Genomic DNA, 57,539 nt, shown 5'->3' with positions numbered 1-57,539 from the left:
GAGAATTATCATGAGTTTTATGTTGGCACTACCCAAAATCAGCCTCCACGGCGCGGGCGCAATCGGTGATATGGTTAAGCTGGTGGCAGGTAAAGGGTGGGGTAAAGCGCTGATCGTCACCGACGGTCATCTGGTCAAGATGGGTCTGCTCGACAGCCTGTTTACCGCCCTGGATGAACAGCAAATGTCTTATCATCTGTTTGATGAGGTGTTCCCTAACCCAACGGAAGCGCTGGTGCAAAAAGGCTACGCGGCGTATCGCGAGGCCGGGTGTGATTACCTTATCGCCTTCGGCGGCGGCAGCCCGATCGATACCGCTAAAGCGGTGAAAATCCTCACCGCCAACCCGGGGCCATCGACCGCCTACTCCGGCGTCGGCAAAGTGAAAAACGCCGGGGTGCCGCTGGTAGCAATCAACACCACAGCAGGAACAGCCGCGGAGATGACCAGCAATGCGGTCATTATCGACGCCGAACGTCAGGTGAAAGAGGTGATCATCGACCCCAATATCATTCCCGATATTGCCGTCGATGACGCCAGCGTGATGCTTGATATCCCGCCGTCCATTACCGCCGCCACCGGCATGGACGCGCTGACCCACGCCATTGAAGCTTTTGTTTCCGTTGGCGCGCACCCGCTGACCGATGCCAATGCCCTGGAAGCGATTCGCCTGATCAACCAATGGCTGCCGCAAGCCGTGGACGACGGGCACAATCTTGAAGCCCGCGAGCAAATGGCGTTTGGCCAGTATCTGGCGGGCATGGCGTTTAACAGCGCCGGTCTTGGCCTGGTGCATGCGCTGGCTCATCAGCCGGGCGCTACCCACAACCTGCCGCACGGCGTGTGCAACGCCATCCTGCTGCCGATCATCGAAAACTTTAATCGCCCGAACGCGGTTGCCCGTTTCGCTCGCGTCGCGCAGGCGATGGGCGTCGATACCCGCGGCATGAGCGATGAGGCAGCCAGCATGGAGGCCATCAACGCCATCCGCGCGCTGAGTAAACGCGTCGGCATCCCGCAAGGCTTTAGTCAGCTTGGCGTTAGCAAAGCCGATATCGAAGGCTGGCTGGACAAAGCGCTGGCCGACCCGTGCGCGCCGTGCAACCCGCGCACCGCCAGCCGCGACGAAGTCCGCGACCTGTATCTGGAGGCATTATGATCCGCAAAGCTTTCGTGATGCAGGTAAACCCGGACGCGCATGAAGAGTATCAGCGCCGCCATAATCCCATCTGGCCGGAGCTGGAAGCGGTGCTGAAAGCCCACGGCGCGCACCATTACGCGATTTATCTCGATAAAGAGCGCCATCTGCTGTTCGCCACGGTGGAGATTGAATCCGAAGCGCGCTGGAACGCCGTCGCCGGGACCGAGGTGTGTCAGCGCTGGTGGCAGCATATGCGCGATGTTATGCCGGCCAATCCGGACAACAGTCCGGTAAGCGCGGAGCTCAAAGAGGTGTTTTATCTCGATTAAATCCATGACGGCCCCGCTGCATTTAGCGGGGCCACCGCTTCAGATCGAAGAGCGTTACATCGTTCCGGGAACGGGCGTGGCCCTGAAGGCGTTTACCGCCCTGTCCATCAGCACCCGATCGTCGCTTCCGCTATCCAGTATCGTGTTTTGCGCGGATTCTTTTTCTACCTGCACGGCAACCGCATCAAGCTCCTTTAACCTGGCCGTCGTCAGCAAAGCGCTGACCTGCGCCGCAAAGCAGGCATCCTCTTCGGAGGGCTGCGCCTGCGCCGCTGACGTCTCCGTGGTCGCCACGATATGGTTATTGGCAATATAATTCCCTTTCCCGGAAACCAGCCGGATGATGACCGGTTTTATTCCCAGCGGCTTGAGATACTGGATATCAATCGTTTCGGAAATATGATTGGCAATCAACGAATTATGACTACCATTGATATGCAGCAGACCATAGGCATCATCCAGGCCGTTGTCATAGGTCTGCATCGGCGGCCAGGGTTCGCGATCGCGGAAAAAATGATTGGCCGCGATGAGATTCTCCGCACTGTTATTCTCCAGTACCAACATCCCTGGATAAAATGAGTGCAACCGATTACCGGTCACGGTAGAACGAACAACGCCAGATAAATGAACGCTGCTGGCGCCACGCGGAAAGATATTATTGCCAGAAATTAATAACCCACCAAAGTTTTGGGCATAAATCGAATAGCCTTTATAGCCTGCGCCAATCAGGTTATCGGTTATTTTAGAAGCCTGTCCAGCGCCACGAAGCTCGATGCAGTTGCCGCATTCGGCGATAAAGTTATTATGGATCGCCATAGCATCACTATTGTACGTCGTGAGACCATGCTCAAGATAGATAAATCCCATGCCGGTAATCCGGAAAGCATCCTGAGCGCTGGCGATATAAATCCCGGTTTTGCCGTTAATATAGCTATTTTCCGGATCGTTGTTTCCCAGCCCATCATCAATAAAATGCAAGCCATCAATACAGAAGTTTTCAAACGCCACTGAACTTATTCGCGGTGCTCCGCTGCGTTTCACGTAAAATGCAGCGCCAGCGTGTTCTTCATCACCGGGCTGCGGGCAAAGATCGACCAGGATACGGCTGCCACCCGGCCATATATCATGCAAATTCGCCCACTCGTCAGCCGGCGTATTAAAGCGAATACTTGAAGAGACAAACCCGTGTCCGGCGCCCATTATTTTTAAATAACTGATATCAATCAAAACCTGAGTCGTCAGATAATAATCGCCGGGCGGGATATAGATAGCGGCGCCGGGTTTTCCACCATTATTCATGTCGGTTGCGGTTTGCCGATTTTTAATATCGAGAATAATACTGTTGATAACTTCGCCGATATCCTTATACGGATTACCGATATGCCACTGCGTCACGTCATAATAATTATTATGCGTCATGAAGAACCTCCTCTGCTATGAACAGAAAATCAATTAAAAAAAACTGTTTTGATTAACACTGATATTTAATGATAAATAATACGGATAGCCTGATCCGCTGGCGATTAATCGCGTCCTTTTTCCAGTTCACGTTTTGCAAGATCGGCTTTGATTTTTTCAAGGAACGCGTTATTCAGCTTGAAGTAGCGCACCAGATACGCGCTGATGAAATAGCTCACCATCGGCAGTAGTGAGAACATCATGATGATGCCCTGAATGGTCTGCGCATTTTGCTGCGGCTCATTAGCGACATAGCCGGTAAACGCCAGAATCCACGCAACGATAGCGCCGGCCACCGCCAAACCCATTTTCAGCATAAAAAGGTTACCCGCGAAGGAGATACCGGTCAGGCGCTTGCCGAACTTCCAGTCACCGTAGTCATCAACGTCGGACATCATCGCCCACAGAATCGGGCCTGACTGAATTAAATGCAGAACGTTAATAATGATGAATAACGCCATCAGCGGGGTCAGGGATTGCGGATCGATAAACCACAGCGCAAATGACAGAACACCGAGAATAATATTAATAATGCGGAACAGCGCGAGTTTATCAAAGCGATCGGTCAGCGGTTTGGCAAGCACGCTGCCCAGCATATTACAGGCCACGCCCAGCGCCATAAACAATGTGATAAATCCGACAGAGGCCTTCATCACATAGGTAGCATAATAAATGGTGACGCCGCCGCGGATGAAGGCCGGGAAAACATTTAGAAAGGTTATAGAGATCATCAATAGCCACTGATCGTTCTTGATAATATCCCGCAGGTCTTTCTTTAATGACTCGTTTTCCTTAACCGACACCACGCGCTCTTTTATGCTGGAAAAGCAGAAGAGGAACATCAGGGTTGCCGCACCGCCCATAATCATCATCGTCAGCTGGAAACCGGAGGCGCGGTCGCCATTACCCAGCCAGTCCGTTAACGGCAAAATAGATGAGGAGATAATTAACGTTGCCAGCCCGTTAAGGAAAAAACGCCATGACAGGCAGCCCATACGCTCTTTCTGATTGAGAGTAATCACGCCGCCGACCGAGCAATAGGGAATATTGATCGCGGTATAAATCAGCGACATCATTAAATAGGTGACCCAGGCATAGATAATCTTGCCATTCATGCTTAGCTCTGGCGTAGTGAACATCAGCACCGCACCCAGCCCAAACGGAAACGCCATCCATAATAACCATGGGCGGAACTTACCCCAACGGGTCACGGTGCGGTCGCAGATGGCCCCCATCAGCGGATCGCTAAAAGCGTCAAAGATACGGATAACCAGGAATAAGGTCCCCACAACTCCGGCACTTAAGCCATACACGTCGGTATAAAACCAGGTCAGATACAGTGCCAGCACGCTCCATATCATTCCTGATCCGGCGTCACCCATGCCGTAGCCGATCTTCTCCCTCAGCCCCAGCTTTTCATAAGCGCTCGGCCTTTCCATTGCGGTAGCAGACATAAATATACCTATTTTTTTATTAAAAGGGACCCATGGCGCCAGTCGTCGCGCCATTGCTAAACATAAATCTTTTACAGGGTAGTAATATTAATTTTTACGCTGCTCTCACGAATAATTAACCGAGAGACAATTTCGTGCATTTCAATACTGTCCGGCTGCTGTTGATATTTCACCATCTGGAAAGCGAGATGAGCGATTTCACTTACCGGCTGCGCAACGCTGGTAATTCTTTTTGTTTGCGCCAGCAAGGTATTATCAAAACTGGCAATCGCAATATCTTCTGGAACGGCGATGCCTTTTGCTTCTAGCCCATCGATAAGATAGTTTGCCGCAATATCGTTATAAACTAACAGACATGTACAGGTTCGCTTCGGCTCGCTGAGTTTCTCAATAATATCATCAAGAATGCTTATATGACCTGAGACCTTCTCACCCTCACCTTTTGTTATCCAGAACGAATTATCTTTGGCAAGCTTTAAACCATGACTCGCTATTTTTTTGCTGTACGACGATACCTTGCGGTTATCAACGCCTTCCTGGGCAACAAAACCAAATGCAACATGTCCGGTGTGTATGAAATGCTCCGCAATACTTTCAGCCCCGCGATCCTGATTAATCGATACAGAATTAAAGAACCGGGACACCTGCGTAACGACGACAACCGGGATTCGGGTAATAGTTAACCATTCTGAAAGACCGGCTTCTGCTTCTGTCGGCACCCATAGCAAACTGTCAATGCCCATCCCCACCAGGGTATGAATAATATGCTTATCTTGTTGCGGTTGATTCTGGTGCGTTTTGACGATCACCGATTTACCGATGTACCGGGCCTCTTCTTCCACTGTCGCCAACAGTTCACAGAAGTGAGGATTGACCAGATTAGGCACAACCACACCAATCAGTCCGGAACATTTACCGCTAAGCTGAAACGAACTTTTGCTGGGAACATAGCAAAGATAATCCATCGCCTCCCGCACCGCCTTACGCGTTTCCGCGACCACGCTGGGATGATTATTCAGGACTCGTGATACGGTTGCCGTCGAGACCCCAGCTCTTTTTGCTACGTCTTTAATCGATGCCATGGTAATTGAATACGCCTTCTGACTCCTGGAGCTCACTATAAATTGTGAGCTAAATCGAAAATGTAAGCCAGTTCACATGTTGTCGCGTTACATGGAATGACGTTTAGCCTTCGCAATTTTATTATTCCTTACATAGCTTAAAGACCGGACTATACAAAAGCATAAATCAGCGTAAAAGAATAATATATTATGTCAAAAAAATATTGCTGGTGGTCGTGTGGGATTTAGCTGAAAGGTATTGAACGCATGAAGGCGCCTCATCCTTTTTGCCGAGTAAACGACAGAGTGTCAGATGACATCTTCACTCAGGATGAGGCATGAGAAGTGCTGGCTTAATTATATATAGCGGCTACCGTTCATTAAAGTAATGTGCAATTTAATAGAATGTACTCTGGCTATAATGATAATTATCAGAAGAAATACTTAAAGCGCACCCGCGCGCCGTAGCGATCGTCATCATCCCCCTGACTCAGCTTGTCGTCGCTGTCAAGAAAGGAGTAGTAAGCGCCGAGATAAATATTAAAGTTCTGCATGTTCATGACGTTCGGAATTTGATACGACGCGTGCAAAGTATGAATATTGTAAGTGCCCTGGTCCTTAATCCAGCAGTCGTTCTCGCAAATCACGCCGGCATAATCGCTGATTTTATTATGCGCGTAGATATATCCCAGCTCAAAGCGCCGCCATAGCGCGTTCACCCCGGAGGTGAAATCCTTCTCGTTATTGGCATCCATATAAGCGGTATTCAGGTTTACTACCACACCGTCCGCCGGGTCGCTCTTCAGGCCGTTCCAGGTCATGGTCAGGCCATAGCCGGTGCGGTCAGACTGATCGACGAAGTGACCCTGCGTATCTTTATAGCCGTAGGCATTCTGTACCACGTTCGCTTCCACGGCCGCCGCAACGGAAAATTCATCCTTTGCCCAGGACACCACCGGACGCAGGTACGCCACGTTCTTTTTCTGCTCCATGTCGCGACCGTGATAACCGCCGTCGTTATACAACGAAGTTCCGTCTTCCAACAGTGTATTAAGCTCAAAATACCAGTTATCTAACTGTTTACTCAGCAAGAAGTTACCGCCTGCGTCAGAACGACCGCGTCCCTCTTTCATCATATAGATATAGCCATGTCCGTCACTGTACAGGTCGTTAGCGGTATTTCCTGAGTGCTCAACGAAGGTATCCTGATTTAGCGGGAACATATCGTACGCCTCAAAACGCCCCACTTTCACCTTCCAGTCGTTCTCCTGACCAAAGAAGAAAACCGCATCATCAAGGTTCATCGAACCGGTCATGTCCGCTAGCGGCTGGATAGAGAACCCGGCAAAATAGCCGTTTTCCATTTTACGGATACCGTCAAAACCGAGCAGAATGCGGCCGTTTAAATCCCACTTATCATAGGTTGTATCGCTGCCAACGTCGGCATTGGTCATGGCCAGCAAGCCATGTTTGCTTTCCGCATCCATATTGAATTCGACATCGCCGTAGATTTTCAGATCGCCATAGCCGGATAATTTCAGCTCAGGAACTGAAATATTTTTTTTACTCTCAGCGGTCGGGGCCATGCTTTTAACCGCTACGCTGGTTTGCGCCGCCTGTATAGCGGAATTCTGCTTCGCCTGTAAATCCCGCACCTGGCCTTCGGCCACCGCCGCCCGGCTTTCAGCGGCGGCAAGCCGCGCTTCAAGCAGCTCCATCCTTTGTTCCAGCGTCAGATGATTATTTTTCGCTACCGCTGAACCGGTTATCAAAGACAAACCTATGGCTATCGATAATGCTGTTTTATTCATTTTTATTTTCCGGAGGTAAAAGAGGGCCAGGTGAGTCATAAACTCACCCGTATATATTTTTATTTTTTATATCAGGAAGATTTTCTATTTTATTATTGAAGTTCAGCCTGCGAACAGCTGATATTTATTTTTATCCTCATCGGTAATGTCTCTTAATACCCGACAAGGGACGCCTGCGGCGACAACATTTGCCGGTATGGAACGGTTCACCACGCTCCCGGCGCCAATGACCGAGTTTTTTCCGATAGTGACGCCAGGATTGATAATCACCCCGGTGCCCAGCCAGACGCCGTCTTCAATAACCACCGGCAAAGAGAACTGCTGCTGGGTGTGGCGCAGATCCGGATGGATCGGGTGGCCGGCGGTTGAAATCGTCACATTTGGCGCAAACATCACGTTATTACCAATGGTGATCTCAGCATCATCAACCAGCGTCAGATTAAAGTTAGCGTAAAAATTATCGCCAATGGAGATGTGAGTTCCGTAGGCAAAATTAATCGGTGGTTCTATCCAGCATTCTTTACCCACGCGGGCAAACATCCGCTGAATAATGTCGTTTCTTAATTCCTGGTTAAACGGATGGGAGTGGTTGTACTCATAGGCTCGCGCCTTCCCCATCAGCCGCTGCTGCGGTAAGCCATATCCTGAATCAATATAGAGCTCGCCGCTGTTCATTCTTTCTTTCATATCCATCATACAAACCGCTCCTGTCACGGTGACTAATTGCTCCGTTGGCTAAACCGTCATAGCGCTATCGCTAATCTTTTCCGGCTTTGCCTTACCCGATAAGGTAAAGGCGGATATTAGCGTAACGGCCAGGGCAATACCGCCGAGGATCATATAGGTGTCCTGGAAGCCGATGCGGTCATACATGTTGCCAGCAAAAGCGGAGAGGAAGATCGCCGCCACCTGTTTGGAAAACTGGAAGCCAACCAGATAAATCGTCGCCGACAGGCGGACGTCAAATACTCCGGTGATATATTTAAAGGCCCCTACCAGCAGGAACGGCACTTCCAGCGCGTGGAGCATTTTCAGCGCCACCACTTCCGCAGCCGTCGTGGCAAACGATGAACCGATCATCCTTGCCGCCATCACCATTCCGGCAATCAGTAACGTATTTTTCGCCCCGATGCGGTTAATAATCCACGGCGAGCTGAACATAATAATCGCGTTGCATATTTCCCCGGCGGTGGTCGCAAAACCAAAAGCGCGGGTGCCCGATTCAGGGGTGGCAAAAAAGGATTTAAAGAAGGTGGCAAACTGCTGATCGAAGACGTCATAAACGCAGGCGACGCCGATGACGTACAGAATAAACATCCACATTTTGCGCTGGCGGAACATGCTCACGGCAGTTTTTAAATCCACCGCCGGACGATTGGCCCCTAAAGAATCCATCACCTGTGCGCTCTGACTGGCCTGCGGTTTAGCGATAGCCACCAGCACAACCAGTACCAGCGCGGCGGCAGAGCCCATCCAGAACACCCACTCCGGGTTAACGCTGAACAGCATCCCCGCCGTGGTGGCGCACAGGGCCCAGCCGAGGCAGCCAAAAGTCCGCGCCTTGCCGTATTCAAACCCGCTATTGCGGCTCACGCGTTCGATATAGGCCTCCATCGCCCCGGCGCCGGCGGAGAACACAAAGCCAATATAGGCTCCGCCGCTCAGCGCGCCGAGCCAGATATTGGTTTTCAGCAACGGCGCAAAAACGTAGAGGAAAAAGGGCGCGATCAGCACCAGCAGCACGGTGACAATCCACATCAGATGCTTTTTCAGCCCCAGCTTATCGGAGATCACGCCCAGTATCGGCTGAAAACAGATAGCAAACAGCGACAGGCTGGAGAAAACAATCCCGGTCTCGGTTTTATTCAGGCCGATGACATCCGATAACCAGATCGGCAAAAACGGAAAGCAGGTGGCCATAATGAAAAAGTAGAGAAAGAAGAACAGCCCGAAAATCCAGAAATTGGGGTTGTTTTTATGGGTACAGACGGTCGGGTTCATGGTGTATTCCTCAAAAAGGGCCGCCGCGCGGCCCGTCGTCATCACACGCGTTGCAGGCCAATCAAAATGGCGCTTTCCGGGTCAAGGATTGGCAGCGCCAGCCCCGCCAGTTGCAACCACTCGCCGCTTACGGTCTGCGGCGTCGTCATCCATTCCGGCAGCTTACGCATGGTGTGGCCGCCCTCTCCCGTAATCTGAATATTCGGATGGTCGAGCAGCGTGACCTGGTAGCGCGCTCCCGCTTCCAGTCCCGGCACGCGCAGCGGCGCCATCAGGGTGTAGTCCGGCATCGCCAGCTGGCTGACGAGGAAAATCGCCTGGCTCCGGTCTTCGCTTACCACGCCGTGCGCCAGCGTCGTGGCGTCCGGCATATCGATACGCCACTGCACGCCGTGATGAATCACATCGCGCCACTGCTTATGCAACGCCGCGTATTTGCGGTAGCCGGCACGCTCTTGTTCGTCAGCGCTTACCGGGTCCAGCTCAAGCCCCATATGGCCGAACAGCGCCGTCAGGCCGCGAAACGCAATGCTGTGCTGGCGGAAGGTGGCGTGACAGTGGCGGTTGCCGATATGCGCGCCCATGACTTCCGGCGGGAAGAAGTAGCTCATGCCGCGCTGGATAGTGTTGCGCTCCAGGGCATCGTTATTATCTGAAGCCCAGAAGCGATGGCTGCGCTTCAGCACTTCGTAGTCGATTCGCCCGCCGCCGGAGGAGCAGGACTCAAATTCAATATGCGGGAAGCGAGCCACCAGCGTATCGAGCAGGCGATAGAACTGGCGGGTTTGCGCATCGGCGGCAGCTTTACCGTTATGCCCGGGCTGTACCAGTTCGCGGTTCATATCCCACTTCACATAATCCACCGCGTGCTCGCCCAGCAGCCAGCTCATCCGCTCCAGCAGATAATCAAAGGCTTCCGGGATATTCAGATTCAGCACAAATTGATGGCGCCCGGGAAGCGGCGTATAGCCCGGCAGCGCCAGCACCCAGTCAGGATGCGCGCGGTATAAATCGGAGTCAGGGTTAATCATTTCTGGCTCAACCCAGATGCCGAACTCCATGCCCAGCGATTTTACGTGGTCGATAACCGGGGTCAGACCGTGCGGATATTTTTGCTCATCAAGATACCAGTCGCCGAGCGCCGCCCAGTCGTCGTTGCGCCCTTTAAACCAGCCGTCATCAATGATAAAGCGCTCAACGCCCAGTTCCGCCGCCTCATCCGCCATGCGCATGATGTACTGTGGGTCGTGGTCGAAATAGATCCCTTCCCAGGTATTGAGATGCACCGGGCGCGGTTTGTTGCCCGGAAAGCGAATAATCCGTTCGCGCAGATAACGATGGAACTGCTGGCTCATGCCGTTCAGCCCCTGCGCTGAATAGCTACCGTAGAGGTGCGGAGTCCACAGGGTTTCCCCCTCCGCCAACGCCATTTCGCCCGCCAGATAGAGCGCTTCCGCCTGCAGGTAGCGACGGCCATCGGTTTTCACTTCCGCCCGCAGGCGATGGTTACCGCTCCAGCCCAGATGCACGCCCCATACTTCCCCCTGCATCTCGCTAAAGGCCTGGCTGCCGGTAATCAGCGCCGGAAAATGTTCATGGGAAGTGCGTCCGCGACGGTTTTCCAGCACGAAGCTGTCATGTTCAAGGAGCAGACGATGGGGCTGGAATTCGCGGATCCAGCGGCCATGAAAGGCCATGACTTCGCGGGCGCGCTCGGCGACCGGTAGCGTGACGGCCAGGCGATCTACCTGCCACGGCTGCGGACGCAGGTTGGTCAAGCCATGGCGAACGCTCAGCACGCCGCTGTTATCAAGCTGAATTTCACTGCATAACCGCAGGCCTGCCTGAGCATCTTCACTGATGATGGTTAAATTCTGCCCATCCTGCGCCACCTCGGTCGTGGTGAACATCGGCGAAGCGTCCAGCCCCTGACGGTGGCCTTCGATGCCCGGCGCGCCGAACAGGCCGTGACCCAGCTCAGCCATTAAGGTCACCGGTGAATCCACATCAAGACGACCATTGGCCACCGGGCGGGCAATGCTCAGGGCATCCTGCGGCGAAAAATGGCTTAAATGCGGCCCCCAGTAGATAATTTCGGCGAACGGGCGGGTTTTGATCACCACATCAGCCGCTGCGCTTTGCAGGCGTAAAATCGAATCAGACATCAGACTTCTCCACAACAAGGAATAGCTTACTGTTGATCCGAAACGTTTCGGACGCCAACCAAAACGTTTCGGATCCGTGATCGAGTTCAGGAAATTAATCTGACGGGAGGGGAATCAGGCAGTTTCGCCGGGGATAAATTCAGGCTGCCAGAGCACCTGGAGAGAGGCGAGATCGTCGCCGGCGATTAAGCGGCGAACCATGCTGGCTATCTGGCGGCCCACGCCCTGCCGGGTGGACTGGATCACCGCGCCCACCGGAGTTTCGATGATGCTGTCCTGCGGCAAGCCATCATAAACCACCAGTGAGACGCGATCGGAGCCGGTAAGACGCCCGAGCTGGGCAAGTGCCATCGCCGCGCCGTCGCCGTGGGTGTTGCAATCGGTGACTATCGCCGTAGGCGGTTCGGGCAGACGCAGCAGCTCCATCGTCGCCTGAAACCCTCCGCGGCGGGTGGGCGACACGCTGCGCAGCCAGGTTTCCGCCAGCCCCGCTTCACGCAGGGCTTGCAGGTAACCATTGCGGCGCTGCGTAATAAACGCCTGATTGTTATTTTCGCTCAGCAGCGCTATACGCTGGTGCCCCTGGCTAATCAGATGGCGGGTTGCGCGGTACGTTCCCGCCTGGTTATCGAAATCAAACCAGGCATAGGGCTGTGGCAGACGGCTGCGCCCCAGGGCGAGAAAAGGAAAGCCGGAAGAGAGCAGCTGAATCAGGCGCGGATCATCGTCCAGAGTATGGGCAACAATCAGCGCATCAACACGACGACTCTGCACCATACGCATATAACCGTGTTTATCGGCCTGTTCGTCATCGGCTATCAGCAGTAAATCGATCTCATAGCGCGCCAGCTCGTGGCTAATCTCGCCGACCATCTCAAGGAAGACGTTGTTATTCAACGGCGCGGGACGCACGGGAAAAACGAGGCCGACGGCGTCGATTTTGCCCATTTTCAGGCGGCGCGCAAAGGTGTTTGGCCGATAGCCGCGACGCTGCGCTTCGGCCTCGACGCGGGCGCGCGTCTCCTGCGACACGTCGTCATAGCCGTTCAACGCGCGGCTGACGGTTGTAACCGAGATCCCAAGTTCTTTAGCAATGGCTTTCAGCGACATAAGTTTCCCTGTCTTCGCGGGAGAATGCAGCTAGTGTCCCGCAATACAGCCATGGCGTCCACCCTGCCGCCGTGACTAGTTCTGCTCGGCAACCAATAGCGCTTGGGTATCCGGTTCCAGCGCCTGGAAAACGTGCTCCCGATCGGCGGGATAGCAGATGTAATCCCCCTCTCCCAACTCTTCCGGCGCCTCCGTGAGGCCGACCCGCGCCCGCCCCTGGGTGATAATAATATGTTCCACGGAACCCGGTGGATGAGGGTGAGAGATACGGTCAGCCCCCGGCTGGGTTAGCAGGAGATAGATATCGCGCCGCGCGCCCGGCGGGCAGGCGGCGAGTAAAATTGCCTGATAGTTTGCCTGCTCGGCAATCACTTTCGTCCCCTCGCCGCGGCGGATCACCTGGGTGGTGTTGACCTGCGGCTCCAGCAGTCGGGCAAAAGGAATATCGAGGGCCACGCACAGCGCCCACAGCGTTTCCAGACTCGGGTTACCGTTACCGGACTCCAGCTGCGATAACGTTGATTTGGCAATTCCCGCCCGTCGCGCAACTTCAGCAAGGGAAAGACCGGTGCGCGCGCGTTCACGAACCAGGCTTTTGGCAATCAGGCTAATTGGCTGAGTCATCCAGCCCTCCGTGTTTTTTATAACGAACGTTTCGTTCGTCTTGAAATACGATTCTGTTGCGTTCATTATAATGGAAATTCGTTCGATATGGCTAAAGAGTATGAAACATCACTTCGCCAGTCTTAAAGGCGACACCCTCAGAGCAATTGTTTTAGTCTGCCTCGCAGTGGGCATCGTTGGTATGTCCTATGGCTCGCTGGCCATCGCCTACGGTTTCCCGATTTGGGTGCCCTTTGTGCTTTCGGTCAGCGTCCTGGCAGGCGCCTCGGAGTTTATGTTTATCGGCATTGTCGCCAGCGGCGGAAATCCCCTGGCGGCGGCGGCGGCCGGTTTACTGGTTAACGCTCGTCATATTCCCTTCGGCGTGACGGTTCGCGACCTGGTCGGCCAGCGCGCCGCCAGCTTCCTCGGCTGCCATATTATGAACGATGAAAGCGTGGTGTTTGGTCTGTCGCAGAAAACCCTCGAGCAGCGGCGGGCGGCCTACTGGCTGTGCGGTCTGGGCGTGGCGCTGATCTGGCCATTGGGCGCGCTATTGGGCGCGGGGGTCGGCAAACTGCTCCCGGCTCCGGAAACCATTGGCCTCGATGCGGTCTTTCCGGCCATTCTGCTGGCGCTGGTGGTTCCGGCATTTAAAAATCGCACCACCTTGATCCGCGCCTGCAGCGGAGCAGCTCTGTCGCTGGCCGCCGTACCTTTTGCGCCGGTTGGTCTGCCGGTTTTGCTGTCGCTGTTTGGCCTGCTGACGAGGAGAAAATAATGGGCAATATGACGCTATTTATCGCCGGTATCGCGATTTTGTCGCTGGGCACTTACTTAATGCGCTTAGGCGGAGCGAAGCTCGGCAGCCGGCTGGCCTTTTCTGAGCGCTCACAGGCGCTACTCTCCGATGCGGCAACGGTGCTGCTCTTTTCCGTCGCACTGGCAACCACCTTCTACGAAGGTGAACATTTTGCCGGGATGGCGCGGGTGCTGGGCGTGGGCTTTGCGGTATTTCTTGCCTGGCGTAAGATGCCGCTGATCGTGGTGATTATCGCCGCTGCCGTGGTGACGGCGCTGCTGCGGATGGCGGGTTTACGATAAAAGCGCCCACAGGCGCTTTTATCGTTCTTCAGCCAGTTTAATCACTCAATGTATTAAACCATCTTACGAGCTGGTTATAGCTCGCCATGAGATGTTCAAAGGAACCATCCACCATTTGCGGGGCGCCATCCATCAACATGGCTTCCCCAGACGTCAGCGGCGTGTTATCGCGAACGCGGCGGACGCGCGTTTTGGCATCCAGAAGGTACTTTTCCGCCGCTTCGATAAACGTCGGGGCTCTGATCTCACGCATCCGGGGACCTTTTTTGGTTTCGCCCTGTTTTGATTTCAATTGCTCAATTTGTTCACCCAGATCCTGGACGAGTTTCATCGCAGCATCGGTATCAAATTTATCCGCCTCAAGCGCCTGGTTAACCTTTTTGCTGGTCAACATAATGGATAGCGAATAGTAATCAAAAGACTTGCCTTCTTTGACCTCAATCTTTTTCAACTGCTGTTCCTGACGGCGGTTATTAATTTCATGAATCGCTTCTGAGTAAGCATCTGATGCGGGTTTGAACGCGGCTAATGCCTGAATAAACTGAGTATGCAGCGCTTTGCCTTTAGCGAAAGCATCATCTTTATAATCTTGCTGTTCGTAATATTTATTCATCTTATTGATGACTTCTGCCAGCTTAATGGATGAATTAATATAAGGTAAAGCGAGATTATCGATAGGATCCAGCGACGGCTTTAAACTCGAAACGTGCGTCATATTGGCCAGGCACTTATCAAACTCTGCGGAAACAGCCGTGATACCACCAACACTCTTTTCTTTTCCGGTGGGACCGACCTTTAGATCGTCTAACCAGCGAGCATAGTATTTAATGCTACGATAAATATCTTCATCGATATCATTATAACACTCAATATATACGCTCATCTTTTCGCTAATAATGCGGTCTGGGCTGGCGTTTTTAACTTCCTTGTTATCTGCACCTGAAGATGCGGATGGACTAGCCGGAGCTGCTGCAGGAGCAGGAGCGCTTTCGGGTAATTTATTATCGTCGCATCCAACAAGCCCCATTAATAAGACGCAGCTTATTGCTGCCGCCAATAAATTCCTTTTCATAACTATCCTTTATTAAAAACAATTAAACCAATCTAAAGACAGGAGGATAAATCATATCGCATAATCGTTTTATGCCGATACAAAAAAAGCGCCCGCAGGCGCTTTTAAACTAATGATGTTATTTAGCCTGACTAAATCTGTGCTGCTATCCAAAGAATAACGCGCTCGATATCCAGCGGTTTTTGCTGATCCACGGTCAATACCGGCCCCAGCCGCATTGGTTCCGCCTGCTGCGCCAGCCGAGCCAGTTCCGGCAGATACTCTTCGCCCGGATGCCCCGGCTTACGATCGTGTAACCGGCTGGCATAGCGCGCCACCGCAAGCTCAGGCGGGATGTGATTCCAGACCTCCAGAACCTTTTCAACGCCCGCTTGTTGTAGCAGCTGCTGCAGCATGTCGCGCGGTTGAAAGCCAAACCAGGCGTCAATGAGCCAGATGCAGCCTGCCGGTGACTGACCGACAATCGACCATATCACTTCATACGCGGCGCAGCCCAGTTGCCGGTTGAAGGACCGATCGATCCCGGTAAAGCACGCCATAAACGGCTCTTTAATACCGTCGATGGTCAGCTGCGGCAGATTAAACGCTGCCGATAGCTGCCGGGTGACGGTGCTTTTACCCGAGGCGGGAATGCCGTTAATTAAAATTACCGTTTTGCAGCCGGGTGTGAGATATCTGTTCATAGCAACGCAACGACCTCCTCCTTGCTGCTGGCGGCCCGCAGCTTCTCCATGGTCTCGTTATTATCGAGCAGAGCAACAATCGCACGAATCCCCTCTTCTATATGGGCATTGCTGTCCTGCGCGCCGAACATAATGACGATATCCGCCTTCTCGCTATCAGCAAACTGAATTGGCTTATCCAGCACAACAAGGCTAAAGCAGTTGCGCTTTACGCCGCACTCCGGTCTGGCATGCGGGATGGCGATGCCCTCATCAAAAACGTAATAGGCGCCATGATGCAGGGTATTATCGATCACCGCCTGACCGTAATCTGCCGAGATATATCCCTTTGCCACCAGCGGGCTGGCCGCCAGTTGGATCACCTTCTGCCAGTCGGACTCCGTGACGCCGACCTGAATCGCATCGGCCTCAATAAGCAGTTCTTTTATCGTCATTATCACTTCCTATATATTACGGCGAATAACATTACGTAACTCATCAATGCGCACAAAAAGCGCATCTATTTCCTGGCGATGCGTATGGCTTTTGGCATATACCGACAGTGCCCGGTTATAAACCAGCATTAATGCTTTCTGTACTTCGCCATTTCCCGGGTCGCCCCGTAATTCGCCTTCCAGCCTGGCGATTTCCCCCGCCAGCTGGCGGGACTGTGCGTCATAATCCTGCGGCGGGCTACTCTCTTTTTTCCACAGCGTTTTCAAAGATTCAAACATAGCGAGCTCCTCCCTGACGGACAGCAGGGCAACGGAATACGATTAAAAATAAAGTATTATTTAAACAGCGCGATTTTTTCCATTAATACCTGGGTGACCGCATTATTCGCCGGAATTAAGAATTTGCGCACGCTGTCGTTAACTTTGCCTTTTTCAAAAGTGGTTTTACATTGATCGACCCACTGAACGTTCATTTCAGTACCGACGTTCACTTTGTTGATGCCTTCCGTTACGGCCAGGCGCATATCATCATCGCTGACGCCGGTACCGCCGTGGAGCACTAACGGTACGCCTGTGGCGGCGCTAATCTCTTTCAGCCGCTGATGCTGGATCTGCGCTTTGCCGGTATAGAGGCCATGTACCGTGCCTACGGAGACCGCCAGCATATCCACCTGCGTCTCCTTCACAAAGCGTTTGGCGTCTTCCACCGTGGTGAAACAAATATCTTCTGCGGCAACGGCTTTGCCATCTTCCGAGCCGCCTATCGCCCCCAGCTCGCCTTCTACCGTGATATTCCGCGGGCGCGCCATCTCCACCACGATACGCGTATTGCCGATATTCTCCTCCAGCCCCAGATGGGAGCCGTCATACATCACTGATGAAAATCCGGCATCCATTGCCGTTTCAATGGCGCTGATATCAGAGCAGTGATCCAGATGCAGACAGGTCGGCACGTTTTCACTTTCCGCGAGCGAGCGCACGGCATCCACCAGTAAACGATAGCCGAGATATTCCGCCGTCCCGGTAGAGATTTGAATCATCAATGGGCTATCGCTTATCTGCGCCGCTTTAAAAAAGGCGGGCAGCATTTCAATACAGTGCAAATTAAACGAGCCAATGGCTTTAAAATCTCTTTCCTGCGCAATTTTCAGAATCGCGTTGAAGTTATACAGACTCATGAATATTTTCCCCTTTTGGCTTAGCTGATTTACCGTTTACGAACCATGCCAGTGCGGCAACAAAAACAATGAACAGAGCAACAAATAGCCAGTTATTCTGGAAGGCGTGGCCCAATACCAGACCGGAACTAATGACGTCAGAATCGCTGAAAGTGACGCCGGTAAAGCCGTAGCTTTCCAGCATCGGCACTAAAATGGCGGGCAGAAAGGTAATAAACAGGCCGTGAATGACGCCGCCAATCATCGCTCCGCGCCGGCCGCCCAGCGCGTTGCCAAACACGCCTGCCGTACCGCCGGCAAAGAAGTTGGTTAACAGGCCGGGCAGGATCATCGCCAGACCAAACATCGGGAATACCAGCATGCCGATAATGGAACCGACGGTCGTTGCCAGGAAGCCGACAATCACCGCATTGGGCGCATAGGGGAACAGTACCGGGCAATCCAGCGCGGGTTTTGCGTCCGGGACAATGCGCATGGCGATGCCGCGGAATGCCGGCACCAGCTCGTTAAGCAATAAGCGCACGCCGCTATAGAGAACGAATACCCCCGCCACAAACTGAATAGACTGCATAAAGGCGTACATCAGGTAGTTAATACCACCGGAGAACTGAGCGATATATTCCGGGCCTGCGGCAAGCGCGGGAATGAGGTACATCGGCACCATTACCACCGCCATCGCAAGGTAGGTATCCTGGAGGAACTTAAAGTTATCAGGTAGCTCAAGATCTTCGGTTGAGCGGGAACCTTTCCCGACCACTTTAGCCACCGCCGCCTGCACCAGATAGCCGATGGTGCAGAAGTGCCCCAGCGCCACATCATCGGAACCGGTAATACGTCTGACCACCGGCTGCGCAAGAGCGGGCATCAATACCGCCATTACGCCGCCGAAAATACCGCCGGTTAAAATCAGCGACAGTCCGGTCAGCCCGGCTTTATAGCCTATTACCGCGCCGATGGTCGCCATCCACAGCAGAGCCTGGCCGGTCAGGAAGATATATTTGAGCGGCGTCAGGCGGGCGATAATAATGTTAACGGCAAAAATGACCATCAGGGTCAGCGCCACTTCGGAACCTAATTCACGATTGGCTAACCCGGCGATGGCGGCAACATCAGTAATGTAGCCTTTCATGCCGAATCCCTGGGTGAAGATATCGTTAAGGAACGTTAGCGTGGCGACAATAATGTTGATTCCGGCCATCATTATTAAGAAACCGAGCAGCGTTTTAAAGGTTCCCTCCGCCGTTTTGCCCGCTGATTTTTTTTGTAAAATCAGGCCCAGCATCGCAATAAATGCAATTAATATCGAAGCCTGGCCGAGCAAATCTTTGACGATAAACTCTACAAAGCTATTCATAATCTGCCACCTTCAGGTTACGCTCTTTTAAGAATGCGACGATTTTGGCTTCAACCTCATCTTTGTCCGTCAGTTTATGCAGTACCACCACACGTTTAATTTCCTCCTCACTGGCATCTGCGGTTAATATATCGGCAAAGGTTTTTTGCGTCAGAATCATGTCTGATTTAAACGCCCCGGCTTCGGAAATTGTGGTATGTTCAATTTGCGCCGGAATTTCCAGTTTCTTTAAAACCGCCTTCGCCGTCATTTCGATGGCAAAGCTAGAACCGAGGCCGCAGCCACATACGCAAAGAATTTTCAGCATGTAGGGTCTCCTCAAATAATATTGAGTTGTTTGGCAAGTTTATAATGGTGTCCTTCGGTATCGACCAGACGTTTTTTCATACTGACTAAATCAATCGGAATAGGTTTGTTACTGGAATTAATTATAATGGCTTTATTTTTCATGCCGGACTGAATGCAGCGAACCACTTCGCAGGCCATAATCGTCCCCTGATAGATTTCTTCGCAGGTCGGGTCGCCGCTGCGTAAACCGTAGCCCACGATGGTTTTGCGGATGCGTACGCCAATTTGCGGTTCGAGCTGCTTAATCATGGTATCAATGGCCCCCTGAAAACCGGGAGAATACTCTCTGGTGTAGCCTTCAGAGCAGAGGATCACCACGCTATTTTGCTGTTTTAGCTTGTGCTTCACCCGCTCGGCCAGCGCTTCTAACGGCATCTGTGATTCCGGAATCAGGGCAATATCAGCATTAGATTTAATAGCGGATTGCAACGTTAACTCTCCACAATAGCCTCCTAATATTTCAACCATAAATACCCGACCCGGTAATGCTCTTCCGGTATTTCTTAAGCGGGAAACTTCTTTAATAATCTGCTCGCAGGCCGTAGAAAAACCAATCGTATAATCGCTGCCGTATACATCATTATCGATAGTCATCCCGACGCCAAAGCAGTTAATATCAAATTCACTCAGCGTATTGAGAAACTGCAGGCTGCCGTCGCCGCCGGCCATAATCAGCACATCGATACGCAATGATTTAATTTTTTTAGCTATGGTTTCATATTCACTGCGCAACAGCTTGCGGCTGGTCCGACCGGATGTGATGATCGGAATAGACGTTATGGAGAAATCAACCAGATCGCGCCACGCAACTTCGTGATGATTTTTATCCAATAACCCGGGTATGCCCCCGTTAAAAACGGTGATATCGGCGCTCGCCAGTCTGGCAATCTGAAATATAAAGTTATTAATTCCAGAAACATCGCCACCGCTAATAACAATGCCAATTTTCATTGTCTGCCCCCGCCGTTTTTCCTGCCAACATTTTTCCCCGACTTCAAGGCTGTTATTTGCAATAGAGATCACAATATGTCGATAAATTTAGTCACACCTAATATTGACACCGGGTTTATTATCATGTTTTTTGTGATCAATCTCTCCTTTATAAAAGGCGATCGCCTTAACAATTATTTTTTTATTTTCTTTAAGATCATTAAGTTGCCTGAATGAGCCGTTCTGCGGCCAGCTTGACGGTTTCGACCAATAAACCCGGCGGTAATGAAAAGGCGGAAATGTGATAAATAGCGCATTTTTTTGCGTCGGGAGGGTTCACAGCTCTTAATCTCGCGGTTCAGGCTGTCACGCTCGCGATGGAGAGACCAGATGTTATCCCCTGTAAAATCTGTGGCGATCTTCATCACACTTCAATCAAAACACAGTTTCATTTTTATCTAATGCCGTAGAAAGTACTCAGTGTCTAATAAAAACAGTAGTGTCTAGTGTCTAAATAAAATCGACGCTATTTTCTACTCTACGCGGGGCATTGAGAGATGGCGCTGTCGGCAAAAGAAAAATTATTCCAGAAAATAGTCACCCATTACGCGCAGAAAGCCGCAGGATTCACGGCTCAGGACTGTGCGGATTTTATGCAGGTTAATCGCAGCGTCATTAGTCATTATCTCAATAGACTGTGCGATGACGGTCATCTGCGCAAAGAAAACACCCGTCCGGTACGCTTCTATGTACAGCAAAAAGGCGGGGAAACTACTCAGGCGTCTCGCATAGTGTCGAAAAAACATGACGCCTTTCTGCCGCTGATTGGTGCCCACGGGAGCCTGGCGGAAGCCGTCGCGCTGTGCCGCTCTGCGGTGGACTATCCGGACGGCTTACCTATCCTCTTGTCCGGAGAAAGCGGCGTCGGTAAAAGCCATCTGGCGACGCTGATCTATCAATATGCTATTGAGCGCGGGGCTATCGCGGCGGACAAACCCTTCGTCGAGCTTAACTGCGCGGATTACGCTAACAACCCGGAGCTGCTTTCGGCGACACTTTTCGGCTATACCCGCGGCGCCTTCACCGGAGCTGACCGCGAGAAACGCGGCGCCTTTGATGATGCCGATGGCGGATTTCTGTTTCTTGATGAAGTGCATCGCCTCTCGGCAGAGAATCAGGAAAAGCTGTTTCTGTTTATGGACAAGGGGTATTTCTACCGTCTTGGCGATAATCGCACGCGCCACCCTGCATCGCTGCGGTTCATCTTCGCCACCACGGAAAATATCGACACCGTACTGCTCAATACCTTTCGCCGGCGTATCCCGGTGCGCGTCACGCTACCCAACTATATTTCACGCCCGCTTACCGAACGCGTCGCTCAGGTTAGCCATTTTTTGCATCAGGAAGCGCTCAGCCTGCGGCGCAGTATCCATCTCGATAACCAACTGATGCATCAGCTGGTAACCTCCCCGGTACGCGGCAATATCGGCGAGTTAAAAAACCAGATCAAAGTAATGTGCGCCAGCGCCTGGAGCGATAGTCGCGAGGCCGACGCCATCACGCTACGCGGCCCCATATCCGGCGGTGAGATAATTAGCATTAACGCTAACCCACATGATGATGCGCTGAATATTAGCCATCTACTGCCAAAAGCAATGCGCGACGACGTTATTTTTCGCGACTTTTGCCATAGCGGTAACGTGCTGTTGCTGAATCGCAAAATGGAACAGCGGCTGACGACGTTCGGCGGCGCAGTTGCCGCCGAGTCGCTGTACAGCGGCTATATCTGGCAGAACACCGTTCATGCTCTGAAGGAGCTGGAGAACTTGACCGGCGTCTCCTGTAGCCTGGAGATCCGCAAGGCGGTCTGGCTCTGTCTAAGCTATGCGCTCCATGCTCCGGAAGAGGCGGTCGACCCAGGCGAACTGCAAACGATTTCCGATTATGTTTCCGGAAAGGCGCGCCTGCTGGCCGAGGAGTGCCTGGCTTTACTTAGCAAACATGTCACCCGGCAGCCGCTGCCCCTGCTGCTCCCGCTGCTAAGCTGCGCATTTCACACCCTCGCCGGTGAAGACGATCCGATTCAGGGCATTATCGTTTCCCACGGCCGCGCCACCGCGTCGAGCATTGCCGGGATCGCCAACCAGCTGACCGGCGGCTATTACTTTAAAGCCTTCGACATGGCGAACGCGACCTCTACCCGAGAGATCATCGACCTGCTGATTGCTCACGTTTCGCGCCTCAGGCAAGGAGCCGGGCTGATTATCCTGGTGGACATGGGGTCGCTGAAAGAGATCTATGAAGAGATAAAGCTCCATCTGCATGGCGAACTCCTGGTTATCAATAACGTCAGCACGGCCATGGCGCTGGATATTGCGGGTAAAATTCAGGATAAGCTGTCGATGGAGGCGATTATTGAAAGTGCTAAAGGTGCGTACGAGGTGGAAACGCGCTACTACGCGGGCGTGTTACCGGGCAATAAAATTATTATCTCCTGTATCTCCGGCGAAGGGATCTCCCGCAAGCTAAAAGATATTGTCCAGCGCTTCCTGGCCCAGGAGGAGATCGACATTATTACGATGGAGTATGACGATCTGAAATGGAAAATCGCCCATGCTGACCCGGCGCTAAACGGTACGCGGCTAATCATCACCACGACCGATCTGGAAGCAGGCTATATTCCTCTGCTTAGCGTGGAACAGCTGATTAAAGAAAAGACGCTGGTGTTAAAACGCGACTACTTCAACGGGCTGTTGATGGAAGGCGGTCTGGAGCCCATGATTGATGAAGTGGTTAAACTGTTTACCGTCGAAGGCGTCGCCAGCCGCCTTAACTTCCTCAATCCGGTAGTGATTATTGATGAAGTCGAAGCGGTCATTAAGCAGTATGAATCCTTCTACAAAATCCATTTTGAAAGCTATCTGCGCATCAACCTGTTCATGCACATCGCGCTGATGATCGAACGGGTCATGGTCAACAATGGGGTCCGCCATCGCGAAGAGGCGGAGTTAACGCTGGAACAGCAGGCGTTTGTCGCCGTCCATGACACCTTTTTTCAGGCTCTGAACCGCAAATACAATATCACCCTGCCGCTTACCGAAGTGCTGATGATTTATGAAATTATGGAACCGTGGATTGCCTTTGATCCCGGCCATTAATCCCCCGCCGCCAGCTTCGGCTGGCAAATCTGTCGACACTGCATAAGCTGCCTATTCAACACTGCAAAGAGCGTCCAAAAAAATATTTTTATCCTTTAAAATCATATAAATAAAAACATGGCACGCTGATTGCTAATTCTTTCTCAGACACCTGTAAAGATTAAGGAATACGCAATGCGAGAGATGTACATCGCAACTCACGGCCGCTACGCAGAAGGGATAGTGTCGGCATTAAATCTGCTGATTGGCGACGACCATGGCGTCACGCCCGTTTGCGCCTACTGCGGCGAAATTGGCTCAACCGCAGAGTTAGCAGCCCGTTTTGATGTTATAGCCCAACAGGCTGCCGGTCGCGGCAATGAGCTGGTGCTGTTTACCGATATGCCGGGCGGCAGTGTCAACAATACCGCTGTACAGATGATGGTTAAATATCCCCACGCTCACGTGATCAGCGGCGCTAACCTGATTATGCTGATGGAGTTTTGTATGTCGGAGCACGCTGATACCGCCCAGCGCCTCCAGGACGCATTTGCCGCCGCCAGCGGAGCAATGCAGTACATGAACCAGCTGCCGGAAATCATCACTGCGCGCCAGACGAAACAGCCTCACTCCCAGGATGATATTGACGATTTTTTTGCCGGGGAGGGAAAGCTATGACTATCGCACTCGAAGCGCTTGATACTCGCTACTTCTCACCGCAGCCAGGGCTGGACCGCGCCTGGCTTGACGGCGCCATCGGCGACGTTCTGATCCGCCTCGATGCTATACTGCCGCGCTTTACGGCGACCTTTCCCTCCGCCAGTGCGACACGGGGCCGTTATGAAAGCGTGGAGAAAGTCGACTGGACCGAGGGATTCTGGACCGGCATGCTGTGGCTCGCCTGGGAGGTCACCGGCGATGATAAATATCGGGCGGTGGCGGAAAGCCTGCTCGATAGCTTTGAAGAACGTCTCGATAAGCAGATTAAAGTGGATACCCACGATCTGGGCTTTCTCTATCTCCTCTCCTGCGTTAACGCCTGGAAGCTCACCGGCAACCTGCGCGCTCGCGAACTCGCCCTGCGCGCGGCCGAGCTGCTCTATCGCCGCTTTAACGCCACGGCGGGCGTCATTCAGGCCTGGGGAGATTTAAACGACCCGGCACGCCAGGGGCGAATGATCATCGACTGCAATCTTAATGTTCCGCTGCTGTTTTGGGCCGCCAACGAAACCGGAAATCAACAATGGCGCGAAGCCGCCTGCCGTCATCTGGCACAGGCCGCACGCTATCTGGTACGTGATGATGCTTCTACTTTTCATACGTTCTATATGGATATTCATAATGGTAAGCCGCTACGCGGGGATACCCACCAGGGATTCAGCGATAGCTCTTGCTGGTCGCGCGGCCAGGCGTGGGGAATTTATGGTTTTGCGCTGGGATACACCCACACCGGCGATGCCTGGCAGCCCGAGCTCTCTCGCCGCCTGGCGCACTATTTTCTTAACCGCCTGCCGGAAGATTTTGTCTGCTACTGGGATCTGATTTTCACCGCCAGGGATAACCAGTATCGGGACACTTCCGCAGCGGCGATAGCCGCCTGCGGTCTGGCGGAACTACTGAAGCTGTTACCGCTCACCGACCCGCTGCGCCCGGCCTACAGCAATGCTATCGAACTGATGATGCGCAGTTTACACGAGCGCTACCTTGCCCACACGCAGGACGGCCTGCTGCGCGAAGGCGTTTATAACTTTGGCCGCAATATGGGCATTAACGAACCAAACCTCTGGGGCGATTACTTCTATTTCGAAGCCCTGGTTCGCCTTTCCCGCGTCTGGACACCCTACTTTTGCTAACTGGAGCTACACCATGATTTCTTTAGTACGTATTGACGATCGTCTAATCCACGGACAGGTTGCCGTGGTCTGGACCAAGCATCTGGGCGTGAACCGCATTCTGGTCGCCAATGACCAGATCGTGAATAACGAAGTGCAAAAAATGTCGCTGCGCATGGCGGCTCCTGATACCGCAAAATGCGCCATCATGGCGGTAAAGGATGCAGGGGATGTGCTTAACGACCCGCGTTCGGACGCAATGAAAATTATGGTGATCGTCAACAACGCCGCCGACGCCCGTCGACTCGTCGAACAGGTTCCGGGAATAAAAACGTTAAATGTCGCTAACTTTGGGCGCATCACCGACAATCTGGCGGCGAAAAAGCGCATCAGCGATACCGTCTACGTGACGCCGGAAGATGTGGCGGATTTCCACGCCATCGCCAACCGCGGCATTGCCGTTGAATATCAGGTCCTGCCTTCTCATCCGGTAAAAAACCTGATTGAGATGCTGGGCAACGCCGCCAGCTAAGCGAGGTCGCTATGTTAACGTCTGCACTCCTTGTCGCGCTGGTGATGTATATCGCCAAGTTCGCGGATCACACCCTGGGACAACCGCTCATCGAAAGGCCGCTGATCTGCGGCGCGATGGTAGGACTGGTGCTGGGGGATTTTCAACAGGGCATTATTATCGGCGCCACGCTGGAACTCATTTTTCTGGGCACTATCACTATCGGCGGCTCCGTTCCCGCAGATCTGGCTGTGGGTTCAGTCCTGGCGACGGCCTTTACCATTCTTACTCACGCGGAACCAGCGGTGGCCGTCGCGCTGGCGCTGCCCATCAGCCTGCTGGCGGTTTTCGTCTATCAGGTACTAAAGCTGGTTTATACCGGACTGGTTGAAAAATATGACGCCTTACTGGAAGAAGGCCGCGACCGTGCGGCGCTGGGTATCACTTTCGGCATGACCCTGTTTTACGGCGTGCCGTTTGCGGTACTGGCGTTCTTCGGCATTCTGTTTGGCACCGACGTCATTCGCAGTCTGGTCGAAAGTATCCCGGATACGGTGATGCGTGGAATGACTGCCGTTGGCGGCATTCTCCCGGCGCTGGGCTTCGCAATTTTGCTCAAAGCATTATGGAACAAGAATATCGCCGCCTTCTTCTTTATCGGTTTTGCGATGGCGGCCTATCTGCAGCTACCGATTATGGGCATTGCCATTATCGCGGCCTCGGTAGCGGTCTATCTGTGCTTTAACGAATTTAATCAGCTTAAAGCCAATAAACAGGCGGCAACCGCTGCCCCAGCGTCAGTTGATGATAAGGATGGGTTTTTCAATGACTGATATCCAACACAGCGCGCTCAGCGCACAAAATGACAGCAAAGGCGAAAAAAAGATGTTCCGTCAGCTGTTCTTCCGCCAGTTCCAGCTGCTGGGCTCCATGAACTTTACCCGCATGGAGGGGCTGAGCTACGGCTGGATCCTTGCGCCGCTGCTGAAAAAAATCTATACCGGCAATCCACACGGCTATATTGAGTCGTTAAAACGTAACAGCCAGTTTTTTAATACCAACCAGCATCTGGCTCCTTTTATTATGGGCCTGACGCTGTCGATGGAGAAAGAGAACGCAGCCAATCCGAACTTTGATACTTCCAGTATTAACGGCATCAAAGTGGCGCTGATGGGACCCTTCGCTGGCGTCGGGGATTCCTTCTTTTATGGCGTACTGCGTATTATCGCCACCGGGATTGCCATCGGTCTGGCATCGCAAGGGAATCCGTTGGGACCGCTGCTGTTCCTGCTGATTTACAATATTCCCAGCTATCTGCTGCGCTATTACGGCGGCGTCATGGGCTACCGTTTAGGCTCTAAATATATCGCCGAAGCGACGCAGTCAGGGTTGCTGAGCTGTATAACGAAAGCCTCATCAATTATGGGTTTGATGATGGTGGGAGCGATGAGCGCCAGCATGGTGAAGTTTACCACCACCTTTAAAACCACCATCGCCGGCCAACCCTTTGTACTGCAAGAGATCCTCGACAAAATTTGCGTCGGATTGATTCCTCTGCTTTTAGTTCTGGGCTGCCTGAAGCTTCTGAATAAAAAAGTTAGCCCCAATAAAGTATTAATTATGCTGATTGTCTTCGGTTTTGCCGCTGCGGGTATTGGCATAATTTAACGCATCCCCTGGCTCCCTTTAATAAAAGGGAGCCGTCTTATTACTCGTGATGAGTATCGACGCAAATAAAAAATCAGTCAGTGTCGAATTAAGGCTCAACACATAAAAACAACTTCATGTATTTTAAGAACTTTATATTCTGGCACAGCAATTGCTATTTAATAAGTGTCTTTTATTTCTCTCCAGAAATTATGGCACTTATTAAATCCTACAGGAATAAAAATGAAAAAATCACGCACGCTTTGTATCGCCATACCGCTGTCCTGCTTTACGCTAAATGCAATTGCCGCAGCAACCTGGGTTGATAATCGCTACGCTCACACGACGGCCTCTGAGAAAAACCAGTATAAAATTGGCCTGGGTCATATATTTGATAATGGCGCAGGCGTTCTGGCTTCCGCAATGTACGACCTCGGGCAAGACTTTAATCAAATGAAAAGCTCATTTCAGGAGTTTGAAGGCTGGTATCCGCTACCGCTTAATGAAAAATGGACGCTGACCCCTGGCGGATTAACCGATATTGATAATAAAGGAACAAAACTGGCTCCTTATATCAGTCTCGACTATAAAATCAGTAAAACATTGAGTTTCAGCAGCCGCTATCGCTATAACCATATGACCCATAAAGATCGCGATTATAATGGCTATATGGATTATAACGACAGCCATCAGCTCGACCTGTTCCTTAATTACCAGGCGACCGAAAAACTGTGGCTCCAGCTCAACCCTGAGTTCTTCGTCAACGCTAACGACTTCAATGCCTCTAACGGGCAGAAAACCCACTGGGAGCCAAGCATTGTGGCGCGCTACCGCGTCGATAAACACTGGCTTCCCTATGCAGAAGTGGCCTGGCTCGATCAGGATCAGAATCACGACGATCAGGTACGATTCCGCCTCGGCATTCGCTATTACTTCGATTAAAGGATGCAAGGGCAACAGCTATTGTGCCCGCATTTCTGCCGGGCGGCGCCTGACGCACCGCCCGGCCAATGATAAGCACAATCTCCATAGCTGATGCACATCCGCAGGCCACAAAAAGACAAAAAAAGCGCCCCCTGGGCGCTCTTTCGACAGTAGCTTTAAGCTTATTTATTCAGTTCAGCGGTCATGTGCACGCGGTTACCGGTAAACGCTTCGGTAATTTTGTAAGACGACGCGCCTGCGGCCTGGGCCTGAGCGGCGATTTTCGCTTCCGCACCGTCCATCGTTGCTGCGGTAGCGGTGACCGTTGCCGCAGCAAAAGAACCAAAAGAAGCGGCCAGAGCGATAACAGCGACAAAAGTTTTGATGCTTTTCATGAGATAAACCCTTTACGTTAGTTGTTTTAATAAGGCGACGTGCCTTGATGTGATAAATAGTAGCCCTCACATCGTCAAACAAAAAGCGGAAGGATTTGCTGTTATCATTCAAAAAAATTGACTTAATTTTAACCTGCAATTAACCGCTGCGGATGCGTGTACACGGTTGCCCTACCCAGCTTGCAGAAGCCCACCAGCGTCAGGTTACAGCGCTCAGCAACTTCAACCGCCAGCGTGGTCGCGGCAGAGACCGCAAAAAGAATTTCCACCCCGCACATCGCCGCCTTCTGCACCATTTCATAGCTGGCGCGGCTGGAGACGAGCGCCGCACCGTTTTGCCAGGCGCCATCATCTTCCGCGCGGTGTCCGAGGAGTTTGTCCAGCGCCACGTGGCGGCCAACGTCTTCGTGGCCGCCCGCGAGCTCGCCGGAAAGCGTTACCCAAGCCGCCGCGTGCGTGCAGCCGGTAAGGCAGCCTATCGGCTGAAAATCCCGCAGATGCGCCAGCGCGCGATCGAGGTTCGCCAGATCGAACGTCTGGGTAAAAGGCAGAGGCTGCACGGGCTTACCGATATCGTTGAGTTGTTCCACGCCGCATACGCCACAGCCGGTGCGGCCGGCTAGCGCGCGACGGCGCTCTTTCAATCCCATAAATCGGCGGCTGGAGAGCTCAATTTGCACTTCCAGGCCGTTACAGGCCTGAACGACGTCGATGCCATAAATCTCGCGCCGGTTCTCTATAATCCCTTCGGATAAGGAAAAGCCGACGGCGAACTGCGCCAGGTCTTTCGGCGTCGCCATCATCACCACGTGCGAGATGCCGTTATAAACCAGCGCAACGGGTACCTCTTCAGCTAACTCGTCTGGCTGAGGATGTTGCAAATTTGGGCGCTTCCAGAGCGATACCTGGCGATAACCTGTGATATCGGTCACATTTTCGATTTGTTCAAGAGGCTTCTTGTTCACTTTGTCTTAACCGTATTGGAACAGGCATACACACAATGTGGTATTCTGTTTATATCCCTCCGGGAACGAGGGAAATTACCCCCAATTCTGAACCTTTGCGGCCCTTACCGCAAAGCAAATAACTATACGTGACAATGTCGAAACAAGGAGCGAACCATGCAGGTCAGCAGAAGGCAGTTCTTTAAGATCTGCGCTGGCGGTATGGCAGGAACCACGGCAGCGGCGCTGGGCTTTGCGCCCGGTTTAGCGCTAGCGGAAACACGGCAGTACAAGCTGCTGCGCACCCGCGAAACCCGTAACACCTGCACTTACTGTTCCGTTGGCTGTGGGCTGTTAATGTACAGCCTCGGCGACGGCGCAAAAAATGCCAAAGCGTCTATCTTCCATATCGAAGGTGATCCGGACCATCCGGTCAACCGTGGTGCGCTCTGCCCTAAAGGGGCCGGTCTGGTAGACTTTATCCACTCCGAAAGTCGCCTGAAATTTCCAGAATATCGCGCGCCAGGCTCTGATAAATGGCAGCAAATCAGCTGGGATGAAGCATTCGACCGTATCGCTAAGCTGATGAAAGAAGACCGCGACGCCAACTTTGTCGCGCAGAATAGCGAAGGCACCACCGTCAACCGCTGGCTGACCACCGGTATGCTGTGCGCCTCCGCCTCCAGTAACGAAACCGGTTATTTAACCCAGAAATTTACCCGCGCGCTCGGTATGCTCGCGGTCGACAACCAGGCGCGCGTCTGACACGGACCAACGGTAGCAAGTCTTGCTCCAACATTTGGTCGCGGTGCGATGACCAACCACTGGGTCGACATAAAGAACGCCAATCTTATCGTGGTGATGGGCGGCAACGCCGCTGAAGCTCACCCGGTTGGGTTCCGCTGGGCGATGGAAGCCAAGATCCACAATGGCGCGAAGCTGATTGTGATCGATCCGCGCTTTACGCGTACCGCGTCGGTGGCTGATTTCTATACCCCAATTCGTTCCGGTACTGACATTACCTTCCTGTCAGGCGTCATCCTGTACCTGTTGAACAATGAAAAGATTAACCGTGAATATACCGAAGCCTATACCAACGCCAGCCTGATCGTGCGTGAAGATTATAGCTTTGAAGACGGTTTATTCAGCGGCTATGACGCCGAAGCCCGCAAGTACGACAAAACGTCCTGGAACTATGAGCTGGATGAAAACGGCTTTGCTAAACGCGATACCACGCTGCAGCATCCGCGCTGCGTCTGGAATTTGCTGAAGCAGCACGTTTCCCGCTATACGCCAGAAGTTGTCGAAAATATCTGCGGGACGCCAAAAGCGGACTTCCTGAAAGTCTGCGAGTACATTGCGGAAACCAGCGCTCCTGATAAAACCGCGTCTTTCCTGTACGCACTGGGCTGGACGCAGCACTCCATCGGCGCGCAGAACATTCGCACCATGGCGATGATCCAGCTGCTGCTCGGTAATATGGGCATGGCGGGCGGCGGCGTAAACGCCCTGCGCGGCCACTCCAATATTCAGGGTCTCACCGACTTAGGATTGCTGTCGCAGAGCCTGCCTGGCTATATGACGCTGCCGAGCGAGAAACAGACTGACCTGCAAACCTACCTCGCCGCCAATACGCCGAAACCGCTGTTGAAGGATCAGGTGAACTACTGGGGTAACTACCCGAAATTCTTCGTCTCGATGATGAAGGCCTTCTTTGGCGATAAAGCAACGGCGGAAAACAGCTGGGGCTTTGACTGGCTGCCGAAGTGGGACAAGGGCTACGACGTCCTGCAATACTTCGAGATGATGAATCAGGGTAAAGTGAATGGCTATATCTGCCAGGGCTTTAACCCGGTAGCCTCGTTCCCGAACAAAAACAAGGTTGTTGCGTCGCTGTCGAAACTGAAGTTCCTGGTGACCATCGATCCGCTCAACACCGAAACCTCCACTTTCTGGCAAAACCACGGGGAGTCGAACGACGTCGATCCGGCGAAAATCCAGACCGAAGTGTTCCGCCTGCCGTCCACCTGCTTCGCCGAAGAGAACGGTTCCATCGTTAACTCCGGCCGCTGGCTGCAGTGGCACTGGAAAGGCGCTGACGCCCCGGGGATTGCGGCCACCGACGGTGAAATCCTCGCCGGTATCTTCTTACGCCTGCGCAAGATGTACGCCGAACAGGGCGGACCGGCGCCGGAACCGGTGCTGAACATGACGTGGAACTACGCCACGCCGCATGAACCGGCATCGGAAGAAGTGGCGATGGAGAGCAACGGCAAGGCGCTGGCTGACATCACCGACCCGGCAACCGGTGCTGTGATCGTCAAGAAAGGCCAGCAGCTCAGTTCGTTTGCGCAGCTGCGTGACGACGGCACGACCTCCAGCGGCTGCTGGATCTTCGCCGGCAGCTGGACGCCTGACGGCAACCAGATGGCCCGTCGCGATAACGCCGATCCATCTGGCCTTGGCAATACCCTCGGCTGGGCATGGGCGTGGCCGCTTAACCGCCGTATCCTGTATAACCGCGCCTCCGCTGACCCGCAGGGTAAACCGTGGGATCCGAAGCGTCAGCTCCTGAAATGGGACGGCGCGAAGTGGGGCGGCGTGGATATTCCAGACTACAGCGCCGCGGCGCCGGACAGCGATGTCGGGCCGTTTATCATGCAGCCGGAAGGGATGGGACGTCTGTTCGCTATCGATAAGATGGCGGAGGGGCCGTTCCCGGAACACTACGAGCCGTTTGAAACGCCGCTGGGCACTAACCCGCTGCACCCGAATGTCGTCTCTAACCCGGCCGCTCGCGTCTTTAAAGGCGACCTTGAGCAGATGGGCAAAGCGGAAAAATTCCCTTACGTCGGTACCACTTACCGTCTGACCGAGCACTTCCACTACTGGACCAAGCACGCGCTTCTCAACGCCATCGCGCAGCCGGAGCAGTTTGTGGAGATCGGCGAGAAGCTAGCGAACAAGCTCGGCATCGCCCATGGCGATACCGTGAAGGTCTCCTCTAACCGCGGCTATATTAAAGCCAAGGCGGTGGTGACCAAGCGTATTCGCACGCTGAAAGCGGACGGCAAGGATATCGATACTATCGGTATTCCGATTCACTGGGGCTACGAAGGCGTGGCGAAGAAAGGGTTTATCGCCAATACCCTGACGCCGTTTGTCGGGGATGCGAACACGCAGACGCCGGAGTTCAAGGCTTTCCTCGTGAACGTGGAAAAGGCGTAACGGAGACGAATTATGGCTTATCAATCGCAAGACATTATCCGTCGTTCCGCGACTAACGGCTTCACCCCCGCGCCGCACGCGCGGGACCATCAGGAAGAGGTGGCGAAGCTTATCGACGTCACGACCTGTATCGGCTGTAAAGCCTGTCAGGTGGCCTGCTCCGAGTGGAACGACATTCGTGATGAAGTGGGTCATAACGTCGGGGTGTACGATAACCCCGCCGATCTGACCGCCAAATCCTGGACCGTGATGCGCTTCTCGGAAGTGGAGCAGAACGACAAACTGGAGTGGCTCATCCGTAAGGATGGCTGTATGCACTGCGCCGATCCGGGCTGCCTGAAGGCCTGCCCGGCGGAAGGGGCAATCATTCAGTATGCCAACGGCATCGTCGACTTCCAGTCTGAGCAGTGCATCGGCTGCGGCTACTGCATTGCTGGCTGCCCGTTCAACGTGCCGCGTCTGAATCCGGAAGACAACCGCGTCTATAAATGTACGCTGTGCGTGGACCGCGTTAACGTTGGCCAGGAACCGGCCTGCGTGAAAACCTGCCCGACCGGTGCTATCCACTTTGGCTCCAAAGAGGATATGAAAACGCTGGCAGGCGAGCGCGTCGCCGAGCTGAAAACCCGCGGTTATGACAACGCAGGTCTGTACGATCCGGCAGGCGTTGGCGGCACGCACGTGATGTACGTGCTGCACCACGCCGACAAGCCGAATCTCTATCACGGCCTGCCGGAAAATCCGGAAATCAGCGCTACCGTGAAGTTCTGGAAAGGGATCTGGAAACCGCTGGCCGCGGTCGGATTTGCGGCCACCTTCGCCGCCAGCATCTTCCACTACGTCGGCGTCGGTCCGAACCGCGCGGAAGAGGAAGAGGACAATCTGGATGAAGAGAAAGACGAGGTGCGCAAATGAAAAGACGTGACACCATCGTGCGCTACACCGCGCCGGAGCGAATCAACCATTGGGTCACCGCCTTCTGTTTCGTGCTGGCGGCGGTGAGCGGGCTGGGCTTTTTCTTCCCGTCCTTCAACTGGCTGATGCAAATCATGGGCACACCGCAGCTGGCGCGCATTCTGCACCCGTTTGTGGGCGTGATCATGTTTGCCTCGTTCATCATCATGTTCTTCCGCTACTGGCACCACAACCTGATCAACCGGGACGATATTTTCTGGGCGAAGAATATTCGCAAGATTGTCGTCAACGAGGAAGTGGGCGATACCGGACGCTATAACTTCGGCCAGAAATGCGTGTTCTGGGCGGCGATTATCTTGCTGGTGCTGCTGCTGGTCAGCGGGGTGATTATCTGGCGTCCGTACTTTGCGCCGGCGTTCTCCATCCCGGTTATCCGCTTCGCGCTGATGCTGCACTCCTTCTCTGCGGTGGCGCTGATTGTGGTGATCATGGTGCATATTTACGCCGCGCTGTGGGTGAAGGGCACGATAACCGCGATGGTGGAAGGCTGGGTCACGAAGACCTGGGCGAAGAAGCATCATCCGCGCTGGTATCGTGAAGTCCGCGAAAAGCAGGATAAGCGCCAGTCGTAAGCGTGCGCTTTGCTGGTCTTATAAATGGCGTCGTATATCGACGCCATTTTTTTGCGGATACCGTTCGCTTTTGCCGCCTCCAGCCATCATGCACCGCAGGCGGGATTGGCACTGTAAACTCATGGGGCAGGATGGCTAATCCTAACGGCGCATAGTCTGGGGTATCGATATCAGGTATCGTAGCGCACACATTGCGATGTCATGGGTATATCCCGTATGCCGATTACGGTTATCATTAATGACATCACCAGAGCGGGCGCATGATGCCCGCCAAATCACAGAGCGGACGCGACCATCGCCGAATCTGCTGAAACCAGGAAGTGACTGAATGAGCATTCGTATCATCCCGCAAGATGAGCTGGAAAAGAGCGAGAAACGCGCGACGGATATGATTCCACCGTTGTTGTTTCCTCGACTCAAAAATTTATATAACCGTCGTGCCGAGCGCCTGCGCGAACTGGCTGAAAATAATCCGCTGGGGGATTATCTGCGCTTTGCTGCGCTTATCGCCCACGCGCAGGAAGTGGTGCTGTACGATCATCCCCTGCAGATGGATCTCACCGCACGCATTAAAGAAGCGAACGATCAGGGCAAACCGCCGCTCGATATTCACGTTTTACCGCGCGACAAGCACTGGCACAAGCTACTGCATTCGCTGATTGCCGAACTGAAGCCAGAGATGAGCGGCCCGGCGCTGGCGGTTATCGAGAATCTGGAAAAAGCGTCAGAGCAAGAGCTGGAACTGATGGCAAGCGCGCTATTTGTCTCCGATTTTGCCTCCGTTAGCAGCGATAAAGCACCGTTTATTTGGGCCGCGCTATCGCTCTATTGGGCGCAGATGGCCAGCCTGATACCCGGTAAAGCTCGCGCCGAATACGGTGAGCAGCGTCAATTCTGCCCGGTTTGCGGCTCGATGCCGGTCTCCAGCATAGTGCAAATTGGCACCACTCAGGGCCTGCGCTATTTGCACTGCAACCTGTGTGAAACCGAGTGGCACGTGGTGCGCGTGAAATGCAGCAACTGCGAACAGACGCGCGATCTGCACTACTGGTCTTTAGACAACGAGCAGGCGGCCATTAAAGCCGAAAGCTGCGGCGACTGTGGTACCTACCTGAAGATTCTTTATCAGGAAAAGGATCCCAAAGTAGAAGCCGTGGCCGACGACCTCGCCTCACTGGTGCTGGACGCACGGATGGAACAAGAGGGCTTTGCCCGCAGCTCCATCAACCCGTTCCTGTTCCCGGGAGAGGGGGAGTAACGGCGGGCAGCATGTCGGGCAGCCTCTTCTGCTGCCCGACTTACAAATGATAAGGCGTAATCACTCCCGGTATGCCGGCAAAACTTTTGCTTTGCGCGTGACCAGTTCATAACGATCTATTTGCGCTGTTGCCAGTACGATGGCATCCGGCAGCTTTATCCCATACTACTCCCTGCGATTGCTGCTTCGTCCAGCAATGGGTTTCACTTTTGCGAGCCGCTTTCCAGAATCACTTCCCAACGAAAATCCCCGGTTTTCTTTTGCTCACAATCAGGCTATAAACCTGTATATCCAAACAGGTTAAGGGAATAAAAATGGCGCTTGAAAAGGGTATTGCAATACAGGTGCGGGAGTTTATCGAGGCGGGTCGACCCTCATCGCGCGATCAGAGTATTGATGACCGGAGACGCGGCTATATCGCCAGCACGGTACTGGCTGGGGAGCAAGAAAAGCGCGTTCAGGTAGAAGATATCGAGCTCGAAGGCATGACATTTCGCATTGTCTCCCCCCTCAACGCCTCAGGCGCTCTCCCTGCGGTCATCTATTTTCACGGCGGCTGCTTTATCAGCGGTAGTTTCGCCACGCATGACCATCAACTCCGTCAGTTGGCTTACCACAGCGGCTGCCGGGTTATCGCCGTGCAATACCGGCTGGCGCCGGAGCACGCTTTTCCCGCTGCCCATGACGATGCGGAAAAAGGCGCACTGATTATTCACCGCCACGCGCCGCAGTTAGGCATCGACGTTTCGCGTATTACGCTTGCGGGCGACAGCGCCGGGGGTCATCTGGCCTTGGTCACCGCTCTGCGGCTGAAAACCACCCGGGCATGGCAACCCGCGCAGCTTGTTTTGATTTACCCGATGCTGGATGCCACCGCCAGTATGAAGAGCTATATCGATAACGGTAAAGATTACATTATCACCGAAGACACTCTGCTCAGCGGCTATGAAATGTACCTTTCGTCGACGACACTCCACCACCCGGAAGCCAGCCCGCTATGGCGTAAAGACTTTAACGGCTTACCGCCGGTGCATATTCTGACGGCAGAATACGATCCTTTGCGTGATGAAGGCGAAGCGCTTTACCAGCGCCTGCTTGAACAGGGCGTAGAGTGCACCTGTCAGCGCTATCTCGGAGTGATTCACGGCTTCTTCCAGCTGGGCGGTATCAGCCCAGCGGCAGCCAGCGCGATGAGAGATATTGCCTGGCGGGTAAAATCGCCGGGCCAGTAGATAAGCGTAAAGGGAGGCTACTCCTCTTCGTTGCCACCCTCTTCATAAGAGCCGAACGGCTTCGCAGGAAGCACGATATAGATACCCTCAAAAACCGCGCCGAGCCGATCGTCACCGAATAGCTCAACCTGCAGCTGAACGCGCGCTTTGCGCCCACGCGCCAGGCGATCGAGATCGCCGCTTAATGAGCCGAGATCGGCAACAGCGCTGGGGCGTCCGCTAATGGGCTGACTGTAACGAATATGAGCATCTGCGAGAATAATTGTGCCGCCAAGATGCCGCTCGCGCAGCATCAGCCAGATAAGCCCCCAGCCGGTTAACGTTGCCTGCGAAAACAGGCTGCCGGCAAACAGCGTATGGTGGGGATTCTGGTTACCAGCTTCCGGCATAGTGGTGATAAACTTTTGCCCGGTATACTGCTGAATGCGCACGCCCATTTTTTCACTAAGAGGGATGTGCTGATACCAGGCCTGCTGCAGCTGAGCGCACCAGTCGCCGCGATGTAAAATATCGTCCAGCGAGGCTATTGGCTTAATCATCAAAAAATGACGAATCGGCGTGGTGGTCGGCGTCGTGATTTCACCCTGGTTCACAAACCCGAGCTTGGCAAAGAATTCTACCGCGTCTTCACGGGCGCTACAGGTCACGCGCTTAACGCCTTCCTGACGGGCGACGGACTCCAGCGTCATCGCCATCAGGGTTCCCAGCCCCTTATCCTGTACTGACGGATGTACGGCCATAAAACGGATCGAGGCTTCGTTTTCCGCGTTCACATACAGTCGCCCAACGGCAACCAGATTACCCTCTTCATCGACCACCATTTGATGGTGCGCCATCGCATCCCATGCATCGCGCTCGGACCCTTTCGGCTGATGCAGCGGCTTACGCAGCATCTCCCAGCGGAACTGATAGTAGCTCTCTAACTCTTCTTCTGTTTGCGGTACGCGAAGGTGATACATAGCTGTACTCTCTTTTGTTACCCGCAGCCTGCCCGGAAGCTGGCTCATACCTGCAACCAAAAGGTCACAGGACCATCATTCACCAGAGAAACCTGCATATCGGCAGCAAATCTCCCGGTCTGCGTATTCATTTTCTGCTGGCGGCAGCGCTCAACGAAATACTCGTACAGCGCTTCCGCTTTATCCGGTGCCGCGCCTTTAGAAAATCCAGGACGCATCCCGCGCTCGGTATCCGCTGCCAGCGTAAACTGTGAAACCACCAGCACGCTGCCGCCAGCCTGCTGCACATTAAGATTCATTTTGCCTTCAGCATCGCTAAAAATACGGTATCCCAGCACGCGTTCGCACAGGCGATTCGCCTTTTGCTCATCATCGTCTCTCTCGACGCCTAACAGCACCAGAAGCCCGGGACCGATTTCGCCCGTCACTTCATCCTCCACGGTAACGCTAGCTCGGGATACGCGTTGAATTAATGCAATCATGATTGTTCTGTTTCTTCTTTTTTCAGTTTGCGGTATTCACCGAGAGTGACAGTAATTTCAGCGCCAAGCAAGACGATACACCACGTCCAGTACACCCAGACGAACAAAATGGGTACCACGGCAAGCACGCCATAAATCAGCTGATAGGACGGGAACGCAGTGATATATAAAGCAAAAGCTTTCTTCCCCGCCTCAAAGAGCAGCGCCGCAACCAGGGAACCGATTATCGCATCGCGGTTACGGACCTCGGCCGTCGGCACAATGCTGTATAGCAGCCAGAATGCCACCCACGATAAAATGAGCGGAAAAATACGCAGCACATCGTCAATCACGCTATTCAGATCGCTGGCCCAGCGTAACGACAGGAGATAGGAGCTGATCGCAAGGCTGGCCCCCGCCAGCAGCGGCCCCAGCGTGAGGATCATCCAATAGACGGCAAAGGAGTAGGTTTTTGGCCGGGTTCGGGTGCTGCGCCAGATAGTATTCAATGCGCTATCAATGGAATACATCAGCAGCAGCGATGTCACAATCAGGCCGAAAGCGCCCACGGCGGTCATCCGACTGGAGTTGGCGACAAACTGCTCGATATAGCCCTGAATCACATCGCCGGTGGTCGGAATAAAATTGGCAAAAATAAAGTGTCGAATCTGGATACTGACATCAGAAAACATCGGAAAGGCCGCAAACAGCGCAAATATAACGGCGATAAGCGGCACCAGGGAGAGTAACGACACATAGGCCAGGTTTCCCGCCAGGGTCGTCATATGATCTTCATCAATACGCCGCCATAGCAGCTTCAGCCAGGCCACCAGCGGCCGCAGATGGCGCGCTGTTTTTTGATGAACGGTTTTTAGCATAGCTGCTTCGCAAAGTAGTTCGGTATCGTCTCCTTTCCGGTCACCAGAATTGACGTGATACCTAACTGATCAGCGCCGGCAATATTATCCGCGTTATCATCGAAGAAAACCGTATCCTCTGCGGAGAAACCTTCCGATTCGAGCACGCTCTGGTAGATCCGCGCTTCGGGTTTACGCATCCCCATCTCCTGGGAGAGATAGATATGGTCAGCCACGGCGCGTATTTCTGGATATTCATCCGGCCAGAAGGTGGTATGCAAACGGTTAGTATTGGACAGGACCACGACTCGATGCCCCTGCTCGCGTAATTTTTGCATAATTGCCGTCACCTCCGGTCGCAGGGCGACGAAAACCGCCTGCCAGCCGTGGGAGAACTGCTCGTAGCTAAGCGGCATGTTCATTTCGTGGCACATCGCCGCCGCAAAATCCTCATCGCTAATTTCGCCGCGCTCGTGCTGATGGAACGCTTCACCCATAGTGAAATGCTGCTTCAGCGTCGCAAGAGGGATCCGCGTTAAATCGCTCCACGTCCCGAGCACCCGGTTGAAGTCAATATCGACAATCACATTACCTAAATCAAAGATATAGAGCATGGCCCTCTCCTTTTGCACCGTGGAAAATTAACTGTAGCGGGAAAGGGGGAGTTTGACTATGGGTGGCAGGGCTTTGTACAAAAAAGAAACCCTGCCATTGAGGCAGGGTTCAGATAGCGAAAAGAAGCGTTAATTACTCTTCTTTCGCGCCGCGCATTGCGCGTTTACGGTCGTTCTCGGTCAGATGACGTTTACGGATACGAACGGAAGTAGGGGTAACTTCAACCAGTTCGTCGTCATCGATGAACTCCAGAGCCTGCTCCAGGGTCATCTTAACCGGCGGAACCAGAACCGTTGCTTCGTCAGTACCGGACGCACGCATGTTGGTCAGTTTCTTACCAGTCAGGCAGTTTACCGTCAGGTCGTTAGAACGGCTGTGAATACCGATGATCTGGCCTTCGTAAACTTCTGCGCCGTGGCCCAGGAACAGCTTACCGCGATCCTGCAGGCTGAACAGCGCAAACGCCACCGCTTTACCCTGACCGTTGGAGATCAGAACGCCGTTCTGACGCTGACCCACATCACCCGCACGAACGTCATCGTAGTGGCTGAAGGTGGAGTACAGCAGACCGGTACCGGAGGTCATGGTCATGAATTCTGAACGGAAGCCGATCAGACCACGGCTTGGGATCACGTAGTCGAGACGTACGCGGCCTTTGCCATCTGGATTCATGTTTTTCAGGTCGCCTTTACGCTCACCCAGCGCCTGCATAACAGACCCCTGGTGCTGCTCTTCGACGTCCAGCGTCACGTTCTCGAACGGCTCTTGCTTACGGCCGTCGATTTCGCGGAAGATAACTTTCGGACGGGAAACCGCCATTTCGAAACCTTCACGACGCATGTTTTCGATAAGAACGGACAGGTGCAGTTCACCACGGCCAGAAACGCGGAATGCGTCTGCATCCGGAGTTTCTTCAACGCGCAGCGCCACGTTGTGCACCAGCTCTTTGTTCAGGCGGTCAAGGATCTGACGAGAGGTAACGTACTTACCTTCTTTACCGCAGAACGGAGAGGTGTTAACGCAGAAGAACATGGAAACGGTCGGCTCATCGACGGACAGCGCCGGCAGCGCTTCAACATTCTGCGTATCGCAGATGGTGTCAGAGATGTTCAGCTCGCCCAGACCGGTGATCGCGATGATATCGCCCGCTTCAGCGATGTCGCTCTCGATACGCTCCAGACCCAGATGGGTCAGAACTTTACCGACTTTACCATTACGGGTTTTGCCTTCGCTATCAACGATAGTGACCTGCTGGTTCGGCTTCACTTTACCGCGCTTGATGCGGCCGATGCCGATGACGCCAACGTAGTTGTTGTAGTCCAGCTGGGAGATTTGCATCTGCAGCGGGCCATCAAGGTCAACGTTCGGTGCCGGTACGCGATCGACGATAGTCTGATACAGCGGAGTCATATCCTCAGCCATATCTTCGTGATCCAGACCCGCGATACCGTTCAGCGCGGAAGCGTAAACGATAGGGAAGTCCAGCTGTTCGTCGGTAGCATCAAGGTTAACGAACAGGTCGAATACCTGATCGACAACCCAGTCAGGGCGCGCGCCAGGACGGTCAACTTTGTTGATAACAACAATCGGCTTCAGACCGTGGGCAAAAGCTTTCTTGGTGACGAAGCGCGTCTGCGGCATCGGACCATCAAAGGCATCAACCACCAGCAGCACAGAATCTACCATGGACATGACACGTTCAACTTCACCACCGAAGTCGGCGTGCCCAGGGGTATCAACGATGTTGATACGGTAATCATTCCATTTGATAGCAGTGTTTTTAGCGAGGATGGTAATCCCACGCTCTTTCTCCAAATCGTTGGAGTCCATCACTCGTTCTTGTGCTTCAGTACGCGCGTCGAACGTACCAGATTGCTGTAGCAGCTTATCAACCAGGGTAGTTTTACCATGGTCAACGTGCGCGATGATGGCGATATTACGCAGATTTTCGATCACAACTTTGCCTCAGGCATTAGAAATAGCGCGTTATTGTACACGGATTAATCGCAGTACAAAACAGGATCACAAACATCCTCCGCAAACAAGTATTGCAGAGATTCTTTGTGATCGCTTTCACGGAGCATTAAAAGGGTTATTCGAGTCCAATTTCACCAAATAAGTGCCCAATGTTCACACAAATGCACTATATTGGTGCAATGCATTCATTTTGGTGCAGCCCTTTTGCACGATGACGTGCATGATAACGCCTTTTGGGGGCAATTTAAAAGTTGGCACAGATTTCGCTTTGTATTTTTTAAGGCAACAACGCCACTTTTAGTAGCAAAAAAGTTTTCGTTTCCACGACGACACAGACCAATCCGGGAGAGTTTAAGTATGTCCGCTGAACACGTTTTGACGATGCTGAACGAGCATGAAGTGAAGTTTGTCGATCTGCGCTTCACCGATACCAAAGGTAAAGAACAGCACGTAACTATTCCTTCTCATCAGGTAAATGCCGAATTCTTCGAAGAAGGCAAAATGTTTGATGGCTCCTCGATTGGCGGTTGGAAAGGTATTAACGAATCCGACATGGTTCTGATGCCGGATGCAACCACCGCGCTGATCGACCCGTTCTATGAAGAACCGACTCTGATCATCCGCTGCGACATCCTGGAACCCGGCACTCTGCAGGGCTATGACCGCGACCCGCGTTCCATTGCTAAGCGCGCTGAAGAGTATCTGCGCTCTACCGGCCTGGCTGACACCGTACTGTTCGGGCCAGAACCAGAATTCTTCCTGTTCGATGACATCCGTTTTGGTGCGTCCATTTCCGGTTCCCACGTCGCTATCGATGATATCGAAGGCGCATGGAACTCCTCCACCAAATACGAAGGCGGCAACAAAGGCCACCGTCCGGGCGTGAAAGGCGGTTACTTCCCGGTTCCGCCGGTAGACTCCTCTCAGGATATCCGCTCCACCATGTGTATGATCATGGAAGAGATGGGCCTGGTTGTTGAAGCTCACCACCACGAAGTGGCGACTGCCGGTCAGAACGAAATCGCCACCCGCTTTAACACCATGACCAAAAAAGCGGATGAAATTCAGATTTACAAATACGTTGTGCACAACGTCGCACACCGTTTCGGCAAAACCGCGACCTTCATGCCAAAACCGATGTTTGGCGATAACGGTTCCGGTATGCACTGCCACATGTCCCTGTCCAAGAACGGCGTAAACCTGTTCTCCGGCGACAAATACGCGGGCCTGTCTGAACAAGCGCTGTACTACATCGGCGGCGTTATCAAACACGCTAAAGCGATTAACGCCCTGGCTAACCCGACCACCAACTCCTACAAGCGTCTGGTCCCGGGCTACGAAGCGCCGGTAATGCTGGCTTACTCTGCCCGTAACCGTTCCGCGTCTATCCGTATTCCGGTTGTCACCTCTCCGAAAGCGCGCCGTATCGAAGTGCGCTTCCCGGACCCGGCGGCTAACCCGTACCTGTGCTTCGCCGCGCTGCTGATGGCTGGCCTTGACGGTATCAAGAACAAAATCCATCCGGGCGAAGCCATGGATAAAAACCTGTACGATCTGCCGCCGGAAGAAGCGAAAGAGATCCCACAGGTTGCAGGCTCTCTGGAAGAAGCACTGAACGCGCTGGACGCAGACCGTGAATTCCTGACCGCCGGCGGCGTATTCACCAACGACGCTATCGATGCTTACATCGCCCTGCGTATGGAAGAAAACGACCGCATCCGTATGACTCCGCACCCGGTTGAATTCGAGCTGTACTACAGCGTCTGATTTTGCTGTAAATCCATGGTGCTTCGTGTTGTGGCGCGGGGTACCAGGGATGTTTTGTTGCCGTGGAAACTTTCAGCCCATCTCAGGATGGGCTTTTTTCTCCACCAACACGCTGATCTCGTGAGCTTTTTATTCATAAAAAGCTATACTGCACTAAAATGGTGCACTCTTTTTCTGGAGACTGTCGAATGGCAACAGGCACACTGCCCGATGCTGGGCAGATCCTTAACTCTTTAATCAACAGTATCTTACTGGTCGATGATGACCTGGCGGTTCATTACGCGAACCCGGCGGCGCAGCAGCTGCTGGCGCAAAGTTCTCGTAAGCTATTCGGCACGCCGCTGCCGGAACTGTTGAGCTATTTCTCGCTGAATATCGGCCTCATGCAGGAGAGCCTCGCTGCGGGGCAGGGTTTTACCGATAACGAAGTGACGCTGGTCATTGATAGCCGCTCGCATATCCTTTCCCTGACGGCGCAGCGCCTGCCGGAAGGCTATATTCTGCTGGAAATGGCGCCGATGGATAATCAGCGTCGTCTGAGCCAGGAGCAGCTGCAGCACGCACAGCAGATTGCCGCACGCGACTTAGTGCGTGGTCTGGCCCATGAGATTAAAAACCCGCTGGGCGGTTTGCGCGGAGCGGCACAGCTGCTGAGCAAAGCGCTGCCCGATCCTGCGCTAATGGAATATACCAAAGTCATTATTGAACAGGCCGATCGGTTAAGAAATCTGGTCGACCGTCTGCTGGGGCCGCAGCATCCCGGGATGCACGTGACGGAAAGCATCCATAAGGTCGCTGAGCGGGTAGTGAAGCTGGTGTCGATGGAGCTGCCGGATAACGTCAAACTGGTTCGCGATTACGACCCCAGCCTGCCGGAACTCCCGCATGACCCTGACCAAATCGAACAGGTGTTGCTGAATATCGTCCGTAATGCGCTGCAGGCGCTGGGACCCGAGGGCGGCGAGATCACTCTGCGCACCCGCACGGCCTTCCAGTTAACCTTACACGGCGTACGCTACCGCCTCGCTGCGCGCATTGACGTTGAAGATAACGGCCCGGGAATACCGTCTCATTTACAGGACACGCTGTTTTATCCGATGGTGAGCGGGCGCGAAGGCGGTACCGGACTCGGTCTGTCTATTGCACGCAGCCTTATCGATCAGCACTCCGGGAAAATTGAATTTACCAGTTGGCCAGGGCATACCGAATTTTCGGTGTACCTGCCTATTCGGAAGTAGAGGTGTTTATGCAACGAGGGATAGCATGGATCGTTGACGACGATAGCTCCATCCGTTGGGTGCTTGAACGCGCGCTCACCGGGGCAGGCTTGAGTTGTACAACGTTTGAGAGCGGTAACGAGGTGCTTGATGCCCTCACGACCAAAACCCCGGATGTGCTGCTGTCTGATATCCGCATGCCGGGAATGGATGGGCTGGCGCTGTTAAAGCAAATTAAACAGCGCCATCCAATGCTACCGGTCATCATAATGACAGCGCATTCGGATCTTGATGCGGCGGTAAGCGCCTATCAGCAAGGCGCCTTTGATTATCTGCCGAAACCGTTTGATATCGATGAAGCGGTAGCGCTGGTTGACCGGGCAATTAGCCATTACCAGGAGCAACAACAGCCGCGTAATGCGCCGATTAATAGCCCAACGGCCGATATCATCGGCGAAGCGCCGGCAATGCAGGACGTCTTTCGCATTATCGGCCGCCTGTCGCGCTCTTCTATCAGCGTGCTGATCAACGGCGAATCCGGTACCGGCAAAGAGTTGGTTGCCCATGCTCTGCATCGCCACAGCCCGCGCGCCAAGGCGCCATTTATTGCGCTGAATATGGCGGCAATCCCTAAAGACTTGATTGAGTCAGAGCTCTTTGGCCACGAGAAAGGCGCTTTTACCGGCGCCAATACCGTGCGTCAGGGACGTTTTGAGCAGGCAGACGGCGGTACGCTGTTCCTTGACGAGATTGGCGATATGCCGCTGGACGTCCAGACCCGTCTGCTGCGCGTCCTGGCCGATGGTCAGTTTTACCGCGTGGGCGGCTATGCGCCGGTGAAAGTGGATGTGCGTATTATTGCCGCCACCCACCAGAACCTTGAGCTGCGCGTCCAGGAGGGGAAATTCCGTGAGGATTTGTTCCATCGCCTGAACGTGATTCGCGTCCATCTGCCGCCGCTGCGCGAGCGTCGGGAAGATATTCCTCGCCTGGCGAGGCATTTCCTGCAAATTGCCGCTCGTGAACTGGGCGTGGAGGCCAAACAGCTGCATCCGGAGACGGAGATGGCGTTAACCCGGCTGGCGTGGCCGGGCAACGTTCGTCAGCTGGAAAACACTTGCCGCTGGCTGACGGTGATGGCCGCGGGTCAGGAAGTTTTGACGCAGGATCTCCCCAGTGAGCTGTTTGAAACCGCGATACCGGATAATCCGACGCAAATGCTGCCGGATAGCTGGGCGACGCTGCTGGGGCAATGGGCCGATCGCGCGCTGCGCTCCGGTCATCAAAACCTGCTCTCAGAAGCGCAGCCTGAGATGGAGCGTACGCTGCTGACCACCGCGTTACGCCATACTCAGGGGCATAAACAAGAGGCGGCGCGGCTGCTAGGGTGGGGCCGTAACACTCTGACGCGTAAGTTAAAAGAGTTGGGAATGGAGTAGCAGCGCAGCGGCGCGTAAAAAATAGTCATCCAGCGCAAACTGCTGCTATTTTGTACTTTACTGTTGCTATGCGTTGAGTATGATCTTGCCCGGAAAGACGGGGGGTAATCATGCTTGAATCACTCATTAATATTATATCGAGCGGAGTTGCAGCGGGTCATACGCCGCAGACGGCGGTAGCTGCCGTCCTGTGCGCGGCGATGGTTGGGCTGTTTAACTGATAATATCCCCTCTCCGGTAAGGAGAGGGGATATAGCTTATATCACGCGAGAAAACTGCTGCATCCGCGCTTTCTGCCGCAGGTAAGCATCAAAACACATACAGATATTGCGAATCAGCAGCCGGCCTTTCGGCGTAACCTGAATGCCCTTCTCATCCACATCCACCAGCCCGTCTTTAGCCAGCGGCGCCAACAATTTCATATCTTCGGCAAAGTAGTCATCGTAGATGAGCGCCCACTGTTTCTCTACCGCCGCAAAGTCGAGACGGAAGTTACAAATCAGCGCCTTAATGACATCACGACGAATGCAGTCATCGCGCGTCAACGCAATACCGCGCCACAGCGCCGTCCCGGTTTCATCGACCTGTTGATAATACTGTTTCAACTCTTTCTGGTTCTGCGCATAGCAATCGCCAATCATACTGATCGCCGACACGCCCATCCCCAGCAGGTCGGTGTCTCCCTGGGTGGTATATCCCTGGAAGTTGCGATGCAGAATACCTTCCCGTTGGGCTATCGCCAGCTCATCATCAGGGCGGGCAAAGTGGTCCATGCCGATAAACTGATATCCCGCAGAGGTTAACGAAGCAATCGTCTCCTGAAGAATATCCAGCTTTTGTTCAGCTGAGGGCAAATCGGCATCTTTGATTTTGCGCTGTGCAGCAAACAGCGTTGGCAGATGCGCATAGTTAAATACGCTCAGACGATCGGGATTAAGCTCCACCACTTTCTGTAGCGTATAAGCGAAGCTCTGCGGCGTTTGCTTCGGCAGACCGTAAATCAGGTCGATATTGGTTGAGGTAAAGCCGATATCACGCGCGTGATGAAGGAGCGCGAAGATAAATGCTTCATCCTGCTCGCGGTTCACCAGACGCTGCACTTCTTTGTTGAAGTCCTGCACGCCCATGCTCAGGCGGTTAAAGCCTTCGGCGCGTAAATGATCCAGGACATCAAGCTCAATTTCACGCGGATCGACTTCAATGGAAATCTCTGCATCCGCGTTAAAATCGAAATGCGTACGCAGCAACCCCATCAGGCGGCTAATTTGCGCTTTGTTCAGATACGTCGGCGTACCGCCGCCCCAGTGCAGCTGATTAACCTTGCGGCCAGCAAAAAGCGGAGCGCGATGAATAATCTCCTGCTCAAGCACATCCAGATACTGGTCAGCCTTATGCTGCTGGCGGGTGACGATTTTGTTGCAGCCGCAGAAATAGCAGAGTTTATGGCAAAACGGGATATGCACGTATAGCGATAGAGGACGCTGCGGATAGCGGGCAACCGCCGCATCAAATTCAGCAGCGCCAAATTCTGGAGAAAACTCCAGCGCGGTGGGATACGAAGTATAACGCGGCCCGGAATAATTATATTTCTGGATCAGGGCCAGATCCCAGTCGATTAACTGCACAGACATGCTCACTCCTTCCGATGGTGCCGTCGGCGGGTACGCCGCCCCGGCCCAACCGCACCTCGGGTAATGAGCCGGTTGCGCAGCCATTTCTGACGCCGCGACAACCGTCGTAGTTTAACGAATAACCACAGCAGATAACATATAACCAGAAGGGTTATAAGCAGGACCGGGAATCCGATGGGATGCAAACGTTAGTTTCCACCCTTCAGCAGGCGCATCATATCTTCTTTGCGCTCTTCCTCTTCTTCATCTTCGTCATCATCATAGGAGAGGCCCAGCTGCTGCATCAGCTCATCAATGCGATCCAGTTTGGCATCAACCCAGGTTTGCTCTTCAGCATTCAGGGTGCCGCCCTCTTCAAGGCGTTCCAGCAGCGCATCCAGGCGCTCATCGTTCTCCAGCAAATCCAGCTCAGCCTGCGGTGAAAGCATAGGTTTCTCGCTCTTTGGTTTATGCTGCTTAATCGCCGGAGCGCTTTCAGTTACGCCCAGCGGGATGGGTTTTTTACTGCCAATTCGGGGATCTTGCTGCTGACCTTGTTTTTTTGCTGCTGAAGCGGTGTCGCCACCGGTCGCACGACTGCCTGCCGCATGGCCGCGATGCTTCTTCTGATGCTTACGCTCGCGAGCTTCCTGGTTCAATTCTTCACGCGTTTTGCGATTTTTTTTGCCACGAGGTACGGATGTCGGTTTTTTCATGTTGGGTAATCTTCAGGCCATTTTCTTCAGTATAGAATTGAGGCGGAATCTAGCAGAAAGCAAGCAAAGAAAAAAGGCGACAGATTACTCTGTCGCCTTTTTCCGTACTGACAACCCTTAAAGGGCTTCTACTTTCCCTGTTAGCTAACGACACACCCTGTCTTTCCTTCAGCTACCAACGGTCCCTGTTACTTCCATTTCCCTTTAAAACGTCTTCCAGACGTTTGTCATCCTGACAATCCGTAGTCCTCGCCTCCTGGCGCTTCCTGACCCCTCATCCTGAGTCATCATCCTGTTAGCATCCTCGCCCTTGGTCACTACTTTACTGGTTTGAGGAAAACCTACAACTGACTGTACAGAAAAAAATCTAATTTCAGAATTTTCTTTCAGCTTAATATCATGATTTATAAGCTTTTGTGTTATTTATGCTCGGATTTTTCTCACTCATATCTCATATAACCAATAGCCAATATCTCACAAAGAGTGTGGTTTTAACTTACATCAATGAGATGCGGTAAAAACAGTCTTTTTCTGTTGTTCAGGTATAATCCCCGCCATAGCCTGATTTAACGGAGACGACCGTCTTGACCAACTGGAATTATCAACTGACGCATTTTGTCACTAGTGCGCCAGATATCCGCCATCTTCCTGCCGATACCGGTATTGAAGTGGCATTTGCTGGCCGCTCTAACGCCGGGAAATCCAGCGCTCTGAATACGCTGACTAACCAAAAAAGCCTGGCGCGCACGTCGAAGACGCCCGGGCGTACGCAGCTGATTAACCTGTTTGAAGTCGCTGAGGGCAAACGCCTTGTCGACCTGCCGGGCTATGGTTACGCCCAGGTTCCGGAAGAGATGAAGATCAAGTGGCAGCGCGCGCTGGGTGAATATCTTGAGAAACGCCTCTGTCTGAAAGGGCTGGTGGTGCTGATGGATATTCGTCATCCGCTTAAAGATCTCGATCAGCAGATGATCCAGTGGGCCGTCGAAAGCGATATCCCGGTGCTGGTACTGCTGACTAAAGCCGATAAGCTCGCCAGCGGTGCGCGGAAAGCGCAGATCAATATGGTTCGCGAAGCGGTCATTGCCTTTAACGGAGATGTGCAGGTAGAAGCGTTTTCTTCCCTGAAGAAGCAAGGTGTGGATAAACTGCGTCAGAAGCTGGATAGCTGGTATAACGATATCCCACCGCAGGAAGAACCCGAAGACGGCGAATAAGTTCGCAAAAAACCCGGATAGCGGCGCGTGAAGCCTTATCCGGGCTCCCCGCCTTTGCATGCATCGATGCGTAAAATTTTCTTTCGCGCAATAAAAAACGCCCCGGTCATAAATGACCGGGGCGGCTAAAATATTCAGCCAAATCCGATTACGTGAAGTAAAAGGTCTGAAAGATAGAACATCTTACCTCTGTACCCTACGTCTTTAACTCTACTCTTCTTTCGGTTACGGATAAAGCATTTTTTGTAGTTTTTTTTCACTCTTTACATAGCAAATTCAAATGATCATCACAAAACACGATAAGTTATGTTACTCACTTACAAAAAATGACCTTACCCGACGAATACTTAGTGCGCTTGATCCCAGTTTTCTCCACTACCGACTTCCACCAGCAGCGGAACCGCCAGCGTCGTACTGCTCTCCATCAGTTCGTGGATCTTTTTCGCGACCGCTTCAAGATCGTCCTTATGCACTTCAAAGACCAGTTCATCGTGCACCTGCATGATCATCCGCACGCGAGGTTTTTCGCTTAGCAGCCAGCCGTCTACCGCGATCATTGCACGTTTAATGATATCGGCCGCGGTACCCTGCATTGGCGCATTGATCGCCGCACGTTCGGCGCCAGCGCGACGCGCGCCATTGCTGGATTTGATGTCCGGCAGATAGAGACGACGACCATCCAGCGTTTCAACATACCCCTGCTCTTTGGCCTGGGTGCGAGTACGCTCCATATACTCCAGAACGCCCGGATAGCGCTCAAAGTAGAGATCCATATACTTTTGCGCTTCTTTGCGTGGGATATTCAGCTGTCGCGCAAGACCGAATGCGCTCATGCCGTAAATCAGACCAAAGTTGATCGCCTTCGCGCTACGGCGCTGCTCGCTGCTAACGCTCTCCAGCGGCAAACCAAAGACCTCAGCCGCCGTCGCCCGGTGGATATCTTTGCCTTCCGCAAATGCGGTCAGCAGACCCTTATCGCGGGAGAGATGCGCCATGATGCGCAGTTCAATTTGCGAGTAGTCGGCCGAGACAATGAGATAATCTTCCGGTGCAATAAACGCCTGGCGGATACGTCGCCCTTCTTCGTTGCGTACCGGAATATTCTGCAGGTTCGGGTCGGTAGACGACAAACGCCCCGTAGCGGTCACCGCCTGGTGATAGGAAGTATGAACCCGCCCCGTTTTCGGGCTGATCATCAGCGGCAGCTTATCGGTATAGGTGGATTTAAGTTTTGCCAGTCCACGATATTCGAGGATAACTTTCGGCAGCGGATAGTCCAGCGCCAGCTCTTCCAGCACCTCTTCCGAGGTAGAAGGCGCACCGCCAGGGGTTTTCTTCAGCGGCTTAATGCCTTGTTTTTCAAACAAGATCGTTTGCAGCTGCTTCGGCGACGAGAGGTTAAACTCTTCACCCGCAATATCGTACGCCTTCTTCTCCAGTTCAATCAGGCGCTTGGCTATCTCCTGAGAATGCGCATGCAGCACGGCCGGATCAATCTTCACGCCGTTACGCTCCACGCGGGATAGCACCGGCACCAGCGGCATTTCAATATTTTTAAAGACGTTCAGCGGACCTTCATTTTGCTGAAGTTCAGGCCACATTTTGAGGTGCAGCTGCAGGGTGACATCCGCATCTTCCGCCGCGTAGCGGCCTGCTTCTTCCAGCGCAATTTGGTTAAATGTGAGCTGGTTTTTACCTTTCCCCGCGATTTCTTCGAAGGTAATGGTTTTGTGCTTCAGCCAGCGATCGGAGAGACTATCCATATCATGACGGCCCGCCACGCTGTCGAGAATGTAGGACTCCAGCATGGTATCGAAGGCAATACCGCGCAGTTCAATGCCGTAGTTAGCCAGGATCCCGCGGTCATATTTGAGGTTTTGTCCAACCTTCAGAACCTTGCCATCTTCCAGTAACGGTTTCAGCAATTCCAGGACGCGGTCGCGAGGGATTTGATCCGGCGCGTCCAGATAATCATGGGCGACCGGTACATAGGCCGCCACGCCAGGTTCAATGGCGAAGGAGAGGCCCACCATATTGGCGGATACGTTATCCAGGCTGTCGGTTTCGGTATCAAAGGCAAAAAGCGGCGCTTTCTTCAGGTTTTCAATCCAGGTGAGCAATGTTTGTTCATCCAGAATGGTGACGTAGTTTTCAGCGGAGAGCACTGTCGCGGTTTCTTCTTCTGCCTCGGCCACTTCGGCAGCCGCTGCCAGCGGCCTGGCCGCAGACTTAGCGCCTTTTGCCTGCATCCACTTACCGGACTCTACATCAGTGATCCAGCGTTTAAATTCATATTTTTTAAACAGCGTCAGCAGTTCATCCGCAACAGGTTGTTCAACCAGCAGATCTTCACAGCCCAAATCCAGTTCAACGTCCGTTTTGATCGTCGCCAGCTGATAAGAGAGGTAAGCCACCTCTTTATTCTGTTCCAGCTTTGCCGCCATCGTTTTCGCGCCGCGGAAAGTCAATCCGGCGATTTTTTCAGGCTCAGCATATAACGTATCAAGACCACCCAGTCCCTGCAGAAGCGCCTGCGCGGTTTTCTCCCCCACCCCAGGCACGCCCGGAATGTTATCCGAGGAGTCACCCATCAGGGCCAGAAAATCGATGATCAGTTCCGGTGGAACGCCGTATTTTGTCACGACTTCGTCGGGGCCAAGGATGGTGTTAGTCATGGTATTAATGAGCGTAATACCCGGCGTAACCAGCTGAGCCATATCTTTATCACCGGTGCTGATCAGCACCGGACGCCCTACTTTTTCAGCTTCACGGGCCAGGGTACCGATGACATCGTCTGCTTCCACGCCAGGAACGGCCATTAGCGGAAGGCCCATCGCTTTCACCATGGCATGCAGCGGCTCGATCTGCGCACGGAGATCGTCCGGCATCGGTGGACGATGAGATTTATAGTGCTCAAACAGTTCATCCCGGAAAGTCTTTCCCTTGGCATCAAACACAACGACAGCATGGGTCGGTTGATACTGCAGGATCAGGCTTCGCAGCATATTCAGCACGCCATACATGGCGCCTGTCGGTTCGCCTGCGCTGTTCGTCAGCGGGGGGAACGCGTGGTATGCCCGATAAAGGTAAGAAGAGCCGTCAACGAGGATGAGAGGGTTTTCTGGGATCTGAACCATATTTTCCGTGCCTGTTTATCAGATTATCGGTAAAGGATGCCACAGACGGACATTAAATCCTGAATTTTTCCCACATTTCGTCGAAAAGATTCAGCGATCCCCAGGATCGCGTTGCGGCCTAACCTGTGGATAACTTTGTGAATAGTTTTATAACGTTGATCGACCAATGATTAATAAAATAATATAACGGAAAAATATTCCATATTTATCATGCAATTATAGGTTCACAACCTGCTTTATTATCATCATGGCGACTCGATGTTCCATGTGGATATAAGATCCAGAAATTTTTCTGTTCTGGTAAGACCCGTTATTTACTCTATTTTCTGATAAAATCAGCCCCTTGCGCTGTTTATAGGCGTTCTTTATCAGCCTAACTTTCTGAATAATTTAACTATGCCGAGATTACTCGCCGCGATAACGCTCCCGCTGAGTATCGCCCTGACTATCATAGTCACCGTCATCTGCTCCGTGCCAATCATCATCGCCGGGCTGATTAAACTTCTTGTGCCCGTTCCTGCGGTCTGGCGCTCGATATCCGTTTTTTGCAATTTCATGATGTACTGCTGGTGTGAAGGACTGGCGTGGCTGCTGCGCCTTAATCCCTGGCTTAAATGGGATGTACAGGGCCTTGATGGTCTGAGTAAAAAGAACTGGTATCTGCTTATCAGCAACCATCACAGCTGGGCCGATATCGTGGTACTTTGCGTGCTGTTCCGCAAACATATTCCGATGAATAAATATTTCCTCAAGCAACAGCTCGCCTGGGTTCCGTTTATTGGGCTGGCCTGCTGGGCGCTGGATATGCCTTTTATGCGCCGTTATTCCCGAGGCTATTTACTCCGCCATCCCGAGCGCCGTGGCAGAGATGTTGAAACTACTCGCCGCTCCTGCGAGAAATTCCGCGCGCATCCCACCACTATCGTCAACTTTGTTGAAGGTTCACGTTTTACTGAAGAAAAGCAACAGCTAACCCGTTCGCCATACCACAATCTGTTAGCGCCAAAAGCGGCGGGTATCGCAATGGCATTAAGCGTGCTGGGCTCGCAGTTTGATAAGCTGTTGAACGTCACGGTGTGTTACCCGGAAAATAACCAAAGACCGTTTTACGATATGCTGAGCGGTCGATTAACGCACATTGTGGTGCGAATCCATCTTGAGCCCGTAGCTGAAGAGCTGCATGGCGACTATGTAAATGATAAAAACTTTAAGCGACGCTTTCAGCGTTGGCTAAATACGCTCTGGGAAGAGAAAGATCGGCAGCTAACGGAAATCATGCAGCAGGCAAAGAAGTGAATTGGGACGCAGAAAAGAAAAACGCCGGTCAGTGACCGGCGTTTATTTTTTATTTCTTATCAACCAGCTGCTTAACGGTATCAGCATACTGGGCAACAAATGCGTCCATGTTGCTGGTATCCATACCCTGCGGATTAAGCTGGTATTTACCATTAACGTACATAGCAGGCACGCCCTGCAGCTGGAAATCAGCAGCGGCTTTCTCTTGCTGAGCCACCAGAGATTTCACCACAAAGCTGTTCCAGGCCGCATCGTAATCTTCACCTTTGACGCCGGCATCAACGAAGACCTTACGAATATCGGCCACGGTCTGGACGGTCTGGTTTTTCTGTACCGCTTCAAACATTGGGACGGTGATCTTATCTTCCACGCCCAGCGCCATCGCCACAGCCCATGCCTGAGTCAGATCCTTGCCTAGCGGGCCCAGGAACTCAACGTGGTATTTTGTCATTTTGACGCCTTCCGGCAGCTTTTTCTTCACGTTATCTGATACGTGAAGGACTTCTTCAAACTGATAGCAATGCGGGCAATAGAACGAGAAAAACTCGAGCACCTGAGGCTCACCGGCAACGGGTTTATCGAGGGTAATATACTGCTTACCGTCGGTGATCTGGGCAGCGGATGCACTAAAAGCCAGAATCATACCAGCCAGCGCCAGCCAAATTTTTTTCATGATTAACTCTCTCCTGGATATATCACATTAATACATTGGCGTTAACTGAAGAGGCGGTTCTTGCAGAACCTTTACCTGCTCAAGAAAAGTTGTTGTCTGCCCGCGCCAGTAATCTTCCCCGGTCAACCATGGGAAATTTTTAGGGAAAGCGGGATCTTCCCAGCGCCTTAACAACCACGCCAGATAATAAACTAACCGCATTGCACGTAAAGGCTCGATGAGAGCAATCTCATCCGTATTGAAAGGGCTAAACTCTTCATACGCTTCAATAATCATCTCAAGCTGCATACGCTGCTCGGGTTTATCACCGTTCAACAGCATCCACAGATCCTGGATAGCAGGGCCGTTACGTGAATCATCTAAATCAACAAACAAGGGGCCATCGCGCCAGAGGATGTTTCCCGCATGGCAATCACCGTGTAACCGTAAAATATTGGCGCGTCCGTGCCATTGCGCCATTACCGCGTCAATGAGTTTATCGGTAGCGCTGAGAAAGGCATCTTTCAGGCCAGCAGGAATCAGTGGGGAGAGCTCAAAGACCTGTCGGGGCTCCAGAAGATACTCATTGGTGCCTATCTCCGGACGAGCGACAAAGCGCTGTTTGCGTCCCGTTTGATGCATACGGCCAAGATAACGCCCAACCCACTCCATCTGATCGAGATTATCCGCCTCAAACTGACGTCCACCCAGGCTGGGGAAAACGGCGAAAAAGAATCCCTGATGTTGGTGAAGCGTGCTCTCGTTAAACAACAAAGGCGCCGCAACGGGCACGTCGTCCTCAACGAGCTGAAGCGAAAAGTGGTGTTCTTCGAGGATTTGTTCGGCAGACCAGCGCTCAGGACGATAGAACTTCACCACATAGCGGCGACGATCTTCGTCCTGAAACTGGTAAACTCGGTTCTCATAGCTATTAAGCGGAGTAAGACCGGAATCTACCCGCATACCCAGATCAAATAAACCATCAATGATGGTATCCGGGTGAAGCGTCTGAAAAGTGAAAGCCTTATCGTGCATCCTGACATCCGATAATCGTACGAATGATACAGGATATCATCTCATTGCCGATTCCGCGGCAGCGCTTACAACCTTTTACTCTTTAATCACGCCGCGGGCGCGTAGCAAGGCGGTTTTAAAATCTTCTTCATAATCTTTCTGGATACCTGGAATAACGGCCTCTTTTGCCGAGTCGCGCATTTTCAAATGGTAGATCAGAATATCGTCGGAAAGATCGCTCAATTCGCCAGCATAACCCGCTTCTTTCGCTAGTTTTTGCAAGAATTGCATCAAATTCAGTTCAGGTTCTTTCTGCCAGGCCGGCTGGAGGAGTTCAATCACTTCATTCAGGCGTTTACATTTCATAGCAATGCTCCTTAATCTTGATAGGAGTACGTTAGCAGGGACAAACCCACAATGAAAGAGGCGATATTGATATGCAGGGTGAGGTAATAACCGGCGTCGTGCTGGCGGGGGGAAGAGGCACGCGCATGGGAGGAATAGATAAAGGATTACAGCTGCTGAATGGTAAGGCCCTGTGGCGTCATGTCGCCGATACGCTGCAGCCTCAGGTCGCCAGGCTGGTGATTAGCGCTAACCGCAATCTTGATTGCTGGCGAAGCAGCGGCTACCCGATTATTACCGACTCTCTGAACGACTTTCCCGGGCCGTTGGCCGGCATGCTTTCCGTAATGCATCAGGTCGAGGGCGAATGGTTTCTGTTTTGTCCGTGCGATACGCCATTTATCCCATCATTTCTGGCGACTCGCTTAGTGCAGCACAAAACATCAGCCCTGGCCGTTTGGGTACACGATGGTGAACGAGACCATCCGGCCATTGCTCTGGTAAATCGCAAGGTGATCGGCGAACTGGAAACGTATCTGGCCGCAGGAGAGCGGCGAGTAATGGTATTTCTGCACAAAATTGGCGGTCATAGCGTCGATTTTAGCGATGTAAAATCAGCATTTATAAACGTTAATACTCTCGACGATTTGCAACATATGCAGGTGCCATCATGATCCCACTTTTAGCCATCGCCGCCTGGAGCGGCACAGGTAAAACAACCTTATTGAAGGCTCTGATTCCGGCACTGCGCGCAGAAGGTTTACGGCCAGGGCTAATTAAACATACCCATCACGATATGGACGTGGATAAGCCGGGTAAAGACAGTTATGAACTGCGTAAAGCCGGAGCGGCTCAGACCATTGTCGCCAGTTCGCAGCGTTGGGCATTAATGACGGAAACGCCAGATAAGCCTTCACTGGATCTGGCATGGCTGGTCAGCCGAATGGATGCCTCAACGTTGGATTTAGTCCTGGTTGAGGGTTTTAAACATGAACCCGTGCCCAAAATCCTGCTTTATCGGCACAACAGCGGGCATAGTACAGAAGAATTAGTGTTTGACGATAATGTGATTGCTATCGCCAGCGATAGGCCGGTCGAGACGTCGCTTCCACTGTTAGATTTAAACGATGTTCCGCAGATAGCCGCTTTTATTATGCAGTGGTTAAAAGGGGTTTAGCCAGGAGCAGGTAAATTTTCAGGTACATAGCCATGATCTATCGGCCTGAAGGTGTCTGTTGGTATTTTCAGACGACAAAAACGCAAAAAGCCCATCCGTCAGGATGGGCTCTTCACTTGTTTGATGCCTGGCAGTTCCCTACTCTCACATGGGGAGACCCCACACTACCATCGGCGCTACGGCGTTTCACTT

General features: G+C 52.9%; 56 protein-coding genes and 1 pseudogene. 24 read left to right on the top strand and 33 right to left on the bottom strand.

All coding sequences use genetic code 11. The features are described 5' to 3' along the window. The first annotated feature begins 10 nt into the window (after positions 1-10). Together fucO and rhaM are read left to right on the top strand one after the other, a co-directional pair. The gene (gene fucO, locus K2184_RS23330; protein ID WP_004107467.1) at positions 11-1,159 is read left to right on the top strand and encodes a lactaldehyde reductase; all 1,149 of its coding nucleotides are present in this window, start codon (positions 11-13) and stop codon (positions 1,157-1,159) included. Next, a complete protein-coding gene (rhaM, locus tag K2184_RS23325) occupies positions 1,156-1,470 on the top strand; it encodes an L-rhamnose mutarotase (RefSeq protein WP_004107466.1) in 315 nt (104 codons plus the stop codon). The genes fucO and rhaM overlap by 4 nt, the downstream gene beginning before the upstream one ends. A gap of 54 nt (positions 1,471-1,524) precedes the next feature. Here rhaM and K2184_RS23320 read toward each other — a convergent pair whose 3' ends face one another. The 9 genes from K2184_RS23320 to K2184_RS23280 all read right to left on the bottom strand — a co-directional run bounded on the left by K2184_RS23320 (position 1,525) and on the right by K2184_RS23280 (position 13,154). Continuing rightward, complete coding sequence (locus tag K2184_RS23320) at positions 1,525-2,889, bottom strand: NosD domain-containing protein (RefSeq protein WP_004107464.1); 1,365 nt, start codon at positions 2,887-2,889, stop codon at positions 1,525-1,527. A gap of 104 nt (positions 2,890-2,993) precedes the next feature. Next, on the bottom strand, positions 2,994-4,382 hold the full coding sequence (locus tag K2184_RS23315; RefSeq protein WP_004107462.1) for a glycoside-pentoside-hexuronide (GPH):cation symporter: 1,389 nt from the start codon (positions 4,380-4,382) through the stop codon (positions 2,994-2,996). A 71-nt stretch (positions 4,383-4,453) separates the two neighbouring features. Further along, positions 4,454-5,464, bottom strand: a complete 1,011-nt coding sequence (locus K2184_RS23310; RefSeq protein ID WP_004107460.1) for a LacI family DNA-binding transcriptional regulator — start codon at positions 5,462-5,464, stop codon at positions 4,454-4,456. Between the two features lie 410 nt (positions 5,465-5,874). Next, positions 5,875-7,254: a carbohydrate porin gene (locus tag K2184_RS23305; protein ID WP_004107458.1), complete on the bottom strand. Its 1,380-nt coding sequence runs from the start codon at positions 7,252-7,254 to the stop codon at positions 5,875-5,877. Between the two features lie 102 nt (positions 7,255-7,356). Beyond that, on the bottom strand, positions 7,357-7,950 hold the full coding sequence (locus tag K2184_RS23300; RefSeq protein ID WP_004107456.1) for a DapH/DapD/GlmU-related protein: 594 nt from the start codon (positions 7,948-7,950) through the stop codon (positions 7,357-7,359). Between the two features lie 39 nt (positions 7,951-7,989). After that, positions 7,990-9,255: an MFS transporter gene (locus K2184_RS23295; protein ID WP_024274858.1), complete on the bottom strand. Its 1,266-nt coding sequence runs from the start codon at positions 9,253-9,255 to the stop codon at positions 7,990-7,992. Positions 9,256-9,296: 41 nt separating this feature from the next. Next, complete coding sequence (locus K2184_RS23290) at positions 9,297-11,420, bottom strand: alpha-galactosidase (RefSeq protein ID WP_004107452.1); 2,124 nt, start codon at positions 11,418-11,420, stop codon at positions 9,297-9,299. Positions 11,421-11,534: 114 nt separating this feature from the next. Further along, positions 11,535-12,530: a substrate-binding domain-containing protein gene (locus K2184_RS23285; RefSeq protein ID WP_004107449.1), complete on the bottom strand. Its 996-nt coding sequence runs from the start codon at positions 12,528-12,530 to the stop codon at positions 11,535-11,537. Positions 12,531-12,605: 75 nt separating this feature from the next. Beyond that, the gene (locus tag K2184_RS23280; protein ID WP_004107447.1) at positions 12,606-13,154 is read right to left on the bottom strand and encodes a helix-turn-helix domain-containing protein; all 549 of its coding nucleotides are present in this window, start codon (positions 13,152-13,154) and stop codon (positions 12,606-12,608) included. A gap of 100 nt (positions 13,155-13,254) precedes the next feature. On the opposite strand from K2184_RS23280, the gene K2184_RS23275 reads away from it, so the two are divergent. Together K2184_RS23275 and K2184_RS23270 are read left to right on the top strand one after the other, a co-directional pair. Beyond that, a complete protein-coding gene (locus K2184_RS23275; protein ID WP_064371043.1) occupies positions 13,255-13,914 on the top strand; it encodes an AzlC family ABC transporter permease in 660 nt (219 codons plus the stop codon). Beyond that, the gene (locus K2184_RS23270) at positions 13,914-14,237 is read left to right on the top strand and encodes an AzlD domain-containing protein (RefSeq protein ID WP_004107443.1); all 324 of its coding nucleotides are present in this window, start codon (positions 13,914-13,916) and stop codon (positions 14,235-14,237) included. The genes K2184_RS23275 and K2184_RS23270 overlap by 1 nt, the downstream gene beginning before the upstream one ends. A 37-nt stretch (positions 14,238-14,274) precedes the next feature. On the opposite strand, the gene K2184_RS23265 is transcribed toward K2184_RS23270, so the two are convergent. From K2184_RS23265 to K2184_RS23225, 9 genes are all read right to left on the bottom strand, one after another. Continuing rightward, on the bottom strand, positions 14,275-15,309 hold the full coding sequence (locus tag K2184_RS23265) for a YiiG family protein (protein ID WP_064371044.1): 1,035 nt from the start codon (positions 15,307-15,309) through the stop codon (positions 14,275-14,277). Positions 15,310-15,440: 131 nt separating this feature from the next. Then, positions 15,441-15,992: an AAA family ATPase gene (locus K2184_RS23260; protein ID WP_004107439.1), complete on the bottom strand. Its 552-nt coding sequence runs from the start codon at positions 15,990-15,992 to the stop codon at positions 15,441-15,443. Further along, complete coding sequence (locus tag K2184_RS23255; protein ID WP_004107437.1) at positions 15,989-16,426, bottom strand: PTS sugar transporter subunit IIA; 438 nt, start codon at positions 16,424-16,426, stop codon at positions 15,989-15,991. Before K2184_RS23255 ends, K2184_RS23260 begins: the two co-directional genes overlap by 4 nt. A gap of 9 nt (positions 16,427-16,435) precedes the next feature. Further along, entirely contained in the window at positions 16,436-16,705 is a 270-nt protein-coding gene (locus K2184_RS23250; protein WP_024274856.1) for a hypothetical protein, read from the bottom strand. Between the two features lie 56 nt (positions 16,706-16,761). After that, a complete protein-coding gene (locus tag K2184_RS23245) occupies positions 16,762-17,604 on the bottom strand; it encodes a class II fructose-bisphosphate aldolase (protein WP_004107433.1) in 843 nt (280 codons plus the stop codon). Then, positions 17,591-18,958, bottom strand: a complete 1,368-nt coding sequence (locus tag K2184_RS23240) for a PTS sugar transporter subunit IIC (protein ID WP_004107430.1) — start codon at positions 18,956-18,958, stop codon at positions 17,591-17,593. Before K2184_RS23240 ends, K2184_RS23245 begins: the two co-directional genes overlap by 14 nt. Then, positions 18,951-19,265 (bottom strand): PTS sugar transporter subunit IIB, encoded by a 315-nt coding sequence (locus K2184_RS23235; RefSeq protein WP_004107427.1) that lies wholly within the window; start codon positions 19,263-19,265, stop codon positions 18,951-18,953. The genes K2184_RS23240 and K2184_RS23235 overlap by 8 nt, the downstream gene beginning before the upstream one ends. An 11-nt stretch (positions 19,266-19,276) precedes the next feature. Next, positions 19,277-20,257: a 6-phosphofructokinase gene (locus tag K2184_RS23230; RefSeq protein ID WP_004116804.1), complete on the bottom strand. Its 981-nt coding sequence runs from the start codon at positions 20,255-20,257 to the stop codon at positions 19,277-19,279. A 173-nt stretch (positions 20,258-20,430) separates the two neighbouring features. After that, on the bottom strand, positions 20,431-20,661 hold the full coding sequence (locus K2184_RS23225; protein WP_157776753.1) for a hypothetical protein: 231 nt from the start codon (positions 20,659-20,661) through the stop codon (positions 20,431-20,433). Between the two features lie 132 nt (positions 20,662-20,793). Between K2184_RS23225 and K2184_RS23220 the strand changes: the two genes are divergently transcribed. The 7 genes from K2184_RS23220 to K2184_RS23190 all read left to right on the top strand — a co-directional run bounded on the left by K2184_RS23220 (position 20,794) and on the right by K2184_RS23190 (position 28,305). After that, positions 20,794-23,394: a sigma 54-interacting transcriptional regulator gene (locus K2184_RS23220; RefSeq protein ID WP_163525536.1), complete on the top strand. Its 2,601-nt coding sequence runs from the start codon at positions 20,794-20,796 to the stop codon at positions 23,392-23,394. 174 nt (positions 23,395-23,568) lie between these two features. After that, entirely contained in the window at positions 23,569-24,051 is a 483-nt protein-coding gene (locus tag K2184_RS23215; RefSeq protein WP_004107410.1) for a PTS sugar transporter subunit IIA, read from the top strand. Next, positions 24,048-25,226 carry a glycoside hydrolase family 88 protein gene (locus K2184_RS23210; protein ID WP_032729182.1) on the top strand — a complete coding sequence of 393 codons (1,179 nt, stop codon included), beginning with the start codon at positions 24,048-24,050 and terminating at the stop codon, positions 25,224-25,226. Before K2184_RS23215 ends, K2184_RS23210 begins: the two co-directional genes overlap by 4 nt. A 13-nt stretch (positions 25,227-25,239) precedes the next feature. Then, complete coding sequence (locus K2184_RS23205) at positions 25,240-25,737, top strand: PTS system mannose/fructose/N-acetylgalactosamine-transporter subunit IIB (protein ID WP_004116798.1); 498 nt, start codon at positions 25,240-25,242, stop codon at positions 25,735-25,737. A gap of 11 nt (positions 25,738-25,748) precedes the next feature. Beyond that, a complete protein-coding gene (locus K2184_RS23200; RefSeq protein ID WP_004116796.1) occupies positions 25,749-26,549 on the top strand; it encodes a PTS mannose/fructose/sorbose/N-acetylgalactosamine transporter subunit IIC in 801 nt (266 codons plus the stop codon). Continuing rightward, positions 26,542-27,384, top strand: a complete 843-nt coding sequence (locus K2184_RS23195; protein WP_004107400.1) for a PTS system mannose/fructose/sorbose family transporter subunit IID — start codon at positions 26,542-26,544, stop codon at positions 27,382-27,384. Before K2184_RS23200 ends, K2184_RS23195 begins: the two co-directional genes overlap by 8 nt. 222 nt (positions 27,385-27,606) lie before the next feature. Next, a complete protein-coding gene (locus tag K2184_RS23190) occupies positions 27,607-28,305 on the top strand; it encodes an oligogalacturonate-specific porin KdgM family protein (protein ID WP_004107397.1) in 699 nt (232 codons plus the stop codon). A gap of 164 nt (positions 28,306-28,469) precedes the next feature. Here the strand turns inward: K2184_RS23190 and K2184_RS23185 are convergent, their stop codons facing one another. Then, complete coding sequence (locus tag K2184_RS23185) at positions 28,470-28,682, bottom strand: YdgH/BhsA/McbA-like domain containing protein (protein ID WP_163525534.1); 213 nt, start codon at positions 28,680-28,682, stop codon at positions 28,470-28,472. A gap of 128 nt (positions 28,683-28,810) precedes the next feature. After that, on the bottom strand, positions 28,811-29,647 hold the full coding sequence (gene fdhD / locus K2184_RS23180; protein ID WP_163525532.1) for a formate dehydrogenase accessory sulfurtransferase FdhD: 837 nt from the start codon (positions 29,645-29,647) through the stop codon (positions 28,811-28,813). Between the two features lie 156 nt (positions 29,648-29,803). Between fdhD and fdnG the strand changes: the two genes are divergently transcribed. From fdnG to fdhE, 4 genes are all read left to right on the top strand, one after another. Next, positions 29,804-32,854 (top strand): formate dehydrogenase-N subunit alpha, encoded by a 3,051-nt coding sequence (gene fdnG, locus K2184_RS23175; protein WP_094298909.1) that lies wholly within the window; start codon positions 29,804-29,806, stop codon positions 32,852-32,854. A gap of 12 nt (positions 32,855-32,866) precedes the next feature. After that, positions 32,867-33,769, top strand: coding sequence for a formate dehydrogenase subunit beta (fdxH, locus tag K2184_RS23170; protein ID WP_004107383.1), 903 nt, complete (start codon positions 32,867-32,869; stop codon positions 33,767-33,769). After that, positions 33,766-34,401 carry a formate dehydrogenase cytochrome b556 subunit gene (gene fdoI, locus K2184_RS23165; protein WP_004116787.1) on the top strand — a complete coding sequence of 212 codons (636 nt, stop codon included), beginning with the start codon at positions 33,766-33,768 and terminating at the stop codon, positions 34,399-34,401. The genes fdxH and fdoI overlap by 4 nt, the downstream gene beginning before the upstream one ends. A gap of 328 nt (positions 34,402-34,729) precedes the next feature. Next, the gene (fdhE, locus tag K2184_RS23160; protein ID WP_004116785.1) at positions 34,730-35,659 is read left to right on the top strand and encodes a formate dehydrogenase accessory protein FdhE; all 930 of its coding nucleotides are present in this window, start codon (positions 34,730-34,732) and stop codon (positions 35,657-35,659) included. Between the two features lie 40 nt (positions 35,660-35,699). On the opposite strand, the pseudogene K2184_RS23155 reads toward fdhE, so the two are convergent. Beyond that, positions 35,700-35,824: pseudogene (locus K2184_RS23155) on the bottom strand (VapC toxin family PIN domain ribonuclease); the annotation flags it as partial. 149 nt (positions 35,825-35,973) lie between these two features. On the opposite strand from K2184_RS23155, the gene K2184_RS23150 reads away from it, so the two are divergent. Then, positions 35,974-36,891 (top strand): alpha/beta hydrolase, encoded by a 918-nt coding sequence (locus K2184_RS23150; protein ID WP_004116784.1) that lies wholly within the window; start codon positions 35,974-35,976, stop codon positions 36,889-36,891. Positions 36,892-36,908: 17 nt separating this feature from the next. Here the strand turns inward: K2184_RS23150 and fabY are convergent, their stop codons facing one another. The 5 genes from fabY to typA all read right to left on the bottom strand — a co-directional run bounded on the left by fabY (position 36,909) and on the right by typA (position 41,739). Continuing rightward, on the bottom strand, positions 36,909-37,850 hold the full coding sequence (fabY, locus tag K2184_RS23145) for a fatty acid biosynthesis protein FabY (RefSeq protein ID WP_004107372.1): 942 nt from the start codon (positions 37,848-37,850) through the stop codon (positions 36,909-36,911). 44 nt (positions 37,851-37,894) lie between these two features. Next, on the bottom strand, positions 37,895-38,332 hold the full coding sequence (gene dtd, locus K2184_RS23140) for a D-aminoacyl-tRNA deacylase (RefSeq protein ID WP_004107369.1): 438 nt from the start codon (positions 38,330-38,332) through the stop codon (positions 37,895-37,897). Beyond that, on the bottom strand, positions 38,329-39,189 hold the full coding sequence (locus tag K2184_RS23135) for a virulence factor BrkB family protein (RefSeq protein ID WP_004107366.1): 861 nt from the start codon (positions 39,187-39,189) through the stop codon (positions 38,329-38,331). Before K2184_RS23135 ends, dtd begins: the two co-directional genes overlap by 4 nt. Beyond that, positions 39,183-39,782, bottom strand: a complete 600-nt coding sequence (yihX, locus tag K2184_RS23130; RefSeq protein ID WP_004107358.1) for a glucose-1-phosphatase — start codon at positions 39,780-39,782, stop codon at positions 39,183-39,185. The genes K2184_RS23135 and yihX overlap by 7 nt, the downstream gene beginning before the upstream one ends. A 133-nt stretch (positions 39,783-39,915) precedes the next feature. After that, entirely contained in the window at positions 39,916-41,739 is a 1,824-nt protein-coding gene (typA, locus tag K2184_RS23125; protein WP_004107356.1) for a ribosome-dependent GTPase TypA, read from the bottom strand. A 378-nt stretch (positions 41,740-42,117) separates the two neighbouring features. Between typA and glnA the strand changes: the two genes are divergently transcribed. From glnA to K2184_RS23105, 4 genes are all read left to right on the top strand, one after another. Then, entirely contained in the window at positions 42,118-43,527 is a 1,410-nt protein-coding gene (gene glnA, locus K2184_RS23120) for a glutamate--ammonia ligase (protein ID WP_004107355.1), read from the top strand. A gap of 188 nt (positions 43,528-43,715) precedes the next feature. Then, a complete protein-coding gene (glnL, locus tag K2184_RS23115; protein WP_004107353.1) occupies positions 43,716-44,765 on the top strand; it encodes a nitrogen regulation protein NR(II) in 1,050 nt (349 codons plus the stop codon). An 8-nt stretch (positions 44,766-44,773) separates the two neighbouring features. Next, positions 44,774-46,183 (top strand): nitrogen regulation protein NR(I), encoded by a 1,410-nt coding sequence (gene glnG / locus K2184_RS23110; RefSeq protein WP_004107350.1) that lies wholly within the window; start codon positions 44,774-44,776, stop codon positions 46,181-46,183. 110 nt (positions 46,184-46,293) lie between these two features. Then, positions 46,294-46,404 carry a YshB family small membrane protein gene (locus K2184_RS23105; protein ID WP_016809591.1) on the top strand — a complete coding sequence of 37 codons (111 nt, stop codon included), beginning with the start codon at positions 46,294-46,296 and terminating at the stop codon, positions 46,402-46,404. Positions 46,405-46,440: 36 nt separating this feature from the next. Here the strand turns inward: K2184_RS23105 and hemN are convergent, their stop codons facing one another. Further along, a complete protein-coding gene (hemN, locus tag K2184_RS23100; RefSeq protein WP_163525530.1) occupies positions 46,441-47,814 on the bottom strand; it encodes an oxygen-independent coproporphyrinogen III oxidase in 1,374 nt (457 codons plus the stop codon). A gap of 188 nt (positions 47,815-48,002) precedes the next feature. Beyond that, positions 48,003-48,509, bottom strand: coding sequence for a Der GTPase-activating protein YihI (yihI, locus tag K2184_RS23095; protein ID WP_004116778.1), 507 nt, complete (start codon positions 48,507-48,509; stop codon positions 48,003-48,005). Positions 48,510-49,093: 584 nt separating this feature from the next. Between yihI and yihA the strand changes: the two genes are divergently transcribed. Continuing rightward, entirely contained in the window at positions 49,094-49,726 is a 633-nt protein-coding gene (gene yihA / locus K2184_RS23090) for a ribosome biogenesis GTP-binding protein YihA/YsxC (RefSeq protein ID WP_004107344.1), read from the top strand. A gap of 134 nt (positions 49,727-49,860) precedes the next feature. Here the strand turns inward: yihA and K2184_RS23085 are convergent, their stop codons facing one another. Together K2184_RS23085 and polA are read right to left on the bottom strand one after the other, a co-directional pair. Next, complete coding sequence (locus tag K2184_RS23085; RefSeq protein WP_071892919.1) at positions 49,861-49,908, bottom strand: spot 42 RNA, inhibition of DNA synthesis; 48 nt, start codon at positions 49,906-49,908, stop codon at positions 49,861-49,863. Positions 49,909-50,073: 165 nt separating this feature from the next. Next, positions 50,074-52,863 carry a DNA polymerase I gene (polA, locus tag K2184_RS23080; protein WP_004107343.1) on the bottom strand — a complete coding sequence of 930 codons (2,790 nt, stop codon included), beginning with the start codon at positions 52,861-52,863 and terminating at the stop codon, positions 50,074-50,076. A gap of 396 nt (positions 52,864-53,259) precedes the next feature. Between polA and K2184_RS23075 the strand changes: the two genes are divergently transcribed. Continuing rightward, entirely contained in the window at positions 53,260-54,159 is a 900-nt protein-coding gene (locus K2184_RS23075; protein ID WP_163525528.1) for an acyltransferase, read from the top strand. A 49-nt stretch (positions 54,160-54,208) separates the two neighbouring features. Here the strand turns inward: K2184_RS23075 and dsbA are convergent, their stop codons facing one another. The 3 genes from dsbA to K2184_RS23060 form a co-directional block, all read right to left on the bottom strand. Continuing rightward, positions 54,209-54,832, bottom strand: a complete 624-nt coding sequence (gene dsbA / locus K2184_RS23070; protein WP_004107338.1) for a thiol:disulfide interchange protein DsbA — start codon at positions 54,830-54,832, stop codon at positions 54,209-54,211. A gap of 27 nt (positions 54,833-54,859) precedes the next feature. Then, positions 54,860-55,846, bottom strand: coding sequence for a serine/threonine protein kinase (locus K2184_RS23065; protein ID WP_004107336.1), 987 nt, complete (start codon positions 55,844-55,846; stop codon positions 54,860-54,862). A 75-nt stretch (positions 55,847-55,921) separates the two neighbouring features. Continuing rightward, on the bottom strand, positions 55,922-56,191 hold the full coding sequence (locus K2184_RS23060) for a YihD family protein (protein ID WP_004107333.1): 270 nt from the start codon (positions 56,189-56,191) through the stop codon (positions 55,922-55,924). A 71-nt stretch (positions 56,192-56,262) separates the two neighbouring features. On the opposite strand from K2184_RS23060, the gene mobA reads away from it, so the two are divergent. Further along, positions 56,263-56,844 (top strand): molybdenum cofactor guanylyltransferase MobA, encoded by a 582-nt coding sequence (mobA, locus tag K2184_RS23055; protein WP_004107332.1) that lies wholly within the window; start codon positions 56,263-56,265, stop codon positions 56,842-56,844. Then, the gene (gene mobB, locus K2184_RS23050) at positions 56,841-57,347 is read left to right on the top strand and encodes a molybdopterin-guanine dinucleotide biosynthesis protein MobB (protein ID WP_004107330.1); all 507 of its coding nucleotides are present in this window, start codon (positions 56,841-56,843) and stop codon (positions 57,345-57,347) included. Before mobA ends, mobB begins: the two co-directional genes overlap by 4 nt. The last annotated feature ends 192 nt before the right edge of the window (positions 57,348-57,539 follow it).

Origin of the sequence: Klebsiella sp. K5-306 (genome assembly GCF_051835185.1) — a bacterium.
GTDB classification, from domain to species: domain Bacteria; phylum Pseudomonadota; class Gammaproteobacteria; order Enterobacterales; family Enterobacteriaceae; genus Klebsiella; species Klebsiella oxytoca.
The sequence above is the reverse complement of the archived record's forward strand: the minus strand, read 5'-3'. Positions and strand labels throughout refer to the sequence as shown.

Excerpts from the sequence above, each read along its gene's own strand:
- K2184_RS23245 (WP_004107433.1), bottom strand. The coding sequence starts at position 17,604 with ATGAGTCTGTATAACTTCAACGCGATTCTGAAAATTGCGCAGGAAAGA.
- K2184_RS23060 (WP_004107333.1), bottom strand. The coding sequence starts at position 56,191 with ATGAAATGTAAACGCCTGAATGAAGTGATTGAACTCCTCCAGCCGGCC.
- K2184_RS23240 (WP_004107430.1), bottom strand. The coding sequence starts at position 18,958 with ATGAATAGCTTTGTAGAGTTTATCGTCAAAGATTTGCTCGGCCAGGCT.
- fdoI (WP_004116787.1), top strand. The coding sequence starts at position 33,766 with ATGAAAAGACGTGACACCATCGTGCGCTACACCGCGCCGGAGCGAATC.
- K2184_RS23275 (WP_064371043.1), top strand. The coding sequence starts at position 13,255 with ATGAAACATCACTTCGCCAGTCTTAAAGGCGACACCCTCAGAGCAATT.
- K2184_RS23270 (WP_004107443.1), top strand. The coding sequence starts at position 13,914 with ATGGGCAATATGACGCTATTTATCGCCGGTATCGCGATTTTGTCGCTG.
- hemN (WP_163525530.1), bottom strand. The coding sequence starts at position 47,814 with ATGTCTGTGCAGTTAATCGACTGGGATCTGGCCCTGATCCAGAAATAT.
- K2184_RS23065 (WP_004107336.1), bottom strand. The coding sequence starts at position 55,846 with ATGCACGATAAGGCTTTCACTTTTCAGACGCTTCACCCGGATACCATC.
- dsbA (WP_004107338.1), bottom strand. The coding sequence starts at position 54,832 with ATGAAAAAAATTTGGCTGGCGCTGGCTGGTATGATTCTGGCTTTTAGT.
- K2184_RS23300 (WP_004107456.1), bottom strand. The coding sequence starts at position 7,950 with ATGATGGATATGAAAGAAAGAATGAACAGCGGCGAGCTCTATATTGAT.
- mobB (WP_004107330.1), top strand. The coding sequence starts at position 56,841 with ATGATCCCACTTTTAGCCATCGCCGCCTGGAGCGGCACAGGTAAAACA.
- K2184_RS23315 (WP_004107462.1), bottom strand. The coding sequence starts at position 4,382 with ATGTCTGCTACCGCAATGGAAAGGCCGAGCGCTTATGAAAAGCTGGGG.
- K2184_RS23280 (WP_004107447.1), bottom strand. The coding sequence starts at position 13,154 with ATGACTCAGCCAATTAGCCTGATTGCCAAAAGCCTGGTTCGTGAACGC.
- fdxH (WP_004107383.1), top strand. The coding sequence starts at position 32,867 with ATGGCTTATCAATCGCAAGACATTATCCGTCGTTCCGCGACTAACGGC.
- K2184_RS23185 (WP_163525534.1), bottom strand. The coding sequence starts at position 28,682 with ATGAAAAGCATCAAAACTTTTGTCGCTGTTATCGCTCTGGCCGCTTCT.
- K2184_RS23265 (WP_064371044.1), bottom strand. The coding sequence starts at position 15,309 with ATGAAAAGGAATTTATTGGCGGCAGCAATAAGCTGCGTCTTATTAATG.
- K2184_RS23225 (WP_157776753.1), bottom strand. The coding sequence starts at position 20,661 with ATGAAGATCGCCACAGATTTTACAGGGGATAACATCTGGTCTCTCCAT.
- K2184_RS23135 (WP_004107366.1), bottom strand. The coding sequence starts at position 39,189 with ATGCTAAAAACCGTTCATCAAAAAACAGCGCGCCATCTGCGGCCGCTG.
- glnL (WP_004107353.1), top strand. The coding sequence starts at position 43,716 with ATGGCAACAGGCACACTGCCCGATGCTGGGCAGATCCTTAACTCTTTA.
- K2184_RS23255 (WP_004107437.1), bottom strand. The coding sequence starts at position 16,426 with ATGACGATAAAAGAACTGCTTATTGAGGCCGATGCGATTCAGGTCGGC.
- K2184_RS23105 (WP_016809591.1), top strand. The coding sequence starts at position 46,294 with ATGCTTGAATCACTCATTAATATTATATCGAGCGGAGTTGCAGCGGGT.
- fdhE (WP_004116785.1), top strand. The coding sequence starts at position 34,730 with ATGAGCATTCGTATCATCCCGCAAGATGAGCTGGAAAAGAGCGAGAAA.
- K2184_RS23320 (WP_004107464.1), bottom strand. The coding sequence starts at position 2,889 with ATGACGCATAATAATTATTATGACGTGACGCAGTGGCATATCGGTAAT.
- yihX (WP_004107358.1), bottom strand. The coding sequence starts at position 39,782 with ATGCTCTATATCTTTGATTTAGGTAATGTGATTGTCGATATTGACTTC.
- K2184_RS23210 (WP_032729182.1), top strand. The coding sequence starts at position 24,048 with ATGACTATCGCACTCGAAGCGCTTGATACTCGCTACTTCTCACCGCAG.
- K2184_RS23215 (WP_004107410.1), top strand. The coding sequence starts at position 23,569 with ATGCGAGAGATGTACATCGCAACTCACGGCCGCTACGCAGAAGGGATA.
- yihI (WP_004116778.1), bottom strand. The coding sequence starts at position 48,509 with ATGAAAAAACCGACATCCGTACCTCGTGGCAAAAAAAATCGCAAAACG.
- K2184_RS23235 (WP_004107427.1), bottom strand. The coding sequence starts at position 19,265 with ATGCTGAAAATTCTTTGCGTATGTGGCTGCGGCCTCGGTTCTAGCTTT.
- polA (WP_004107343.1), bottom strand. The coding sequence starts at position 52,863 with ATGGTTCAGATCCCAGAAAACCCTCTCATCCTCGTTGACGGCTCTTCT.
- K2184_RS23150 (WP_004116784.1), top strand. The coding sequence starts at position 35,974 with ATGGCGCTTGAAAAGGGTATTGCAATACAGGTGCGGGAGTTTATCGAG.
- K2184_RS23260 (WP_004107439.1), bottom strand. The coding sequence starts at position 15,992 with ATGAACAGATATCTCACACCCGGCTGCAAAACGGTAATTTTAATTAAC.
- K2184_RS23205 (WP_004116798.1), top strand. The coding sequence starts at position 25,240 with ATGATTTCTTTAGTACGTATTGACGATCGTCTAATCCACGGACAGGTT.
- K2184_RS23200 (WP_004116796.1), top strand. The coding sequence starts at position 25,749 with ATGTTAACGTCTGCACTCCTTGTCGCGCTGGTGATGTATATCGCCAAG.
- dtd (WP_004107369.1), bottom strand. The coding sequence starts at position 38,332 with ATGATTGCATTAATTCAACGCGTATCCCGAGCTAGCGTTACCGTGGAG.
- K2184_RS23230 (WP_004116804.1), bottom strand. The coding sequence starts at position 20,257 with ATGAAAATTGGCATTGTTATTAGCGGTGGCGATGTTTCTGGAATTAAT.
- K2184_RS23195 (WP_004107400.1), top strand. The coding sequence starts at position 26,542 with ATGACTGATATCCAACACAGCGCGCTCAGCGCACAAAATGACAGCAAA.
- K2184_RS23190 (WP_004107397.1), top strand. The coding sequence starts at position 27,607 with ATGAAAAAATCACGCACGCTTTGTATCGCCATACCGCTGTCCTGCTTT.
- K2184_RS23285 (WP_004107449.1), bottom strand. The coding sequence starts at position 12,530 with ATGTCGCTGAAAGCCATTGCTAAAGAACTTGGGATCTCGGTTACAACC.
- K2184_RS23290 (WP_004107452.1), bottom strand. The coding sequence starts at position 11,420 with ATGTCTGATTCGATTTTACGCCTGCAAAGCGCAGCGGCTGATGTGGTG.
- fucO (WP_004107467.1), top strand. The coding sequence starts at position 11 with ATGAGTTTTATGTTGGCACTACCCAAAATCAGCCTCCACGGCGCGGGC.
- glnG (WP_004107350.1), top strand. The coding sequence starts at position 44,774 with ATGCAACGAGGGATAGCATGGATCGTTGACGACGATAGCTCCATCCGT.
- rhaM (WP_004107466.1), top strand. The coding sequence starts at position 1,156 with ATGATCCGCAAAGCTTTCGTGATGCAGGTAAACCCGGACGCGCATGAA.
- K2184_RS23305 (WP_004107458.1), bottom strand. The coding sequence starts at position 7,254 with ATGAATAAAACAGCATTATCGATAGCCATAGGTTTGTCTTTGATAACC.
- fabY (WP_004107372.1), bottom strand. The coding sequence starts at position 37,850 with ATGTATCACCTTCGCGTACCGCAAACAGAAGAAGAGTTAGAGAGCTAC.
- K2184_RS23250 (WP_024274856.1), bottom strand. The coding sequence starts at position 16,705 with ATGTTTGAATCTTTGAAAACGCTGTGGAAAAAAGAGAGTAGCCCGCCG.
- glnA (WP_004107355.1), top strand. The coding sequence starts at position 42,118 with ATGTCCGCTGAACACGTTTTGACGATGCTGAACGAGCATGAAGTGAAG.
- K2184_RS23310 (WP_004107460.1), bottom strand. The coding sequence starts at position 5,464 with ATGGCATCGATTAAAGACGTAGCAAAAAGAGCTGGGGTCTCGACGGCA.
- mobA (WP_004107332.1), top strand. The coding sequence starts at position 56,263 with ATGCAGGGTGAGGTAATAACCGGCGTCGTGCTGGCGGGGGGAAGAGGC.
- K2184_RS23220 (WP_163525536.1), top strand. The coding sequence starts at position 20,794 with ATGGCGCTGTCGGCAAAAGAAAAATTATTCCAGAAAATAGTCACCCAT.
- K2184_RS23295 (WP_024274858.1), bottom strand. The coding sequence starts at position 9,255 with ATGAACCCGACCGTCTGTACCCATAAAAACAACCCCAATTTCTGGATT.
- K2184_RS23075 (WP_163525528.1), top strand. The coding sequence starts at position 53,260 with ATGCCGAGATTACTCGCCGCGATAACGCTCCCGCTGAGTATCGCCCTG.